This is a genomic window from Acidobacteriota bacterium, assembly GCA_016716905.1.
Taxonomy (GTDB): domain Bacteria; phylum Acidobacteriota; class Vicinamibacteria; order Vicinamibacterales; family SCN-69-37; genus SYFT01.
In genome coordinates, this window is sequence record JADJUS010000022.1 from 747910 (window position 1) to 804268 (window position 56359).

The window sequence follows — 56359 nt, forward strand, 5'->3', positions numbered from 1 at the left end:
GAGCTGAAGTTGACCAGGCGCGCCTTCACGTTCTGGTCCGACCCGCGCGGCGCGGTCAGCGTCCCAGGCAACACCTCAATTGAATACGGGCTGGCCGCTTCGGCCGGAATGATCAGCAGCAACGCCGACAACCCCTGACGCAGCGACTCGGGCCCGAAGCTGAATGCGGCACCAAGCGCGACGACCACGGCCACGATCGCCATCGCGAAGCGACGACGGGCCTGCTGGCCGATGGTGCGGCTGGTGTTGAGCGTGCGGCAGCGCTCGATCGCCTGCTCGACGAGTTTCTCAATCAACTGCGGCGACGCCGACGACCCGGCGGTCTCAACCGTTTCGACGGCGCTCAGGATGGACGCTTCCAGCGACGGCTCATGTTCTTCCACGTAGAGCGCCACCTGGCTGTCGGTGACACGCCGGCGCAACGGCGCGATGAGCCACAACGCCACCAGGGCCAGAATGGCCACGAGGGCCGCGATGCGGAAGCCCATGATGGCGCCCGAGGAGAACCGCAGGGCATCGATGCCCAGCGCCGACCCCAGCAGGATGATCGCCGTGCCGCCCAGCACGAGCGCGCCGCCCCGCAGCGCCATCTTCATGCGCCAGCGCTTGCGCACCTCGCTGATGACGGCGGTCAACTGCGCGCGTGGATCGCTTCCGAGACCAGTGGCGTTCATACGCTTCTCCTAATTGGCGGGGCTGAAGCCCCGCCCTCCGTACGGGCTACCGAATACCGAACGCCGGCTTCTGCGAGAGCCGGTTCGCGATAATGCTTTCAGCGACGAGTAAGACAAACCCGACGAGCAACAGGAACCACCAAATGGACTGACGCCGTTCGCTCTCCGCCGGCTTGATGTCGGTGGGCACGCTCGTGCCCACGAGTGACGCCTTGCCGGTGGCTCCGGCCGTGAACTCCTGCGCGTCCATGGACGCGAGATCCGACTCGCCTGGGTCGATGTTCACCGCCAGCGTAAACGGCCGTCCCGAAGATGCCGCGCCCTGCGGCCGGACTTCGTAGAAGCCCTGCTCGCGCAACTCCACCGACATCCCGGACTGGCCGCCAACGGTCTGCCGGCTGCCGCCAGGCGAGACCACAAGCGCCGACGTCACGCGGTCATCGGTGCCGCCGGACGTGAGCGCCGCCACACGCTGCGACACATCCACCACCTGCCCGGCGTTCTGCCAGGCGGGCTGCACTTCCACCTGCCCGAGATACCGCGCCACCTGATGCAGCATCGGCACGAACACGGGCTTGAGGACCAAATCGTTCCAGTTACTGTCGAGTGTGGACCCAAACGCGATCACTTTTCCAGCGCCCACACGACGCTCGGACATGGCCACTGAGCCGTCGGCAAACCGGGCCAGAACGAGGTCTCCGGCGGCGGGCGAAATGGGCCGATACCGGAAGAACCGCACGCCGGAAAAATCGCCGCTCTTGGGCGTCTTGAACAACTCGAACACCACGTGGCTGAAGTCGATCACGCCAAGGGTTTCGGCCCGTCCACCCGCGGCGTCCTTCGGCTCAGCCAGCGTTCCGGGCAGAAGGGCGCCTTCGCCATCAAGCGGCCCGCCCCGCGATCCGACGATGGTGAGGATGCCGCCTCCGCGTTCAACAAAACCCTTGAGCGCCGGCCCAAGCGCGCCCGGCATGGTGGCATCGCTGACGATGAGCACGCTGGCGCGGGAAATAGCCGGCGCGGTGAGCTTCGACATCGGCACCACCTGCACATCGAACTGCTTCGGTGAGCCGACATCAAGCGCCGCCGCCAGATACAGGCTCTCGGCGGCTTCGGCGCCATCGCGCACGGCGATGATGACCGGCGTCGGTCGCGCGGGCGACAAGACGAACTGGAAAACGTTGTCGGCCGCCAGACTATCGGTGCCGGCTTTCACCCGACCGCGCACAAAGGACTGCGCCAGCGTGAACGCCGGGAACACCACGGCATTTGTCACGCCGGGCGTCAGCGTCGTTCGCGACGTCGCCACTTCCAGCCCGTCGATCTCGAGCACCACGGGCACGTTCTCAACCGGCTTGGGGCCGCGATTGGCAATGGCCGCAGTCACGATGATGCGCTCTTCGTTCGCGAAACGTGTGCGGTTAAACGTGACCGATGTCACCGACACGTTCGCGGTGTCAGTGGCCGCGACCGACACCGGCGTAAACGTCGTGCCTTCCGGAAACTGAATCTGTTCTGGACGGTCCCACCCGGTGCGTTGCATGTCGGAAACGACGACCGCTTCCTTGCGTCCGAGTGTAGACCGCGAGAGCAGGCTCTGCGCCAGCCGCAACGCCGGGGCATACCTGGAACCCGCAGCCGAGAGTTCTGCGGCATCCACCGCCGCGCGCAGCCGCGTTTTGTCGCCGGTGGCGCGCACGTTTTCCTCGGCGCTGCGATCGAACAACACGAGTGTGGCCTGGTCGCCGTTGCCGAGGCCGTCGATGACCTTCTTGGCTTCGTCTTTCGCGCGCTGCCAGTGGTCGCCGTAGCCCATGCTGGCCGACCGATCGAGCAGCACCACCACTTCGCGCGCACCGGCGTTCGCGATTGACGCCTGCACCGGCGTCTGGCTGAAGAAGGGCCGCGAGAACGCCAGCACCGTGAGCAAGACAGCGGCCGACCGCAGGAGGAACAGCAGCCAGTTGTTGATACGGCGGCGCTGCACCGACTGATACGGCACCCGGCGCAGGAACATTAATGAGGGGAATTCCACCGGCGTCTTGCGCTCGCGCTGGATCAGGTGCACGAGCACCGGAACGGCCAGCGCGGCAAGGCCCAGAAGGAATAACGGGGTGAGAAATGACATCGCTTATCTCACCCGCATCATGCGCTCGCGGTTCGCCAGGTAATTAAACAGCGCATCGTCCAACGGGCGCGACGTGTTCACGAGTGTGTAGTCCACGCGAATCTCCGAGAACTTCGTGCGCAACGCGTCGATGTGCGCGTTGATCAGTTCGCGGTACTGCGCCAGCAGCGATTCAGGCACGATCGGCACTTCTTCGCCGGTCTCCAGATCCTGAAATCGCGAGGCTTCGCGATACGGGAAATCGAGTTCGGCCGGGTCCAGCACATGGAACACCATGATGTCGTTGCCCAGGAACCGGTACGGCTTGATGGCTTCGACGATTTCGTCCGGCTCTTCGTAGAGGTCCGAAATCAGCGCCACCACGCTGCGGCGCTTGAAGTGTTCGGCGATCTTCTCGAGCGGCGCGCGCAACCGGCCCGCCCGCACCGGTTGCGCCCGGTCGAGTGTGTGGAGCAATACGTCGAAGTGTTTCGCCGACGGCGGCACGTAGGTGACCACTTCCTCGTCGAAGGTCACAATGCCCACGCGGTCGCGCTGCCGGTGCGCCATGTAGGCCAGGCACGCCGCCAGAAACCGCGAGTAGTCGATCTTGGTCACGCCACCGTTGCTGCCGAACGACATCGATTTCGAGATGTCGAGCAGGACGACGAAATTCGTGTTGGTGTCGGCCTCGTACTGCTTGACGTAGTACTTGTCCGTGCGCGCGTAGAGCCGCCAATCCACGCGGCGGATGTCGTCACCGGGCACGTAGCCCCGGTGTTCGGCGAAGTCGATGGACGCGCCGAAATGCGGCGCGCGGTGGAGGCCGTTGATGAAGCCGTCCACCACGTTGCGGGCGAGCAGATCCAGATTGCCGACACGTGCCAGCACCTTGGGGTCGACAAACCTCGCCCCCGGCATCGCTCCGGACTGTTCGTGGCGCTCCATTGGGTCCTGAGTCCTGGGTCCTGAGTCCAGGGTCCTACATACCCGACTTGGGCAGGGGCACCGACTTCAACAGGTCGTCAATGAGCACGTCGCTCGTGATGCCTTCCGACTCGGCGCGGAAGTTGGTCAACACGCGGTGCCGCAGCACCGGATGCGCCAGCGACTTGATGTCGTCGAAACTCACGTGGTACCGGCCGCTCGTGAGCGCACGGGCCTTGGCGCCCAGGATGAGGTACTGCGCCGCGCGAACGCTGGCGCCGAACGCCGCATACTTCTTGACCGACTCGGGCGCCTCGGCCGACTTCGGCCGGCTCGTACGCACCAGGCGCAACGCATACCGCATGACCGGCTCGGACACAGGCACGCGCCGCACCAACCGCTGGAAGGCCACGAGTTCCGCGCCGGAGACCGGCCGCTGAAACTGCGGGTCCAGAATCGCCGTGGTGGTCCGTACCACTTCGAACTCCTCATCTTCCGGCGGGTGTTCGATGACGATGTGGAACATGAAGCGGTCGAGCTGTGCCTCGGGCAGTGGATAGGTGCCCTCGAGTTCGATCGGGTTCTGTGTGGCGAACACGAAGAACGGCTCTTCGAGGTTGTAGGTGCGCCCCTGGATGGTGACGCGATGTTCCTGCATCGCTTCGAGGAGCGCCGCCTGGGTCTTGGGTGGCGTGCGGTTGATTTCGTCGGCCAGCACGATGTTCGCGAAGATGGGGCCCGGCGAAAACGCCATCTGGCGCCGGCCGGTGGTGGCATCTTCCTGGATGATGTCCGTGCCGGTGATGTCGGAGGGCATCAGGTCTGGCGTGAACTGGATGCGGTTGAACTTGAGATCCAGCACCTGAGCCAGCGTCCGAATCAGCAGCGTCTTGGCCAGACCAGGCACGCCAACGATCAGGCTGTTGCCGCCCACGAACAGCGACAGCAGGATCAGGTTGACCGTTTCGTCCTGTCCGATGATCAGCTTCTTGAGTTCGGCGATGATCTGCCCGCGCGCGGCATTCATCTTGTCGGCCAGCGCGATGTCGTCGGCCGATTCCATCTTCACAGTGTCTTGCGCGGTTGTGCTCACGTGTGATCCCTTCAGTGCGTCATTCCGTAAATGATGTAGTTCACGCCCAGCTTGAACGCTTCGTTCGTGTCTTCAATCGCCCGCACGCCGCTGTCGGCGAACTCCCAGAATTCCGAAAGGTCGGTGTTGTAGTTGGCGATGGCTATCAGTCGCTTCTTCGGATCGTTGTCTTCGAACAACCCGCGGAAGATCGGCTTGCCGTAGTTCTGGAAATACTGCGGGATGACATCGAGCGAATTGATGTCGTAAAACGAGTGGAACACCGGATGATCCGGTGTCATCTCGTGCCAGATCGCCCTGGGGAACACGCGATTGATCTGCGCTTCGAAGTTGTACCAGTGCTCGTTGCGGAAGTCGTCGAAAATCAGGAACCCGCCCTTTTCGATATAGGCCTTGAGGCCCGCCAGTTCGGCCTCCGACATCTGCCAGAAACCCGGCTCGGCCATATAGGCCACCGGGTAGTTGAACAGTTCCGGATCGTCGAGCGCCAGGATGTTGGTTTCGCCATCCATATGCGGATTGAGCAGGGTCACGGCGTTGATGATCTTCATGAAGTGCTCATCACCGCGCGGATAATCGTGAATCCAGCTCGTTCCGCCCCGTCCGAAGCCGCGGTACATCAACCGCACAAAGGTGAACCGGCCGTCGTAGGGGACGTTGCCGTGAATCTGACCGCCGGTCTGGAAACGCTCGTCGCCTCCGCCCCGCTGGCGGTTGCTCCCACGCTGGGCCTGCGCCGTGAGGCCCAGAGACACGACGACGGCGCCCAGGATCAGCGCCCACGCCGCCCGATGACTTGTCCGCTTCATGCCAACCCCCTTGCCCGGCGATACAGCCACTCGGTGCCGGTCAGGGCCACAAGCAGCAGGAACAACACCGGCATGTCCCACAGGTCTTTCTCTTCTACGACCGTGACGCCCCGCCCGCTCATCGTCAAGGCGTCCGAAAGGCCGGACGTATCGGCGGACTTGAAGAACTTGCCTTCCGTTTCTTCAGCCAGGCGGCGCAGTAACGACCCGCGCATGGCCGGGTCGAAGTATTCGCGTTCGCTCGGCGCCGCGCGCAGGTGGGTGACCGAGGTCCCCAGCGTTTCGCCGTTTTTGGTGGCCGTCACGCGCACTTCGTACGTGCCTTCTTCGGCCGGCGCAAACGTCGCCTGGTACTCACCGTCGCGCTTGACGCTCCACGACATCGGCACGTCGCTGACGATGCCCGTTGGTGAGCGCACCGTCGCGACAACCCGGGCATCGTTCACATCGGTGTACTTCTTGTCGCCTACCTGGGCCGTGAGCGTCACGGGCTCGCGCGGTTCCACGCGCTCGGGGGAACTCGACACTTCAACAACCCCGGGCACGCCATCCACCACCCAGCGCAGCAACCGCTGCCAGAACTGGTGATGCGTCAGGTCGGTGGCCGGCATCGTGGCGTGCATGCGCCAGAGCCACGAGTCCTGCACGGCGAAGGCCACGGCCTTGCCGCGGCCGTAGCGCTGCGCCGACAGGATGTGTTGCTCGCGGCCGCGTTCGTCCTCGCCTTTGAGGAGCACCGTGGCGCCGGGCTTGACGGCATCAATCGGATTCACGCTGGTCAGGCGAGGCAACTTGCCCCACGCTTCAATCGAGCCTTTTTCGGTGGCGGCGAGCTGCGCCAGGGGATGCGCCAGTCCTGCTCGAGCCGGTTCTATGGCGACGTGCGAGAAGTAGTCGGTTGAACGCGCGTTGGTGGCGGCGTTGAGCGCCACCGGCATCGCTTCGGCAACGGGCGTACCGCCCCAGCCGCCTTCGGCGAACGACCGCCGGCCGCCCAGCGTCAGCAACCCGCCACCGCGCCGGCCCACGAAGTCGGCAATCATCCGCAACTGCTCAACTGTGAACGCGCTGGCCTCAACGCTGCCGAGGATCAACCCCGAGTAGGCGAAGAGGTCCTCTTCCTTGAGTGGGAATCCTTCGATGAGTTCATCCGGCGTGTCGATCCCCAGGCGAAGGAACTTCGTGGGCGACGATGGCGTGGCCGCGGCGGTGCGCTGCAGCAGCACCACTTGAATATTTGGGTCGGCCTCAAGCGCCTGCTTGATGAACTTGGCTTCGAACCTCGGCTCGCCTTCCAGGTACAACAACTTCACGCGGCGGTCGAGCACTTCGATCACGCTTTCGCGGGCGTTGTTCTGCGGAACCTGCTCACCCGCCTGCTCGGGAATCCGGAACTTGAACCGGCGCAAACCGGCCTCGTCCACCTTGAACCGCACGCGCACGGTGGCCGCTTCGCCGTTGTCGGGCATCGGCACGTCCTGCGTGTCCACCACGCGGCCTTCGCTCTCGACAATCAATGGCAGCGTCTGGCCTTCGAATCCAGTCTGTGTGATGACTACGTCCAGCACCAGGAACGAACCCTTGAGTGCCTGGCGCGGTGTCTCCACGCGACTGACCTGAATGTCGCGCGTCATCTTCTCTTCGCCGACGCCCACGGTAAACACGGGAATGTTCTCGGCCTTCAGGTCGGTAATCGATGAATCAAGCGTGGTTTCAGAAGTATCGGCACCGTCGGAGACGACGATGAGGCCGGAGAGCGGGAGGCCCGAGAGTTCGTCTTTCGCGCGACCAAGCGCGTCGCCCAACCGGCTGCCTGTGCCGTCGAAGGTCAGGTCGCCGGCCGCGTTGAGCCGTTCGGTGAAAGAAGAGAAGCGATAGGTCCGAACGACGAACTTTTCGGAGAGCTTGGCAAGCATCGGGCCGGCCGCGGTGCCGAAGTTTTCAGTGACGTAGTTGCCGCGCGGATGCCCCTCAAGGTCCGCCACCTGCATACTGCGCGAGTCATCAAGGAGCACGCCAACGAAGTTCTGTTGCGGCACCGCAACTTTGAGTACCAGCATGGGGCGCAGCAGGCACACGGCAAGCAGGGCGAGCGCCGCGATACGCAAGCCGACGATCACCGCGCGGTCGCGTGCGCCGTGGCCGCGCACATTTCGATAGGTCAGGAGGGCGTACACCGCCGCGCCCGTCGCTGCCAGTACAAGACCGGCCATCCAGCGGGAGCTGCCCCAGACAAAGTCTCCCTGCTCGAAGACCAGAGGCTGGTACTTGAACAGGAATTGATAGACGGATGCGAGCACGGAAATCGGATTGTATCCCGTCTATCGGACGGAGTCGCGCGCAAACGAGACGATCTCGGCGGCCGATGCGGATACTCCACCCTGCGCCGATTCCGGACGACCGCCGCCTCGGCCGCCGAGAGCGGCCGTGAGCGCTTTGACCCAGGCGCCCGCATCGAAGGAGGCGTCCGTCGCGCGCGCCACGACCACCGGTACGGGAGTACCGTCCCCGATGACGACCGCCACGCAGCCGGGATGTGCGGCGATGGCTGACGCCAGCGTCTTGAGCACGTCCATGTCGCCACCTGCATCGCTGACCAGCACCCGACGGAACGACCCCACGTCTTCGGCCGAGGCCACCAACTGGGCCGCCTCGTGCCCGGCTGCCGCGAGTCTCAATTGCCGAATCGCCTTCTGGTTCGCGCGCGAGTCGGTCTGCAGGCGTTCGATCGCCGCGCCAATCTCCAGCGGCGCCACGGTCAACTGGCGCACGAGTCCTGTCACCACATCGCGCAGGGCCCGGTGCGACGCGACGGCGCGGTGGCCGCACACGAACTCGATGCGGCTGCCGCCTTTGAATCGCTCCCAGCCGGACACGGCGATGACGCCGACGCGCCCTGTCGTCGGCGTATGCGTTCCGCCGCAGGCGGAAAGGTCGAAGTTGTCGATATCGATCAGCCGCAACGTACCGGTGCGGGTCGGGTCTTTGCGCAGCGGCAGCGCAGCGGCTTCGGCTTCGCTCACAAATCGCACATGCACCGGCCGGTCTTCGAAGACCACGTCGCACGCCAGGGTTTCGGCTGCGGCAATCTCGGCCTGCGTCACTTCGCGGGCGAGGTCGATGGTGCATGACGAGGTGCCCAGATGAAAGCTCTCGGTGCGCACGCCACACGTGCGCTCAAACGCCGCGGACAGGATGTGCTGCCCGGTGTGCTGCTGCATGTGGTCGAACCGCCGCGCCCAGTTGACGACGCCGGTGACGGTCTGTCCCGGCTCCAATGGTCCCGCCACCACGTGAGTGATGACGTTGTCATCGCCATCCACAACCTCAAGCACGGCGTGGCCGCCGAGGGAACCCGTGTCGAAGGGCTGACCGCCGGACGTGGGATAAAACGCTGTCCGGTCGAGCGTGATGTGTGATCGGGTGCTCCCGTGCTGTCGTGCTCCCGTGCTGCCGTGCTCCGGTGTGCCTGTGCGCGACTCCAGCACAGTGGCCTCGAAGGTGGTCTGCAGCGCGTCGGTGTAATACAGGCGATGGGTCATGCGGGGTCAACCACTCCGGCTTCGGCGAAGCCTCTGGCGCGCAGGAGGCAACTGTCGCAATGGCCGCACGGCCTGCCGTCCTCGCGCGGGTCGTAACAACTGTGAGTCAGGCTGAAGTCCACGCGCAATTCGGTACCGAGCCGGATGATGCCGGCCTTGGTGAGATGCTGCAGCGGCGTATACAGCCGGAGAGCGCGCCCTTCCACTCCCGCCCTGGTCGCCAAACTCGCCAGATACTCGAATGCGGCGATGTATTCCGGCCGGCAGTCGGGATATCCCGAATAGTCGATCGCATTCACGCCGATCACGATGCGTTCGGCGCCCAGAACCTCCGCCCACGCGAGTGCCAGCGACAGGAACACCGTATTGCGCGCGGGCACATAGGTGGTGGGAATCCCCGGCGCATCCACATCGTCTTTCGGGATGTCCCCGTCGCCCGTGAGCGACGAGCCGCCGAAGGCCTTCAGGTCAACCTCGAGTTCCACATGGCGCGACACGCCAAGGGCTGCAGCCACACGGCGAGCGGCTTCCAGTTCCGCTTGATGCACCTGACCGTACCTCAGGGTCAGGGCAAACAACTCCCAGCCCTCGCGCTGGGCCATCGCGGCCGCGGTGGCCGAGTCGAGACCACCCGAGAGCAGAACGACCGCGCGTTTCATACGCCGCGAGTCTCCGGAGTCCAGATGAACTTGTGCGCCTGAATCTGCAGGCGCGCGGGCAGATGGTCTTCGAGCATCCACGTCACCACTTCGTCGGCGCGCTGCCTGCCGTGAACCGGTGAGAGCAGCACGGCCCCGGCGCGCGCACCAAGGTCATGCTCAGTGATGATGCGGCGCGCGTACTCGTAGTCTGCGCGGTCGGCGATGACGAACTTCACTTCGTGATCCTTCGAGAGCGCGAGAAGGTTGGGCCAGTGCATCTTCGCGGCTTCCCCGCTGCCGGGGCACTTCACGTCCATGATGGCGTGCACGCCCTTGGGGAGCCGGTCGATCGGCAGGTGCCCCCCGGTCTCGACGAGCACTTCGAATCCGTCGTCCAGGAGGCGCTGCATCAGCGGAATGGCCTCGGCCTGCAGCAGCGGCTCGCCGCCGGTCAACTCCACGAGGTTGCAGTTAAGGTCGCGGACGGCGCCGACGACCTCGTCGATGGACATCTTCTTGCCGCCGGTGAAGGCGTACGGCGTATCGCACCAGACGCACCGGAGGTCACACGCCGTCAGGCGCACGAATACACACGGCCGTCCCACGTGCGTGGATTCGCCTTGTACAGAGACGTAGATTTCGTGGACGGTCAGCACGCTGTGCTGATCTTAACCGTCGGGGTCCTTATCGCCTAGGCTCTCGGCCGACTTTGAGATTGAGCTCGTGGCGCGTACCACTCTGCAGTGCGAGGCGCACTCCGACCGAAGCCAGATCTTCCAGCAGAGGGCGACTGATAGCCAATTCGGTGTCAGTCAAAAACACCGCCGCGATGAGGTAGTCACCAGCCGGAAGTTCAGAGATAGTGAACCGGCGGTCGGGGCGCACGGGCGCCCAGGCAATGGAAGCGCTCGCGGACTTCCAGTCCGCTGGGTCAACGGGAAACACCACAACGGCATATGAGAATTGCAGCGCTTGGCCTTCCGCGATCAGGGAACCCGCAACTCCCAGGCTTGGCGGCACAAGGTCTACCCGCAGGTCGCCCAGGTCCTGCCCAGACTGAACCACAATCTCGCGCCGCGTGGCCGCTCCGGATATATCAACACTCCATAGGCGAGCAGTTGGAAGAGTTGAGGCCCCCAGATGCAGGCTGTAGCGACCTGGAGGCACGGCCCGAAAGGAGAAGGTATTGTCGGGTGCCACGGTTGCGCGATGGGCGTCATTCGTCGAGACCCGGATACCCACATCCTCGCGGCGAAGGAGAAGTTCCATGCTCGTTGGCGCTGGTGACGGCGATAGCCCGACCGCGGACCGAATGGTCACCTGACCTGAAACGAGTCGCCCTGGCTCCAGGTGCAATACCAGATCATCGATGTCCGAAGAGCCGACGACGATGGGAAGTTCGGCGGACAGGTTGTGGGCTGGCCCTTCACCCTTCGCATGCGCAATCAGGCGGTACGCGCCAGGACTCAGTCCCGAGAAGCCAAACCGCCCATCTTCGAGAAGGGGCACCGACCGCAGCCGAGCCGACTGCGGATTGCTGCCTTGAAGTAGTGACACCTGTCCTACTCGCGTCGACAAGCCTGCCGGGGAAACGACGCCCGCGATCGACACTGTGCTCACGAGGGTCAGGCGGATGTCGACACCACTCGTCTGATTGCCGCCCGTGACGTGGATGGCGGCAGCATCTGCAGGCAGGACGGTTCCGGGGTGGTAGACCGGCGCATATTCGACCTGGCGTCGTACTGGTTGAGGTATCCTCGACGGACTGGCTGATCGCTGGGGATCCCGGGCCAGAAGCCGCTCAGCCCATTCGATCTCCGCCTCATCTGGAATCGTGATGGGTGTGGAGCCGGATGAACCCGGTGGCGACACCAGGACAAAATACTCTCCATCAGGCAATCCGGCGAAGCGGTATCGCCCTGTCGTGCCGGCGACAACCACCGCAGGAGCCGCGGCGCCTGTTGAGCCATCGCGAGTCCCGTCCAGCAGAACGCTCCGCTCGAGTCGAACGGTGGCGCCGGGGACGGGCTGCTGGGTCGGCGACCACACTGTCCCCTCGATCACTCCGCCGCGGCGCATTTGAACGGTCACGATGCTGGTCTCAGCGCGCGGAAAGACGAGTGCCATTGCGGCACCGGCCGGGAGTCCATGCACTGCCGGAACGATCAACAGCGGATACTTGTGCGCGACCAAATATACCTGGCCATCTGCAACAGCTGAGAATCGGAATCGACCTTGGGTGTTTGACGTCGCGACCGCAAGTGGCGTCGCGCTGCGGTCCACCAGGGTGACCGTGACATTGGCAATTGGCAGGCCCGATTGAGCGTCTTCGACGACGCCGTCCAACTCGGACACGAGTGACTGGGGCGCCGCGCGCGAGGTAGCACCCACGGTGATGGTGAGTACCGACGCAAGGAGGTACTTGAGCACTATCGGTTCACTCGAGCCTGGGCTGTTACGACAACGGACATCGACGACCGCAGTTGCACCCGTTGGGCACTGGCGGCCAACTCTTTCAGACGGCCTGGCGCTTGCCAGTTCGCGGCGAGCCGGTCCCTGGGAAGAACCGCGACGAAATACTCGCCGACAGGGAGGTTGCCGAACTGAACTTGGGCGCGTGCATCGATCCACTCAGAACGCGCACGCCGGGTGTCAAACCACGCGTGGTTCCAGGCCTCGGGCGCCACTGGGAATATCACAGCCACCATGGCCGATACTTCCACACCTGACTGCTGCGTCAGGGTCACGGTGAGGGTCGGGAGACTCCGAACGGCAACAATCCGTATACGAGCGTCTGCAGACAAGGTCACAGGACCACCCTTGTGTTCGCGCCCATCGATGAACATGTCCTGGACCTGCCACCCGGCAGGCAGGCCGGCACTGAACGCGTAGGTGCCTGGGAGCAGGCCGTCCAACCGCACCGCGCCTGATGCGTCGGCAGCCGCTGAGCGCTCCGTGATCGAGACCCCCATGCGTTGCTGCTTTATCCCCCGAAGCGAGAACCTGGCTCCTCCTCCAGGTCTGGTTCCCGGGTCCAGGAATTCCACGCGACCGGTCACCAACAACGCGGGTTGCAGGTTGAGCACAAGGCCTTCGACGTCGGCCGATCCCACACTCAGCGGGTGCCTGAGGAACTCGAGCGGTGGCGCGCCGGCCTCGACCGTATTGGCGGCGCCTGACTCGGCTGAGAGGGTGTAGTCACCTGGAGGCACGCCCGCGAACGCAAAGCGACCGGTCGAGTCGGTCAGGGTACGCGCGGCATCCAGCGGCACCTCTGAAAGCCCATCATCAACGCCTCGCGGAACGAGACGCACGGCGATTGCCGCCGCCGAAGTCTGCTGCCCAAACAGCTGACCCACCAGGCGCACCGTTTGCTGACGGATGCATGTCAGATCGATACCGGTGAGATCCTCTCCGGGGCCCACAGTGACGAGTTCGGCCTCATCGGGGACACGCGCCGATCGGTAGAAGGTGGTCGGCGCAACACTGACCGACTGGCCGTCGATGCGGAGGCCAACGGGTGCGGTCAGCGCTGTGAATTCGCCAGGCACCTCCAGGAGCACGTTGCCCATGTTGAGAAATGGGGTTGCGGCCGTCGTCTTCTGAACCGTGCCGGGGAGGCGTGCGACCGTAGTCGAAATGCTCCCGACTACGTAGTCTCCTGGGGGGACATTGGCCACCTGATACCGCCCCTGGTCGTCCGTGCGAGCGAACAGGCCCGGTGTTCCTACCATCGACCGCCCGGGTGCAAGCACGCGAACGAGGACCCCTGCCAATGGCTCCCCAGATTCATCGACGACCGAGCCCGACACTGAGCCCAGTCGCACCAGGGAGATTGCCAGTGGGAAGCCAGGTTGCCCGGACGTGAGGTCGACGCGCGCGGACGGACGCAACGGCAGGAAACCGGCCGCCCGAGCCTCTATCAAGTAGCGGCTGGCCGTCAGGCCTCTGAACAAGAACCGCCCATTGGCGTCGGTGACCGACCGCTGCACAGCCGCACGGTCTCCCGCGTCAACGCTGGATGCACCCTGCCTGATCACCTGAACGATCGCCCCCGCCACAGGAGCGTTCGTTCCTGCGTCTGTCACCTTGCCAAGAATGAAATGTTCCTGGCTGAGCGGCAACAGGAGGCAGAGACTGATGCTCAGCTTGATCCGAAGCATGCCGCTAACCTAGAGGCCGTCTCCTCTGGTAGCAAGCCGGATCGTAAACACATCAACCCGCGTTGTCCCTCCGGCACTCGTCCTCAACGCTGTTGTGCGGCGAGTCCATGGAGCGCCGGCTTCCAGGTCTTTCGCCGCTGGCACTACCTGATTAGCCAGGTCCAAAGACGTAAACCCGGCAAAGGAGAGCGACTGAAGTTCGGGCTCCTGTGACACGCCGTCCCGGTTACTGTCGGTCCACAGGATCAACCTATCGAAGATCGCATCTCTTGAATCGAGGACGCCGTCCGGTCGACCGGAACCTGGCTGACTGGCCCTGGATCCTCCTACCGGACGGCCATCAAGCGCGGCGAGGTAGTCGAAGCCATTGGGCGGCCCGAGCCCACCGCCAACCAGCTCAGCAATCGAGTCGACCCTGCCGTTTGCGTTCGGGTCGAAACATACGAACGCGTCGTTGCCACCAGGGCACGTCCATGCGACCTGCAACTTTGTTCCCGACCGAGGACCGGACAAGGCTACACCAGAGTCCAGCGAAGTCAGGCATATCCCGTCTGCGCCGAAGTCTATGACCACCACCTCCCGCGTCTGTTGCAGCCCGGGACCCACCGGCCCAGTTGAGAAAGTGGCCGACGCCATCAACAAGGCAGCAAACTGTCGGTTCAACGGGCAAGTTCCGTTTCAATAATCTGGCGCTGGAACTCGACACCCCGGACTCGCAGGGTAAACGACCCTCGAAAGCGGCTCTTGTTGCCGCCCTCATCAACCACGCTAGTTCTCTGATAGCCGTTGCGAATACTGGTGATCCCAGCCGCAGGGAGTGACATCAGCTCGGTCCGCTGGCTGGCACCGTCATGGTTCTTGTCACACCAGACCAAGAGTCGCGCGAAAACACCATCTGCCGAGTCGATGACGCCCGCGCCTTCGGGGAGGGGATCTGGGAGTCTTCCGTCCGGACCGCGGCGCAACCCCTGAAGGGGCGTGAGCAGGGCATCAGCCCCACTCGTTGGCTGGGTGCCGTCTTCAAAGCGGAGTCTTGTCCCAACGAGTTCGCCTGAGTCGTCGATGGTACCGTTTCCGTTTAGGTCTAGTGCTAGAAAGGAATCATCCGACCCCAGCGAGGTCCACCCCACGCTGGCAGCTTTGCCTACCCGCTCGATGTCAAAACGAACTCCGCTTCCACTGGACGTAAGACGAATGCCGTCGCCCTGCATGTCCAGCACCATCACAGTGGCTGGCCTTGGAGGTGGCTGACCTGCGTTGCTGGACCCCGCCAGGGCCAGCCAAGCGCCCAAACAAGCGACGATCGGCGCTCCGTTCATGCGCCGCAGCCGTCAACCTCATCCTGGTCGACATAGAGCCAATAGGCCAGGTGCCAGCCCCCGCCATCGATCATCCAGTGCATCGAATTCCCGGTGTACACACCGCAGAACGGCTCACCATAGGTCTCCCACTCGCGTTCGACCCAAGCATAGCCGCTCGCCCGGTTGTCGTCGGCGCCAGATGGATCATCGATGATCCACGCTTCTACCTCAGCATCACAGCTAGAACCGCCCACACTGGTTGAGGCGTAGTAGGCAATCTGTGTCAGGTTGGCCTCGAGATTTCCGAATGGGGTGCCACTGTCGCACTCGACGGAGTCAGGAACCGCAACCAGCGCCTTTGAGTGGGGCGCTGGGGCAGCAGCGATGGCAGCGACGAACGTTGCAACGAAGACGGCTGTTACAAGGGGCTGAAAGACCTGACGAAGATTGACCAGTTCGCGAAGACGTTCCATTTGAACCTCCAATGACGATGCCACAACAAGCCGCAGTCCGTGTGGCGCACCGCGCACACGGACTGGCCGGACTGGCCGGACTGGCCGGACTGGCCGGACTGGACGGACTGGACGGACTGGACGGACCCTACCACCTGAATCGCCGCGAGTCAATAACTAGATTCGCCCTAACTGGGTTCACCAATTCGCCACGCCGACCGGGTCCCGGATCATCTGGGTCACGCAGTTTTCGAGCATTGAAGACCATGGAGGAAACAGTTCACGTATTCTTCTGAGCAACGCTGCGGTCAAGGAACTCCACGAACGCGCGGGGATTGATGATCGGAATCCCGTTGTAGTCTCGCAACACGAGGAGGTCCTGATCTCCAGAGACGATCACCGTCGCACCGGCGGCCACGGCCGTGCCGAGCACCACGTCGTCATCAGCGTCACGGCACACCGGGTGTGGAAGCGTCACGGGGACCACCAACACAAGGCTCTGACGATAGGCGTCAAGGAACGTCTTTACTCTCGGAGTGATCGTAAATTTTCTTTGGAGTGTCGCATCCAGTTCCTCCAGAAGCGGCGCGGACGAGGCCATCAGGCGCAACCGGATGGATCGCTCCAACAACTCGTGGCAGAGGCCGTGCGCCACGAGGCCCGCGACAAGGACGTTCGTGTCGAGGACGACGATCACGAGACGATCGAAAAGACGTCGTCGTCCGTGTAGATGCCCTGTGCGCGCGCTTGAGGAACAAGATCAAGGCGCGCGGACTCCAGCGCCCCGAGCAGTTCCTCCATCTCGAGTGCTCGGCGCACGTACTGGCTCAGAGAAAGGTTCTGCGCTTTGGCGCGTTTCTCAAGCTTGCGCCGGGTGCCCCTGGGCACGCGAACCGTCAGCACTTCTTCCATGCGTATGACGCTGTCATACACCGACGCCAGTCGTCAATCCATACGACCGAACCCACTGAAGGGATCGTGTATGGACGTGCGTCAGGTGTCCAGTAGGTCGATTTCAGGTATCTGCCGGCCGCAGGAAGATACTGGTTTGGGGATGGCGGGTCATACTGGCGGTGTATGTCGCTGCTTCCGCCGCCTATTCTCGTTGACGACGCTTCCGGCCTGCTGGATCTCGCGGCCGCCCTCGCGCCCTGCGCCGCGGTTGGCGTGGACACCGAGTCCAACAGCCTCCACGCCTATCGGGAGCGCGTGTGCCTGATTCAGTTCTCCACGCCTGCCGCCGACTTCATCGTCGATCCGATTGCCGTGCCTGACCTGAGCCCGCTGGCGCCCTTCTTCGCCAGTCCCGAACACGAGAAGATCTTCCACGCCAGTGAGGGCGACCTGCTCGTTCTCGGCCGCGACTTTTCGTTCGTGTTCGCGAACATCTTCGACACGATGTCGGCCGCCCGGACGCTCGGCTGGCCACAGGTCGGCCTTGCCGCAGTGCTCAATACGCAGTTTGGCGTCACGTTGAGCAAGACACATCAGCGAGCCGACTGGGGACGACGTCCTCTGAGAGTCGACATGCTCGACTACGCCCGGCTGGATACGCATTACCTGGTGGCGCTGCGCGAACGGCTGCACGCCGCGTTGGTCGAAGGCGGACTTTGGGCTGAGGCCCAGGAGGACTTCGAACGCCTCGCGCGCGTTCAGCCGAAACCTGCGTCCCCATCGCCCGACCCGATGGCATTCTGGCGCGCGAAAGGCGCTCGCGCTCTGCCGCCCGGTCAGGCTGCGGTCCTGAAGGCCGTGTTCGACTATCGCGAGGGTCAGGCCCAGCGCATCAATCAGCCGCCGTTCAAGGTGATGGGAGAAGAGGTGCTGTTGGAACTGACCCGGCGCGCGCCCGCGAGTCTCGACGAACTGGGTGCGGTTCCAGGCATGACTCCCGGCCAGGTCCATCGCCACGGTCGGGCATTATTGGCTGCCATCCAGCAAGGCCTGCGCGCACCCGCGCCGCCGGCGCCGGTCGTGGAGGTGCCGCCCGACGATGTGCTGGCTCGATACGATCGTTTGGTTCAGTGGCGAAAGAAGCGCGCGAATGCACGAGGCGTGGAATCGGACGTCATCCTGCCCCGCACGACCCTGCGCGACCTGTCGCAGCGCCCACCGCGTACCCTCGACGAGCTGGCCGGCATTGCCGACTTCGGCCCGCGGCGGCGGGAGTTGTACGGGGAGGAGATTCTGGCGGTGGTGTCTGGCACGGCCTGACTGCGTTCTTGACCGCCTTGCAAAAGCAATTCGCTGCGGCTAACATACAACCGAATGGTTGTATTTAGGAAGCAGAGCGATGAAGCGCTCAACCAGCTGTTCCGCGCACTGGCCGATGGCACGCGACGCGACATCCTGGCGCGGTCGCTTACGGAAACGCTGTCGGTATCCGACCTTGCTGCGCGATACGAAATGAGCTTCGCGGCCGTGCAAAAACACGTCGGCGTGCTCGAGCGCGCGGGTCTCGTTCAAAAGCGTGCACACGGCCGCCAGCAACTCGTGTCCACCAACCACGCTCGGCTCCAGCGAGCCGGCGAGCTCCTCGAATACTTCGAATCCATCTGGCGCCATCGCATGGCGCAGCTCGACGAGGTTCTTCTGCCGAAAGGAAAATGACGATGCCGCTGACCTCTGTCACCAAAGACCCCGCAACGCTCACCCTCACCGTGGTGGGCGACTATCCCGTTCCGCAACAACGCCTGTGGGACGCGTTTGCCGACCCACGCCAGCTCGAGCGCTTCTGGGGACCACCCGTCGCGCCCGCCATCTTCACGCATCATGACTTCACCGTTGGCGGTCGCGCCGAGTACTTCCTGAGCTTGCCGGATGGAAGCCAGTGGCACGGCTCATGGAAGTTCACCGCGGTGAATCCGATCGACTCGTTTGAGGCGCTCGACGGCGAAGACAATGCCGAGGACGAGGACATGCCGGCAGGGATGACATTCACGTTCGAAACCACACCGACAGGATCGCGCATGACCTGCGTCACACAGTTCTCGAGCATCGAAGCCATGGAGGAGACGGTTCCCGGCATGGAAGAAGGGCTACGCGCCGCGATGCCGCAGCTTGACGCATTGCTTACTGAACTCGAAGGCTGAGGCCTCGACCTACCGTAGCAGCCCGTCGCGTTCCAGCGCGGCCAACAGCCGCTCGGGCACGATGGGAAGATGGTCCATCCACACTCCGGCCGCAGCGTGAATGGCGGCGGCGATGGCAGGTACCACCGGGATCATCGTGATCTCGCCGATGCCGCGTGCACCGTATGGACCCGACGGGTCGGCCCCTTCCACGGCGATCGTCTCGATGATGGGCGACGCATCGACCGAGGTGGGCAGATTGCAGGTCGAAAGGCCTGGGTGGTCGAACATCCCGCCAAGGGTGGGGCACCGTTCCTGAAGCGCGTATCCCTGCCCCATCACCACCCCGCCCTCCACCTGGCCCTCGACCAGGTGGGGGTTGATCACGCGACCCGCATCAATCGCGTTCACCACACGCAGCACACGCACGGCACCGGTCCCGAGATCCACGCCCACATCCGCCACGCATGCACTCCACGCGTACGAGTACGCGTGACGCGTGGGCGAAGTGGTGGCCAGCGGATCGGTCGAGGGCGCATGGAATGTCGATGTGACGGTCACCCCCTCCGGCGGCAATGCCCGGCGTCCGCCGCGCGCGGTGACTGCGCGCCGAGCCTGCTCGCACGCCAGACGCACGGCGTTCCCCGACACAAACGTCTGGTGCGAGGCCGACGCCCGGCCAGCCCCCGGCGCATTTGCCGAGTCTCGCCATTCGATCGTGACTGCGCGTGGCGTCGTCCCGAGCGCCTCGGCGGCAATCTGCGCCAGCACCGTCTCGGTTCCCTGCCCAACCTCCGAGGCAGCGACCCACACCGTGATCGCCAAGCGAGTCACGGTGACGCGAGCCGTGGCGTGATCATCGAACCCAAAGCTGAAACCGACGTTCTTCAAGGCGCTGGCCGTACCCCGGCCGTACCGCCAGTCGCCGCACGACCGTGGCAGGCGCCGACGCCGAGCCCGGGCCGTGGCTGCTGACAGAGTCAGATCGAGTCCTGTGCGGGCAAACACCTTCGGGCCCGTGGCCAGACGTCCCCCTTCACGCACGAAGTTGCGGCGCCGGATGGCATCGGGCGCCATTCCCAGGGCGTGCGCAAGCTTGTTGACCTGCTGCTCCATGGCAAACGTCACCTGGTTCACGCCAAACCCGCGGAAGGCACCGGTGTACGGATTGTTGGTGAACACGGCACGGCCAGTCACTCGCACGGCCGCAATCGCGTATGGCCCGCAGGCCTGCGAGATGGCATTGGCCATCACTGCCTTCGACGAACTGGCGTAACACCCGGCATCCGCCAGTATGTCAATGCGAGCCGCGAGAAAACGGCCTTGACGATCGGCGCCGAGCACGTGGCGAATGTGGAACGGATGCCGTTTGCTGTGGCCGCGGATCGACTCGACGCGATCCCACACCATGCGCACCGGTGCGCCCGCCACCCGCGCCGCCAGCAGGAGCAGAATCTGCAGTGAAATATCTTCGCGTGCGCCGAACGCTCCGCCGATCGTCTGCTGGACGATGCGGAGGCCGTCGACGGGCTCGCCGAGCGCCTCGGCCGCCTGGCGCAGATCCTCCTGCGGCCACTGCGTGGCGACGTTCAGCGTGAGGCTGCCGTCCTGCTCCGGAACGGCGATGCCGGCCTCGGGTCCGAGAAAGGCGTGCTCCACCAGTTCGGTCCGGTACTCGGCGCTGATGACGATCGCGGCTCCAGCCACTGCGGCGTCGACATCGCCTCGCGCGATCGCCTGCTCGGTGACGATATTCGGGTGAGAGCCGGTGGGCGTACGCCCGGGATGCACCACCGGCGCGTCTTCATCGCAGGCTCGCTCGGGATCGATCAGTGGGGTCTCGGTCACCAGCTCAAGCTCAAGGCATCCGGCCCCCAATCGCGCGGCTGCCTCAGTGGTGCCCACGACGACCGCAACAACATCCGAAGCGCCGCGAATCCGGTCCGTCACCAGCACTTCCTGATCGGATTCCATCAGGCCGAACCGATTGGTGCCCCGGACGTCACCGGCGGTGATCACCCGGACCACGCCTGGCGTGGCGAGCGTCGCGGCGGTGTTGAGCCGGCGCAGCCAGGCACGGGCCACCGGCGCACGAACCGTCACCGCGTGCAGGCAGCCCGGCGGCAGTGGGACGTCCTGCGGGTAGAGCGCGGTGCCGGCGGCTTTGGCCACCGCGTCGGTCCGGACGTGGCTGACGCCGACGCACTGGCCGCTGGTGTGGTCAGCGCGTCGAGCCATGTCGTCGTCCCGCCTGCTGCACGGCGCGCACGATCTTCGTGTACCCCGTACAGCGGCAGATGTTGCCGGCCAGCCCGGACCGAATCGCCGCGGCGGTGGCGTTGGCCGGCAACGGGCTGGCCGCCAGGATCATTCCAGGCGTGCAGAACCCGCACTGAATGGCGCCGTGATCGGCAAACGCGCGACGAAGGCGGCGCAATCGGGGGTTCGTGGCGTGTTCGATCGTTGTCACGGTCCGCCCGTCCGCCTCGGGGGCAAGCACCAGACACGACAGGGTGGGCTCGCCATCAAGCAGGACCGTGCAGGCGCCGCACTCGCCGACGCCGCAGGCGTCCTTTGTTCCCGTAAGACCGAACCGGTCGCGTACGAGCTGCAGCAGTGTGGTCGATGCCGTCACGCGGGTCGTTCGCAGGATACCGTTCACGGTGATTGCGACTCTCGTCGCGGTCGCGCGTCGCTTCATCGTGCCCCCACGCGCGCCACGGCGCGTCCAAGCACGACGCCGGCCACGCGAAGGCGATACGCGTAGTCCGACAGGCTGTCGGCGTGGACATGGCAGACCGCGCGTAGCGCCTCATCACGGCGGGAGCGATTGCCGAACGACGCGGCCACGGTGGGCGCCAGGAATGGCCGCCCGCCAAGCCCTCCGAGGGCGACCCGAACGCCGCCGCTGAATTCAGCCACGCCTGCGGCCGCCAAGGATCGGCTGAAGGCCATCCTGGCGCCGACCTTCTCAAACGCGCTGTGCCTGCACTTGGGCACGTGCACCGCCACCACCAACCGCTGGAGCGGCCACTCGGCGGCCTGCGCGCTCATGAAGTCTGCCAGCGGGGAGTGGTCGCACGACTGGCGGTCCGCAACCACCACCATGGCATCGAGTGCCAGCAGCGCCGTCGTGATGTCTCCGGCGGCATGCGGCGTGGTGATGTTGCCACCCACCGTGGCGCGTCGCCGCAGGGCCGGTGCGGAGGTCTGCGCGGCCGCCTCCGCCAGTACGCGCGCGTGCCGGCGCACCAAGGGGTTGGACGACAGTTCGTGGGCCGTGACGAGCGCGCCGATACGCAGGTGGGTGCCCAGATCGGACACACCAGTGGCGTCGGTGACGCCTTTGATGTCCACGATCTCGCGGACGAACCGTGTCCATGGCTGTTGCGTGGACAGCGCGACGATCACGTCGGTACCGCCCGCGTAGATGCAGGCACCAGGACGGGCAATGGCCTGAAGCGCTGCTCGCAAGGTGCGTGGTCGGAAGTAGGAAAAGGCGGGAAGGTCGGACATGGGAGGGCCAGCGCCGATCGGGATGTTAGCGCGGAACGAACCTGACGCGCGATGGGGGGCCGATCAGGTACCCCACGGCCTCGCCGACGGCGCTTGCGATCAACCCGAGCGAGACCACCGGCAACTGCCGCCATATGGTCGTGTCGCCGCAACGCACGGCATCGGCCACGAGGCGGACCAGCCGCACGGCCGGGATCGCCGGCGCGCCCGCCGCGTACACCAAACGTCGCAACGGGAACCAGCGCCGTCGCCGCTGGTGGCCGAACTGCCGGCCCAGCCGCCAGAGGTCTCGCACGAACGGCCCCACGCGGTCAGGGTTGACGACATCCACGAGCGCCGCGGCCTCGAAATAGCACTGGCCACCGCGAGCCAGGAGTTCGTGTTGCAACTGCCACCCCGCCTCGAGTGAGGCGTCCAGATCATCGCCGAGCGCGAGGAGTGCCTCGCGCCTGTACGCGCTGTTGTGCCCCGGGACGTCGGCTCGCAGTCCACCCGGCTGACCGTTCGCCCACCGGCCGTGTTTGATGCGCATGGCTGCCCGGCTTATTGCGGTCTCTGGGTTTGCGTTGCCGATCGACGGCCCGACGACCGTCCACGACCCGGACCGGCACGCCTCCATCAGCACGTCCACGGCACCGGGTCGAGGGAAAGGCATGGGCCTGCGCGAAGAGCACCCACGGCGCCGTAGCCGCCCGTGCAGCCCGCGCCTCGGCCACATCGAGCCGGCCGTCGCCTCCGTCGATCACGATGACCTGATCGAATCCCAGAGCGTGAATGGCTGACGTCGAAATGCTGGCGCCGTTCACTGCGGCGATGACCATCTGCAATCGCTCGGCGCGATAGCAGTGCAGCGCAGCGGCGACCGCGTCCAGTGAGTCGGTGACCAGAACGACGGACACCTCCGGCCCGGACGCCGTCATCTCTGCACGTCAGCCAGTTGGTGGAAGGGCTGCCCTGGCTGCAGGTGGAACGACATCCGATTGAGCAAGCCGAATACCCGTGCGAACGCCGCCGGCGGCAGGATCGTCTGCAAGATGAGCACGCCGACAAACGCCCACCGTTTCGGCGACCGCAGGACGGGCGCGGGCGATGTCGCGACTGACCTGCGCAGAAATCGCCAGGCGGCTGACACCTCACCGTCGATCGCGCAGAATACCGCCATCGCGAATAGGTCCCTCGCCTGACAGAACCGAAGGCGTTGGGTGGTGACGCGTGGATCGTCACGCCGCGCTTTCTCAAGAACCCGCTGCCCTTCAAGCGCCATCTGCTGATAGTTGCGGGACTCACTGCCCGGACTGCGGGTATATCCCACGAGTGTGCAGGGCACCGTCGCGAACCGGACGTGGCGGGCCAGCCGGATCCAGAGATCCCAGTCCTCACGGAATCGCAGGGTCTCATCAAGGTGGCCGACCTGCTCCAACGCCTCACGACGCATGAGCGCCACGCTGCCGCCAGAGACCATGTCCCACTCGATCATCTCGTCGGCCACGTTGCCGTTGGCGTCGCCGCCCAGGCGCCAGCCCAGGCATCGGTGCCTCGCATCGATCACGGCCGAGTAACACGACACCACGCCCACCTCGGGGCGCGCGTCAATAAGCGCCACCTGCCGAGCGAGCTTGTCGGGCAGCCAGAGATCGTCGTGGTCGAGAAACGCGATCAGCTCGCCACGGGATTCGAGAATCGCCCGGTTACGTGTCGCGCTCGGCCCTCGGTTCATCTGGCGAATGAGCCGGATGCGGGCGTCGGCCGCCATGAGGCGCGCGACGACCTCAACCGTGCCGTCACTCGACCCGTCGTCGATGACCACAAGCTCGAAATCGCCGAAGGTCTGGCGAAGCGCGCTGGCCAGCGTGGTCTCGATGAAGCCGGCCGCGTTGAATGTGGCCGTCAACACGCTGACCCGTGGCGACTGCGCCAGGGCAGCGCGGCTCACGCGCTTCCACCACGAGGCGTGAGGACAATGCGCCATGCCGACGACGGTCGCCAATGACGCCACGCGCTGTGTTCGGCAGGGCCATCGGCAACGGATTGCCAGTGGTACCCGCGCGCGAGTTCCTCGGCGAAGATGCCACCGACCGTCTTTGTCAGGTCCTCGCCAAGACACGCATGGCGCAGGCCCGCGCCAAAAGGCGCATATTCGCGGCGCGTGAACGACCGGTGCAGAAACCGATCGGGGTCGAAGGTCTGCGCATGCTCAAACACCGCAGGGTCCTGGTGACTCTCGCGTACGCAGAGCCGTACGAGCCAGCCTTTCGGGATGACCATGCCGCCGTGCGAAATGTCGCTGGTGGTCGCGCGGTACAAGTACTCGCTCTGCTCGAGCCGCAGCGTCTCCATCACAACCCGCGTGGACAAGGACAGCGCGCCGCCCTCGTGGGCGGAATCGGCGTGCGCCGGCAGCCGAAGCCGGTCGGCCCACTGGCCGTGGTCGGTCAGCATCCGCGCGATCCACTGGAGCAGGCCCGACACGTCAGCCCACGTGGTGTGCAGGATGTATGCGAGGTTTCCCATGATCGTCGGGTCGTCCACGGAAGCGGGGCTGCTGCGGGCCAGCGCCTCCAGGAAACTGCCAGCGCCAGCGCCTGGCGAATGCCCGTCGGCTGTGTGTGCGCGCGCGATCGCGACGATCTCCGCCACCGCACTCCGAATCTGGCGGTCGGACGCGCTCGAGGGATTCCGGATGTCGATGACCCTGTAGAGCGTCTTCAATCGAGCGCGTTCCGCGCTCGCGGGATCGATTCCGAAGAACAGACGCACCCAGATCGAAAACACTGCGCGCTGGATATGGCGGCGAGGCGGCACGCCGGTGCCGGCAGACGCGTGTGCCATGCGCGCCAGTTCCTGGCGAAACTGGTCGCGGATGAAGGCCTCGTGCAACTCGTACACCTCGCGCGCCATCGCAAGGCGAAGCACCTGTTTGGCCTCGGCGTGGCGCTCGCGGGGCATGTGACGGAGGAATCCACCTGGGATGAACCGGCCAAACGACCACGGCGGCGACACCAACACATCGTCGTGCTGGCGGAAAAACTCCGACCCTGCAGACAAACCGACCAGGCAGGCGGTTGGTCGCAGAAACTGACTGGTCTTGAAGGTACTTCCCAGGCGCCGACTCTGGTCGGGAGAAAAATCCTGCCGGGTCCATGGACCCAGCGCAAAGGGCCGAGCGAACCCGGTGGCCATCCATGCGCGCGGCCGCGCGCTACTCCTGAGTGCCAGAGCACGGCGACCATCGCGACGACGGCGGCGGCCGCGGCGCCGCGCACCAGCCCGATCGGGGCAAACGCGGCCAACAGAGCGATGCCGACGGCGTAGGCCACGACCACTCCCGCCAGCCGCAGGGCTAAGCCTGGAAACGCGCGCCGAAAAGCGGTGCTCGCACACGGAGCAATCGCGGGCCATGCCGCCACGCTGAGCACCGCCACTTCGACAACGCGCTCGAGTATCTGGCCAGCCATTCGGGTCACCAGGACGCGGGCAGGGTCCGGACCGCCGCCACGATCGTGGCGACCTCGTCGTCAGTCAGCCGTGGATGCAGGGGCAGGTTCAACGCGTCGGCGCCGAGTCGCTCGGTGTTGGGAAGACTGACCTTCGTGTCGAAAATCGGGTTGAGGTGCAGCGGGTGATAGCGCAACGTGGTGTAGATCCCCTGCTGGTACAGCGTGCGTGCCGACCGGTCCCTGTTGGGGATGCGCACCAGGTATGTGAAGTACGAGTGCCGGTCGGCGGGACCGGCCTCGCTCGGGCGGCGCAGCCAGTCGAGGTCTGCAAACTCCTTCTGGTAGATGTCCCAGATGCGCTTGCGCCGCGCCTGCAGCGCATCGAGCTTGCGCAACTGCGCCAGGCCCACAGCCGCATTCAGGTCTGAGACCAGCAGCTTCGGAAACACCGCACAAATCTCATGTTCCCACCATCGTGGGTGGGCGGTGTTGGCCGCGTCGAACCCCGACTTGACCACGCCGCAGTAGCGCAGCAGTCGGGCGCGATCGGCCAGAGCCTGGTGGCGCGAGGTCACTGCCCCGCCCTCGCCCATGGCCAGGTTCTTGACCGCGTCGTAGCTGAAGACCCCGATGTCCCCGATACCGCCGCACGGCCGGCCGGCCAGCATCGAGGCCACGGCATGCGCAGCGTCTTCGATGATCGGCAGTCCGAGGGCGATCACTGGCTGCAACTGGACCGGCAGGCCGGCGTAGTGCACCACCATGATGGCCCTGGTCGCCGGCGTCATCACCTCGGCGATCGTGTCGGCAGTCACGTTCTGCGTGTCCAGATCGACGTCGCAGAACACCGGGCGATGGCCCGCCAGGAGAATGCTGTGCGCGCATGACACCCACGTGAACGAAGGCACGATGATGTCGGAGCCCGGGGGCAGAGCCAGCAGGGTGGTGGCCAGGTAGAGCGCACTCGATCCGCTGTTGACCACGACCAGGTTGGGCAGCCCGCGATACTGGCAGAACTCCGCCTCAAACGTCGCAGACTTCGGACCAGGACCCGGCCATTGCCGTTCCAGGCAATCCTGAATCTCGGCAAGCTCCTCGCTGCCCATGTGGGATCCCAGGACTGAAATCATTCTGCATGCCCCCTGCGATGCGAGTGATGAGGCTACCGGCCGAGCGACGCTATCATCGCAGACATGATAGCGCCCCCCGGGTTGTCGGTGGTCCTTGCCACCGATGCGGCAGCCACCATCAGTACGACGCTACGGCACCTGCACGCGCAGGGGGACCCGGCGAGGATCGAGCTGGTCATCGCCACGCTGGCCGGCGCAGTCCTGCACCGCGATGACCCGGGGCTTCGCGACTTCCCGTTCGTGCGCATCGTGCATGGCGACGATGGGATGAACATCGCGCGCGCTGAAGCGCAGGCTGTCGCGGCGGCGACAGCCCCGTGGGTCGTCTTCGCCGAAAGCTGCGCGTTTCCACGCCCCGGCTTCGTCGACGCGATGATCGGCGCGTGCCAATCGGACAGGTGGACAGTTGTCGGGCCTGCCATGCGAAATCGCAATCCTGCCAGCGACGCGAGCTGGGCGGCGATGCAGATCAACTACGGACGGTGGCAGGACATCTCGGGCGGGGAAATCGACCTCGGGTCCCCGGTCACAACAGCGCGTACCGCCGGGATGCGTTGATGGCGCTTGGCCCCGATCTGCCCGACCTGATGCAGTCACTGACTGCGGTGCAGGACGAGATCCGCACCCGCGGAGGCCTGATCTGCTTCGACCCGTCGGCCCAGGTCGAGATCCTCAACATCACCGGTCCCGGCTGGCATGCGATCGACCAGTTCGGCAAGGGCGGCAATTCGCCCGGATGCGTCGCAGACGATGGCCGGTGTTCCGTCGGCTCGTGTACGCGGCAGGCATGCCGCTGCTCCCCGCGGTCCGTCTCTTTCGGATCGTGATGGGCGGTGGCTCAACCTGCCGTGTTCGGGAACTGGCGCGGGGCCATCGATGCTCGTTGCTCGTCGCGGGCCTGGTCGCGGGCGCCGCTGGCGAGTGCCTGGGCTACCTCCGTGGTGGACCAGCCGGCGCGGGATTCTTCGAGCGGAACCTCCATCGGTCTCGGTACGCGAGTGGCGTTCACGACCAGATCCAGACGCCGTGACCGCGCCTCGCATGCTCCTGATGGCATCATGGCTGAAGGATGAGCATCCGCGTCGGCACCTCCGGCTGGAACTACCCCACGGGCAACGGCACGTGGAATGGGGTGTTCTATCCTGCGCGGCGGCCGCGCGGGTTTGATGAATTGCGCTACTACGCCGAGCATTTCGACATCGTTGAAGTGAACTCGACCTTCTACCGGATGCCGGATCCGGGATTGGTCGGCAAGTGGATCGGCCGCACACCGGCGGACTTCGAGTTCGCGATCAAGTTGTTTCAGAAGTTCACGCACCCGGACATGTATCTGGCCCGAGCCGGGGTGAAGGATTGGAGTCTGTCGCTGGGCGACGTGAGGAACTGGCCCTTCGCGCCCCGGCGAGTCTCGACGACCTGATCGCGATTCCCGGCATGACGCCCGGCCAGGTCCATCGCCATGGGCGGGGGCTGCTGTCGGCCATCCAGCGAGGGCTGCACGCGCCCGCCCCGCCCGCGCCGATCATCGAGGTGCCACCAGACGATGTGCTGGCTCGATACGACCGTCTGCATCAGTGGCGAAAGACGCGCGCGAATGCGCGCGGCGTGGAATCGGACGTCATCCTGCCTCGCACAACCCTCCGCGACCTGTCGCAGCGTCCACCGCGCACCCTGGCCGATCTGGCCGAGATTGCCGACTTTGGCCCGCGGCGGCGGGAGTTGTACGGGGTGGAGATTCTGGCGGTCGTGTCTGAAGGATGAGCATCCGCGTCGGCACCTCCGAAGGAGGCCTCCCCTGGCGCTGACGCCTGCAAGGACTGCCACGCGGCCCAGTTCACTTCCTGGGCCCTGACCAAACACACCAAGGCGCTCAACGGCGGGCCTCGCGCCACTCATCGCGCAGGCCGCGGCAGACCCGCATTGGAATCCACGTGAGGGACGGCAGATTCCAGCGCGCCACCAGATGGCCGGGCAGGTGCTTGATCGCCAAAGCCTGCGATCGTGGTTCACCGACCGCCTCACGATAGGCCCTCCAGTGCGCGGCCACGCGCCGGCCCATGCCGCCGGCGGCGGTCGTCGCCGGTGGTAACCCAGCCACGGGCCACTCCGCGATCACCGATGCGGGGAAGAGCCGAGGCAGCAGTGCATGCAACCGCGCGAAATACTCGCTCCAGCCAGGGGCAAGAGGTGCGTGCTCCGCGCGGACGCTCACGCGACGCCAATCGACCGGACCAGGCATCGCGTCCAACATGAGCAACACGTCCACGATCCGCCTGAAGGGATTGCCGTTCAGTGGTTGCCGGCAGAGTTCATGGACGGTATCGTCGGCGTTCATCATCAACAGCGGCACCAGGCCCAGTTGGCCCTGCACAGCCCGCTGCCACACCTCGTCAGGAAATCGGCCGCCGCGGTCGCGCTGATTCGCCTGCCACAACAGCCGCAGTTCCTGGCCATCGGGACCGCGCCACGTCACGGTCCCACCGGTCCTCACGTAGCCGGCCAGCGCCCAGTGGGGCAACCGCACGGAACTGCTCCCCGCCTGACGCCAAAGGCAGCGAACCGCGGCTTCGGCCTGCTCGGCACGCACGGCACAGACCAGCGCCGCGTCCGGAGGGATCACGGCGCGTGGCTCGAAGAGCGGCAATGTGCCAGGTGGCACGATCAGCATCTCGACATTGGCCGCAGCGAGTTGTTGCAGGACCGGCTGCAGGCGGGCCGCCCGGCGCTGGTTGGCATACCAGGCCTGTCTCCCGATTCCGCTCAGCCGAGGCAGCAATGAGTCGGTCTCGCCCAGTGTCTGCAAGTTTCGGCACGCGCGCGGCATGAGACGAAACGCATCGTGATCGAGATGCGCTTCCCAGTCGACAGCGGACCGCCACCGGCGCCAGGCATCAACAGCCGTCCGGTCAGCGGCGAAGGCGGCGCGCAGCACGTCTTCCTGGAGCGGCGTCACGTCACACCCAGATGGCGTCGGTGCAAGTCATAAAGCGCCGCGTAGCGGCCGCCCACCTGAATCAGTTCCTCGTGCGAACCGCTCTCAACCACCTGGCCTCCATCAAGCACCAGGATGCGGTCCGCCATGCGCACGGTCGAGAAGCGGTGCGAAATCAGCAGGATCGTTCGACCTTCGGCCAGCGCCCGGTAACGCAGGAATAGCTGGTATTCGGTGTCGATGTCCAGATTTGCAGTCGGCTCATCGAGGATCAGGATCGGGGCGTCGCGGGCGATGGCCCTGGCGATCGCCAGTTGCTGCCACTGCCCCCCCGAAGGCTGGTATTGGCCGAATGTCCGGCCGAGCAGTGTGTGGTAGCCCTGCGGCATGGCGCGCACCATGTCATCGACACCGGCCGCGCGCGCCACCGCCTCAATCCCCGCATCGTCACCCTGCAGACGTTCCCAGTCCCCGAATGCGATGTTGTCGGCGACGGTCGCGTCGTACCGGCCGAAATTCTGGAACAGGCAGGTCACCTGGCTCCGAAGGAAACTCGGGTCGATCTCCCGGGCGCTGACGTCGTCGAACAACACCGCACCGCCTGTGGGTTCATGGAGGCCCGTGACCAACTTGGCGATAGTGGTTTTGCCGGCGCCGTTGTCTCCAACCAGAGCGACTGTCTCTCCGGGTTCAATCGCGAACGACAGGTTCACCAATGTCGGCGTGTCAGCTCCCGGATAGGTGAAGGTCACGTCGCGAAACGCAATGCGGCCGGAAAAGGGCACGCGCCGTTCTCCCAACCGCCGTGGGGCATCAATCGGCAGGGCGAGGAATGCACGCAGATTGCCCACATGCAGCAGATCCCACCGCAGGCCGGCCATGAGCAGGATGCTGCCCTCGACCATGGAGCGCAGTTGGGTGGCGGCGCTGCCGTAGATCGCGAGGTCGCCAATCGTCAGTCGGCCCCCGACAATCGCAAAAGCCGCGCGGCTCATCGCGAGATAGATCGCCACGACCGACACGAGAGCAAACACGAGGTTGCCAGCAAACTCGAACCGTTGATACTTCGCCAGCACCTCGCGAAACCCGGCCATCAGCACACGAGCCCGGTCAAGAAACAACGGGGCGAGACCGCCCAACTTGATCTCGGCAGCCTGTTCCTGGCTGCTCAGGCGTCCGGCGTAGTACTCGATCCAGCGCTGGCTCTTGATCCGCGCGTCAACTTCCTGGAACTGCCGTCGCGACAGCCGCCACTGAAATAGCAGGTAGGGGATTCCGACCGGGACCAGCAGCACGAACAGCAGAGGCTCAATCACAAACAGGATCGCCGCCAGCGACACGATCTGGACGCCCCGGGACATCAGGTCGAGGGTGTACGCCAGGCAGTGCGCGACATGTATCTCGGGACTCTCCTGCGCGCGACGGAGAGCATCATGGAAGAGCGGTTCTTCGAAGCGGGCAAAGGGCGCTGCGGCGCTGTGCCGCAGGATGTCCAGCCGAAGGCGATGGAGCAGCTCAATCTCGAAGCGCCGTGCGAGATACCGCGTGGCCGACCCCGTGACCACGATGCCCATCGTCATTGCGAAAGCCAGCAACAGCCAGAGGTAGACGGTCTCCGGCCGGAAGGTGCTTGCGCCCGCCAGGCCCTGGCTGACAGCGTTGACCAGTCCGCGGATGGCGAGTGCCGTGCCTGCCGGAAAGACGGTGGCGGCCAGCGCGTTGGCCCACGCTGCGACATACAGCCTGGGGCGTGTCGTCCGGCAGATCCCGAATGCCCATCGCACGCGTTGAAAGGTTTCGCGCCATCCCGCGCTGTTCTGGAGGGGTTCGCTCATCGTGCAGGGACCAATGCTCGTTGGATCAAGTGAAGATACTTCTCCATCATCGGTGCCTCACGAAAGAGAGCCTGAGCGCGGTCACGGCACTGCCGCCCAAGCGCCTTCCGACGGTCTTCATCCATCGCGAGACAGGCGATGGCTTCGGCGAGCTGCACAGCCACGGCCCCATTCTGACGCGGGTTGGGGAGCAACCAGCCGGAATCGCCGAGGGCCTCCGGGATGCCGCTGACGGCGGTGGCAATGACCGGCAGGCCCTTCGCCATGGCCTCCAGCACCGCCAGGGGCATGCCCTCGAACTGCGAGGGCAGCACAAAGATATCAGCGGCGTCGAGCAGCACCGGAACATCGTCGCGATTCGCAAGCACGTGAACGGCGCGGTCGACCTTGAGCAGCTTCGTCAGCTGCCGAAGCCGCGTCTCCAGGGGCCCGCCACCGACCCAGACAAAATGCAGCGCGGGCCAGACGGGAGATGATTCGAGTATTCGGAACGCCTCAAACTGGTATTGATAGCCCTTTACCGCGTCGAAGCGCCCAACCGTGATGCAGACAACGGCGTCCTGGGGGATCTGCAACTCCTCGCGGAGCTGCACGCGCACCGCCGCCGACGGCTCGACAAAGAACCGATCCGGCCGGCCATTGTGGATGACGCAACCAAGCTCCGCGGGCAGGCCGAAGCAGGCGTGCAAGAGGTCGAGGTTCTCCTTCGAGACGGCGATCACCCCGGTGGCTCGCCGGAAGGCCTCTGGCAGGCGCGGCAGGTGGGCCGAAAACGCCATCGCCCATGACGCCGTGACACAGTGAACGATGGTCAGATACGGGATTCCTCGCTCGGCCGCCACTTCCTTGGCCGAGAGGCTCGACACCGGCGCTCCGTCGCTGAAGACGACGAGGTCCGGGTCCAGCGCGGCCAGAATGCGTTCAGGCTCCGCACGGTCAGTCAGCGCTCGAGCAGGGTGTGTGTAATCCCACAAGTTGTCCGGCGCGAGCCAGCGATGGGTGATGCCCTTCGACTCACGCTCAGCGACGAGATGATGTTCCGCGTACGGCTGGACGACAGTGACCTGGTAGCCCGCGCCGCTCAGTGCGAGGCTGAGCGCGTGCGTACACTGTTCGGCGCCGTAGATGCCGGCCATGTCGGTGTAGAGCACGATGTGCGTCATAGCCGCTGGTAGACCTCGCTCGCCTCGACACTCCGGCGGAAGCAGCCGAGGTCCAGCTTATCCCTGGTGTCGCAGCCCAGCAGATACTCGTGTGCGGCGCGCAGGCGGCCCACATCCATCGCCTTGGCCGCCGCATCGGCCAGATCGGTGTAGTAGAGCGGATACCGCTCGCCCAGATACTCCACCACGGCCGGAAGCGGATTGATGAGCAACGGCGTGGCGCGGGCGATGCACTCGACGACGGTGTTATTGGCACTCGCGTCGTGGAGTTCAACGAAGACAATGTTCTCGGCCAGCAGGTCGTCGTACGCGTCGTTGGGAATGTGTGCGCACGTCTCGACGTCGCTGACACCCGGGTCCACGGTGATCCCGAGCGCGGTGCATTCGCGGCCCAGCAGTTCGCGCAGGTGCGCGTCGGCGCCCGCCGCGAAGTTGGGCACGAGGCGCAGCTTCCGATAGCCGAGCGGATTGCTCCCCAGCGGCAGGCGGTAGATCGCACTGAGGCTGCGCAGCCACCAACCGGCCTGGACGATGCGCTTGTCGGGATTGGCGAGAAAGCGATCGAAACTGAATGACACAGACGGCTGCACGGTGGGGTGGATGAGCGCCGAGACGGGCTTGCCGGTGGCCTGCCTCAGCCAGTTCGCCAGATATTCCGAGAGAGTGAAGAGACCCCGGCAGTGCCGCAGGCTCTCGTGCCAGACCGGCTTGGCAAAGATGGTCTGCGGCGCCTTGTCGTAGTGAAACCATCGCGGCATGTCAGGTGGGTTATGCAGAAACCCCACCCACGGTTCCGTGAAGGGCACCACATGGAGTTCCTCCGAGGTGAGTCGCCCGTCATACGTTCGACGTCGCAGTGCCTCCAGAAGGCCAGGACCGCTGCGAATGCCGCTGCGCGGGTGCTGTATCGCGAAGGGCTCATCGATGAATCCTTCGAAGAGGACGCCCTCCGCGTTGTGTAGCGGATGGAGGGATCGCATCGCATCGCGCCAGCCGCTTCGATGATGCGCCCGGTCATCTCGGGTCCGAAACTTGAGTCTTCCCTCAGGGTGGCTCGGCAAGTCGACAGGCTCGTGGCCCAGTCCGGCCAATGCGCGCACAAGTCGCCAGTCTTCCTGCAGGCGACCATCCGAGGGTCTGGCCGCGACGGCCATCGCCAGATGGTCAATCGCGGACCGAAAGTCGCTCCGCCGCACGTGCCAGTACGCCAACTGGCGGTGTGCTTCCCCATGCCCGGCGTCGAGGGCGAGCGCCCGTTGCAGGTGCGTGAGTGCGATGGCGTCCCGTCCTCGATCCAGCCAGGCCAGGCCCAGGAGGCTCTCGCGATCGGCGTCGCTCATCTCAGGGACAGAACTCATCCTGGACGCCCTTCAAGACCTGGGTCAGCACCCTCAAGACTCGCTCCGGCGGCGCCCCGGCGACCGCGGCCCTCAGGTTGGCGAGCGCGGCTGCCTCATTGCCTTCGCGAAGAAACTGCCGCGCCATCCCGAGTGCGTACAGGCAGCACCGCTCCCGCGCCTTGCTCGACAATCGATCGGTGTCCGCGGGCGGCAGGTACGCCTGCGAAATCTCCACGGCCCGAAGGCTGTGCGCGACCTGCTCGCCGGTCCGCTCAAGGCGTGTTGACTCGGCAGATTCGTCACGACCAATCGAGACCAGCACCTCTGGCACGTACCACACGGGAAAGTGAACGGCGATCCGCTTCCACATCTCCCAATCGAACGCCGACAGTGCTTCGGCGCAGAACCCGCCCACCGACTCGTATGCGCTGCGCCTGACCACCATCGACGAAAACTGGACCCGGCACTCGACACTGATGCGCGCGAGCCAGTCAGCAATGATTCCAGGCGTTTCCCGTTCTGCCCACGATCGCCAGTCGGTCGTTTCGCCGCGGCCCTGCGTCACAACCGCATGCTGGCTGAACGCCGCGCCGATCTGCGGCGCCTGCGAGATGCCGTCGCGGATCGCTGCGTAGAACCCCGGCTCGACCCAGTCATCGTCGTGAAGGATGTGGACCCACTCGCCCCTGGCCCGCTCGATGCAGAGATTGAAGATGTGCGGATGGCCCACGTTCTCAGAAAGACAATGGAGGTGCACCCGGTCACCGGCAAGCGCTTGCAACCGGAGGCCCAGGTCGCCCTGGATTTCCGGATCGGCGCCGTCATTGATCACCTCGATCTGCATATCCGGCGTGGCCTGCTGAAGCACGCTTCCCACGACACGTTCGAGATTGTGCAACCGGCGGTAGACCGTGATCATCACGGACCAGAACGGACGAGGAGTGGTCAGGCTCACTGGCGCGATGAGGGGAAACGTTACGGGCGTCGCCGCAGGTTCCGGTCGCATCACGCCGAGTTCCCTCAGCTGTGTGATGCCCTCAAAGCGAACCGAATGCGCCGGGTCGTGTAGTGACACCGACTCGTCCTCAGCCAACTTCGCCGCGTAGGCCTTGTATTGCGTGGCGCCCATCGCGTGCACTTCCCGGCGGGCCTCCTCGCGAGCGTAAGGCAAGAACGACGCCAGAAACTTGAAGTGCAGCAGGCACACCTGTTCGTGGGCGATGCGCTCGTACGGAATCGTCGTCAGGTGCTGGCCGCTGGCGAGCACCACCCGCGGTTGGTACCGCAGCAGCGGCACCTTGCTCAGCAGGTAGTTCTGTGGTCCCGGAAAGACCCGCTGCCTGGCGCCGCCAAAGAAGATCGTCTGATTGCGGTACTGGCCGGCACGCTCGTCGCGCGTGTGGCAGAACCGTCGATCGAAGTAGGCGCACACCTCGATCGGATCCGCACCTTCATCGCAGAACGTTTCGCGAACCGCGCGGTCGCTGTACATGTCCAGCAGCACGCCGCTCGCGGCCTCCATCCCTCGTGCGTCAAGGTCGCGGCACAATGCGTGGAGCGACCGGTCCGGATAGCCGTCGTAGACCATGAACTCGTCCGCGTCGACCGTGAGGCACCAGTGGCCGATGCCATGGCGCCGCAACAACAACTCGAACCAGACCGATCCAAAGTTCGCCCGCTTGAACGACAGCGGCGACTGCCAGACATGCACATCCGGCTGGGTGAGCAGCCACTCGGCCGTGCCGTCACTGGAGTCGTTGTCGACGAAGAAGAACCGGTCCACGCCAAGGCGGCGATAGTGCGCGAGGAATCCTGGAAGGCGCGGGCGTTCGTTGCGGACCGCGACGCAGCAGAGGATCTCATCCTGCGCCACCACCAGATCTCGACTGTCGGTCCGCGAAAGCTGGTAGTGGGCGTACGCGTCGTCGAGCGTGCCCTGTTCTTCAAGCCCGGTGATCAGCATCTTGTGCAGTTCAGCCAGTTCCATGAATCGGGTGAGGCCGTCGTGGCACAGGGCAATCACATCGGCCCAGCGATGGAGCTGCATGAAGAGTTGCCCCAGTTCGAGATACACCTCGAAATAGCTGGGGTCGGCCTGGAGAGCCCTGTGAAATTCGACAACGGCCTGCTTGAGGCGGCGACGTTTGATCCAGCCGAGCGCCATCGCCCGGTGGCCTTGCGCAAGGCGACGACGCGCCTCGTCAGTGGGCATTCGTTGGCGCCTGACTCGTCGCAGCAGCCGGCCGCTCGTGGCTGGTCGGCGGTGTCCCATCGAGGAATTGCTCAATCACTCCAGGGATTTTGTCGATGTCTGTTCCCAGCCCGATTTCGAAAGCCGGAATGCTGCGGGACAGGTTCACAAGCGCCTGGAACGCCGTCCGCTCGTTGCCCGCGAGTTGAAAGATGGTGCTCGGCGCGAGCGCCTTGAATGCCGCCGCCGCCGAGGCAGGTTGGATCGTTGTTTCTGGGCGGCCCGTGACCCGGGGAATCAGGATGCCCTTGAGCGGCATTGAAGCGAGCATCTTCCCTGGTGAGTGCTGGTGCAGGAACATCATCGCCCGTTCCAGGGAGCCACCTTCGCCGACGCGTTCCACGTGGTCCATGAAGGACTCGACATGGGCGAAGCGCTCCACATCCTGGTCGCCCTTGAGCTTGACCGTGTTGTAGAGGCTGTGCGCGTCACCGGTGGCCTGATCCACCGCACAATAGTCGTCGCCCACGATCCCCAGTGCCGAGGAGAGGCACGCCAGGGTCGTCGTCGATTTGCCGCTGCCGCCCTGGCCCGGGAGGATCACGCCACCGGTTTCATGGCCGACAGCCGCCGCATGAATGATGATGCACCCACGTCGGCCCAGCCACCAATTGAGCAGGTTGGTGAGCGGGTAGCCCCGCTCGTAGTAGGGAGTCTGGACCGCGTCGTTGACCCAGTACAGCGCGTGGTTGGCTTCGGTATCGAGCACGCTGAGAATGTCGGGGCCGAGATGAAAGGCGGTCTGGATGTGGCCGCCGTGATAGCCCTTGATCTCGCGCCGGCTGAGCAGGTGTTCCCACCAGTTCGTGCGGAGCAGATCCACCAGGCTCCTGACGAGGAGCGGCAGGCGCGCACCTGTCGACGCGCTGTCAAACAAGTCAATGGTGAGGTCAGGCGTCGGTGCAGGCTGGGCCTGGAGGTGGGCCAGTGCGGGATCGATCACCGGCACAAGCGCGGGCCCTGCGAATCGCAACCGGACGCTCCGGCCCGCGATTCGATAGTGCTTCTCGATCGTTCCGCTCGCCTGTGCAGCGCGCCGGAATCCTTCCTTGACCGCTTCGAAGAAAGCGATCCGATCGGCCGAGAGATCGCCGTCTACTTGACGTTCGGCCATCCCGAGTCCTCAACCTCATGGATCGGGTCGACCAGAAGCAACTGTTCCATATCGGTGTACTTCTGCAACACGGGATCGCTGTAGGCGGTTGAAGGTGGCTCGGAGGCAACGGACGGCGAAAGGGATTCGTCGGGTCCAGGCACTGCGGCAATGAGCTTCTCTTCCTGCAACTGCCGCACGAACGCCTCGATGCCCGCGGCGATCTGATCGCGGTCTCCCTGGTACCGGGAGGCCGCGTCGGCGATCAGGGCGGCGAGTGTCCGGCCGGCGACAAGTTGTGCCCACACGCCCGCACCGACGCCGCCCGCGCTGTAGTAGGTGCCGTTGTCCAGATTCACGATGACCACCTCTCCATCGATGGTCTCGTGCATGACATTGGTTCCCTCGATTCGATACGTGTCGCTCATACGCTGGCGTCTCCGGTGGCCGAGGCTGATTGAGCCAGCCGTCGGCGGTCAATGATGGCCTTCAGGGCCCGCAGGCGATCTCCTGAGGCGTCGGCATGTGTGAGGCTGAAGTTGCTGCGATGCAGGCGGCGACGGTAGACGACGTCCGGCATCATCGTCACCGTGAGGTCGCACTCCTGCAGCCGTGCCTGCCACCCAATCTCGGTGCCGACCGGGTACTGGGGGTCAAAAGGCCCGACGTGGTCGAACCCGGCGCGGCGAATGAGCATGGACGTTGGAAGCGGCGCCGGCAGGATTCCCTCTGCCGTCTTGAGCCGCTGCCGGAATTCTGGTTCAATCTCCGGGCTGAAGAACTGCTCGGCGTGGCCGTAGACGACATCGGTTTCCGGCCGAGCGGCAAAGACGGCCATCTGCCGCGTCAGTTTGCCAGGCATCCAGACATCGTCTGAATCGAGAAACGCCAGGAACGCACCGGTCGCCAGCCTGACGCCCGTATTTCGCGCACCGGCGATTCCCATATTGTCCTGGTAGAAGTAGCGGATGTTGCCGCCCATCCCGCGAACAACCGAGGGCGTCGCATCGGTCGACCCGTCATCGACCACAATCAACTCGACCGGCGTGTAGTCCTGATTCAGGACACTCGCGATCGCGTCTTCCAGGTACTGGACCCGGTTAAACGTGGGGATGATCACACTGATCAAGGATTGACTGGTGGGCACGCTGATTTTCGATTTTATACTACCGCTCACCGGCTCAGGCGGCGCCCCGTGACGCCCGGATGCGCGAGGGCGCGTACCGGCAGCGTCAGCGCCCACCAGATCAGCGAGACCGGCAGCGGCGAGTCGAACAGCCCCCAGGCCAGGCGTTTTCGTGGCCACTCACGGGCATCCGGGGCCAGCACCTGGGCCAGCAATTGCCTCGCGAGAGTGCCCTCGGCAGCGCCGATAGGCGCCGCAGGCCCAGGCTCGATTGTCACAGGACCAAACAGGCCGCGCGAAACAGCGAAGACGATCCGGCAGACACGTGCTGTGTGCTCGGCCTGGCGTCGTTCCCAGAAGGCGGCCCAGTCGTACTCGGCTGGGAAGCGCCGCTGCAGCAGGTGGATCTCGAAGAACGTTCGTAGCTTCAGGGATCCGTTCTGCAGGTCGGAAGGAACCGAGAGGATGTTGGCCAGCAGCGTGTATTCATCCGACAAGCCCTGTAGTGGCGCGCCGCCAGGCGTCTGCCTCTCCGTGCGTTCGCGCCACATGCGCTCGTGATCAAGTGTGAGTGATGGATGCCGCTGCAGACTCCAGTGCGGCTCAAGGGCAAAGGTCTCGCTCTCGTACTCCAGCTGATACAGCACTCGCCGCGATAACGTCATGGGCAGCAGGAGTCGAGAGCGACGACGATAGCCGAGAGCGTCGAAGGCCGAAGCGTAGTCCGTCGTCACAGACTCGGGAATCAGGAGGTCGATGTCGTGAGTGGCCCGACTGCCGAGTTGCGGGTAAAGCGAGTTGGCAAGCAGCGGTCCCTTGAAGAAGAGACAGGGCATCCCCCGAGACTCGAGCTGGCCGGCGATGCGCTCCATTTCACGGAACAGCCGTCCATTCCAGGACCACTGCTGCAGATAGACATGCCGCGCGTGAGACAGGAACCCCTGGGGAACGATGTCCGCAAACGTCCGTACGTGCAGACTCGCCCAGAGGTAACCGGTCAGGCGATGGTCGTCGGCAAGAGCTGTCAACGTGGGCCAGTGAACGTGACCCTGGGCAAGAAGACGACGAACCTCGGAGTGGTCGTTCCGCTCCAGAGACGCACACACGGCCGTCAACAATTGAAGGGGTACGGCCAAATCGGCACCTGCTCCAACTTGAGACCAATCGTCTATCGTGATGGGGCCCCCTCCGCAGCACCTGTTCAGGGCGACTGTTCTGGCGAAGTATACCCGCGCCGTGTGAGCGCACCATGCCCGAACGTCCCCCACTGAGCCAATTCCTCGTCCCGAGCGGAGCTCCCGTTACTGTCGAGCAGCTTTTCGCTGAAACAAGTAGGCCCGATCCTCGGGTTCATGGTATTCGCGCGAATCGATCAGTTCGTAGGTCGCCGGCACCTGCTCGACCAATCTTCTGGTTTCTGTCGGGCTGAGGTCCTCGCCGAGTATCCACACACGATTCTGTTGCGAAAATTCACTGGCGATTGCTGTCGCAGAACTCTCGCTCTCGGTGTCACCCACGCTGATGAAGTGAGCCGCATCAACGCCGCGGAGATAGTACTCAAACAGAGGATATTGCCAGCCCTTGATGACAAGAACTCGATCCCCCCTGAGCAATTTGGGCTTGAGGTCGGAAATCATTTCCCGGACGTGACTGATGTGAAAGCTGGGCGACCCCAGGAACTGGGGTATGAAACTCATCACCGTCACCAGCGCAGCCGGAAGCATCAGCGGTATGGTGTCTTGAAGCTTCCTCAGGCCCAGGGCAGCGAGGAGCAAGAGGGCCGGGAACGACCCAGACATGTAACGGTCGTAGAAGACATTCTGATCGATGGCGAGAGAGGCCAGGATGCCGAATACCAGGGACGACACGCACCATGCCACAGTGAGCCCGATGCGCCAATCCATCGCAAATGCCGCAGTAAGTCGGTCGAGAGAGCCGGTTGCCGATTTGCGGACGCTTGGGGCACGGTTGATCGGTTTGATGGATGAAACCGCCAACAGACTCAACAGGACCAGAGCGACAAGTGCCGCCGTGCCGCCTGCCATCTGCACCAAATGCGTTTCCACAAACGCTGTCGACAAACTTGGAATCCAGAACCCGTTGTGGCTCATCTCACTTGCCTTGCTGAGCAATTTGATGACCCATGGCGAAAAAGCCACGACCGCGGCCCCTTGCGCCAACAGCCAGTGTTTAATCGGTACGCGAGGCCATTCCCTTCTCGACAGCAGCGCCAGAAAGACAAACGCATTGACCCCGGCAAAGATGAAACTTCCGTACACATGGGTATAGAGCAACAACGCCCCGGCGAGTCCGTTCAGGGCCAACCGTCTGCCCGATGGCGTACGCGTCGCATGAATGGTCGTGAGCACGAAGCCCATCGCGGTGCACGACAGCAAGGCATACATTCTTGCTTCCTGCGAATACCAGATCAGAAAGCCCGAAAACGTGGCCATCAAGGCCGCCAGGAAACCCGTGGTCCGATCCCAAAGCAACGTGCCCAGTTGATAGGTCAACCACACCGCCAATGTGCCCAGGAGGGCAGACGGCACGCGCAAAGCCGTCTCAGAGTCACCCAGAACGCGGACACTGAAATTCAGAATGATGTGGAAGAGCGGCGGATGGACGTCTGCGGAAACCGCCCTCCACGTGTGAAGAAGGGACCCGTTGGCTTGGAACCAGGACCAGGACTCGTCTCCCCAAAGCCCCCTGTCGTCCAGGCCGTAAAAACGCAGCAATGCCGCAACGGCGATGAGCAACAGCAAGATGACGGACTGAGAATTCAGCTTGTCTTTCACCACAATTTCCCTGTGCCATTCATGCCCAATGGCGAGAATCCAAGAGACCTGATGCAGGCGGCGTCAGTGCACTCTATTCGATCGGCCGGGTGGTTGCGGCAGAAGGCCCGACTGAGCCAGGCCCACTGAGACCCATGACATTTTGCAGCAGGTCCCGAAGCCAAAGCAGCATTCGTCACTGTGTGCGTGCTCCTGATGGCATCATGGCTGAAGGATGAGCATCCGCGTCGGCACCTCCGGCTGGAACTACCCCACGGGCAACGGCACGTGGAATGGGGTGTTCTATCCTGCGCGGCGGCCGCGCGGGTTTGATGAATTGCGCTACTACGCCGAGCATTTCGACATCGTTGAAGTGAACTCGACCTTCTACCGGATGCCGGATCCGGGATTGGTCGGCAAGTGGATCGGCCGCACGCCTGCGGATTTCCAGTTCGCGATCAAGTTGTTTCAGAAGTTCACGCACCCGGACATGTATCTGGCGCGGGCTGGGGTGAAGGATTGGAGCCTTTCGCTAGGCGACGTGGACGCGTTCCGCGCGGGCGTCGCGCCGCTGGTGGATGCGGGGCGGATGGCGGCGATGCTCGTGCAGTTCCCTCGAGCTTCCACGCCGACGAGCCGATGCGCGATTACCTGTCGTGGGTGCTCGAAGCGTTCGCCGGCTACCCCATCGCCGTGGAACTGCGCCATCGCCCTGGTTCGCACCCGGCGCCGAAACCTCGCGCGTCTCGCCTCCGGCCGCGCGGGGTTGGTGATGGCGGACAGCCCGGACAGGGCAGAGAGGGTGTTTGGGACAGGTCTCGACGCAGCTTCACCGTCGAGACCGTCCCCAAACCGCGATTTCTGTGGAAAACACACCCGTCCCCCTCTATGTCCGGATGCACGGACGGAACGCCGACGCGTGGTGGAACCATGAAAAGGCGGAGGACAGGTACAACTATCTGTATTCGCCGGCGGAGTTGCAGCCGTTCGCGGCAGCGGCCACTGAGGCGGCCCAGGCGGGCCGGAAGGTGATGGCCTTCATGAACAATCACTTTTCGGCCAAGGCCGTGGCGAACGCGGCCGTGCTCAAGTCCCAGCTCGGCCAGACCGTGCCCGGTCTTTATGAACGTGAAATGGTGAACCGGTACCCCGACCTTGAAGGGATCGTCACTACTTCGGGGCTGCCTCTTTGATCGTCGCCTGCTTGAGGACGTCGGCGAACTTCAGCGTATCGACCACAGGCATGCCCACGCGCACCCGCCCGATGATCGTGTACTTGCCGTTCAACGATGGGCTGGCTTCTTTCATGATGTAGAACTGGCTGCCTGCAAGCTGAGGATTGCCGGTGTGCGCGAGGCCCACGATGCCCCGTACGTGGATCAACTTTTTGGAGATCTCGGCCACGCCGATCGTCGAGGTCGGGGCGCTGCGCCCCCACCAATCCTTCCTCGTGACATCCCGCGATGCCGAATCCCCCACCTGCACGAGGCCACGCTCCGCGCGATGGAACCTGAGTCCGCGATAGAAGTTTTTTTCAACCAGGGCCACGATAAAGTCCACGCTCTTCGGGGCATCTCCACGCAGCAACTCAATCTCGATCACGCCCCTCACGGTGTCGAGCACCAGCGTGGGATTTCCGGCCGCCTGGCTCGCAGGCACGGGCGCAGGCCCGACCGCGGGCGCCGGCAGAGCAAGCACCAGCGCACTCCCCGCCACCACCACGGAGGCCATTATCAAGAGCAGTTGGCGGCCTTGAGGTTCAGGCCGCCCGACGAAAGACCCTCGTTTCATGCGCGACTCTCCCGTGTCACACCCTTGCGGGGACACAACGCCGACACCACACACGCGCGGCACCGTGGATACACCGGCTTGCACACATTCTGGCCCCACGTGACCAGATACAAATTTACATCGGGCCACCACTTGCGCGGCACCACCCGATACAACGCCTGCTCGGTCTGATCGGGCGTGCGCGTCTTCACCCAGCCCAGGCGATTCGAGATGCGATGGACGTGGGTATCCACGCAAATGTTGTCCTGGCTCGCATGCGACAGAATCAGCACGAGATTCGCGGTCTTCCGGCCCACACCGGCCAGCGTCAGCAACTCTTCCATGGTGCGCGGCACCACACCGCCGAAGTCATCCAGGATCTGCCGGCACGCCTGCTTCACATGACGCGCCTTGGTCCGATAAAAACTGACGGGATAAATCAGCCGCTCGATTCGCGCCACCGTCAGCACCGCCATCGTCTTTGGCGTGTGCGCCACCTTGAAGAGCCTGGCCGACGCCCCGGCGGTCACAGCGTCCTTCGTCTGCGCCGAAAGCAATGTGGCGATGAGCACCCGAAACGGATCGTCGTGCGTCTCTTCAGCGATCTTCTCAACGGCCGGTTCCTCCATCGACCGGATCGCTTTGCCGATAGCCTTGAGCACCGGTACAACGTTCGAACGTGTCAACCCCGTCTCCACCAGTTCCCAAGTTCCTCAGTTCCCAATTTCCCCAGTTTCCCAGTTCCCCAGTTCCTAGTGCCCATGCGACTTGCAGTAGCCACAGTGATCGCACTTCACGGCGGGCTCAATCAGGCAATCTTCCGTAACGTTGACGAGCCCGGCGCATACGGCGCGGCTGGAGAGAAGGTCAGTGGAGCATGCCGACGGACGGCGCCACGGCCTGGCACTGGCGCAGGCGGTGCATGACCCAGATGCCGGGCCACAGCCGTGCGCACGAGGGACCGGAGTTCAGCTTCGTTCATGCCTCTACCGTCAGAGTATCCACAATGCCGATGATCGCCGCGTCCACAGGCGCCGCCTTGCGCCGCAGGGCATCACCGGCGGCTTTGCCCTCAATCACGATCAGCACCGTCTCACCCACTCCGGCGCCCACCGAATCAATGGTCAGCACCGCCGTCCCCTTCGGCGCGCCTTCGAGCGTGAGCGGCTGCACGAACAGCAGCTTCGCGCCCTCAATCTTGTGGTGTTTTCTGGTCGCCACCAGCGTCCCGATCACGCGCCCGATCTGCATGGCCGGCCTATTCCACGTCCCAGGAATCGACGATGCCCACGACACAGGCGTCGGCGGGCGGTTCGCCGGGAAAGAACGGAAAGGTGGCTTCACGTCCGCGAACAAAAAACACGTGCTCGCCCACGCCGGCGCCCATGGCGTCAAGCGCGACTACCGCGCGACCCACGGGCTTGCGATCGGGCGAGATGGGTTGAAGCATGAGCAGTGTGTGTCCGCCCAGGTTCGGGTCTTTCACCGTGGCCACCACGTTGCCGATCACTCTCGCGAGCTGCACGACTACTTCTTTGCTGGGGGTGGGGGCGCGCTGGGCACGCCGGGCGTATCCACGTGATCGACGATGCCGATGATGGCCGCGTCGATGGGAGAGTCTTTGAACCCTTGCGCCATCCGCGCGGAGCTGCCGGAGACGATGAGTACCGTCTCGCCCACGCCGGCGTCCACGGTATCGACCGCGACCAGGTAGTTGCCGTCAGGGTTCCCAGACGCGTCGAGCGGCCGCGCCACCAGCAACTTGCTGGCCACGAGCCGCTCGTCTTTTGCGGGTCGCGACGACCGTGCCGACGACCTTGGCGAGAATCATCCCGCCGCCTACTTCGCCGCTTTGCCGATCGGCAGCACGTCCTCGAGGTTCGCGTGTGGACGCGGAATGACGTGCACCGACACCAGTTCACCCACACGGCGTGCCGCTGCCGCGCCGGCGTCAGTGGCGGCCTTGACCGCCGCGACGTCGCCGCGGACGATCGCCGTGACGTAACCCGCGCCGATCTTTTCCCATCCGACCAGTGTCACTTTGGCGGCCTTGACCATCGCGTCGGCCGCTTCGATCATCGCGACCAACCCCTTTGTCTCGACCATTCCGAGTGCCTCACCCATGGAACCTCCATCTGCTCAAGTCGGACTCACGCCATCGTGCGGGCCGTGAGGTGTCGAACGGCGCCCTCGATCAGCGTCGTCAACTCGCCGTATGTTAACTGAATCTCCCCGGTATTACCTACGGTGACTCGCCCGCCGGCCACCGATGTGTCCAGGACGAGCTGTTCGCCGGGCGCGGACGGCGCCTGTAGGACCTGGCATCCCGGGTCGTCGCCTGGGGGCGGATCCGTGCAGACGGGCGCCGGTGAGGCGATGCCATACATGCCGCGCAGCGCCTGAAGGCGGTCCACTTCCTCGCGCGAGAGCAGGTGCTCGCGGCCGAGCAGGCGCGCCACCAGGCTGATGCGCGCGAAGTGCTCGATGGTCTCCATCTTGTAATACGCGGCAAACAGGTCTTTGCCCAGGGCCAGCGCGCCATGGTTGGCCAGCAGGAGCGCGTCGTGGGAGCGGACGTACGGCTCCACCGAGGCGGACAGTTCTGGCGTGGACGGTGTGCCGTATTCGGCGATGGGAATGCTGCCGAGCGTGGTGACGACCTCGGCCAGCACGGCGCGGTCGAGGGGAATGCCGGCGACGGCGAAGCCCGTGGCGAGCGGCGGATGGGCGTGCACCACGGCGTGGACGTCCGGCCGATGTCGATAGGCCGTCAGGTGCATCAGGATTTCGGAAGACGCCTTGCGTCCGGGTTCCCCGGCGAGCAACCGGCCGTCCATGTCGGTGACCACCATCATCTCGGGGGTCATGAACCCCTTCGACACGCTGGTGGGCGTCATGAGCAAGCGGCCGCCAGGCAGGCGGACGCTGATATTGCCGTCGTTGGAGGCGACGAAGCCGCGCGTCCACAACCTGCGGCCGACCTCTACGATGTCCAGACGCAGCTGATCTTCGTGCGTGGCCATGGTGCGCGTCAGCCCGCTTTGCGAGTCGACCAGGCGTTGCGGCAGTTTTCAGAACAGAAGTAGATCGCTGAATCGCCCGATCCTTCACGAAGGGCTCGACCAACGGGCACGTAGGTGCCGCAGTTGGGATCACGCACCAGATGTCCGCCTTCGCGCGTGGCCGGCGTGGTGGATCGCCGCGATTGTCCGGATGCGGGTGATGAATACCCCCGGACGATGCCGGCGAAGAACCGCATGACCAGCCGGACAAGGATGAGGATCGCAATGATCCGGATGATCCAGCCGATCAGGGCCATCTACAGGCCTGCGCCGCCTCGTCCTGCTGGCGCGGCCGGCGCGCCCGGCGTCACGGGGTGCGCGCCACTCACGGCGGCGAGCGCTTCCTTCGCGCGCGCGGCTTCCGGGCTGTTCGGGGCAATCGACACCAGGTGCTCCCACGACTTCGTGGCGCCTTCAAGATCCTGTTTGCCGAAGGCGCGCACGATGCCCTGGTTGAGCAACGTCTTGGTGTGCGCGGGGTCCACCGACAGCGAGTGATCAAATTGCGCGAGGGCCCGATCGATCTGATTCGATGAGTAGTAGCTCACCCCCAGGTCGGTGCTGGCATCCACGTTCTTCGGGTCGATCTTGAGCGCGGCCTCGTACCAGGAGATGGCCATGTCGAAACGCTCGGCATCAAAGTAGAGGTTGCCGAGGTCCACACGGATCGCGGCGTTGGCCGGCGCGGCATTGGCCTGCCGTTCAAGGTCGGCGGCGCGCTGCACATCCAGGGTCGGCGGCGGCGTGGCCGGCATCTGTGCGGCGGGCGCGCCATTGGCGGCTGCCACTGCGGCGGCGGGCGCGGGGCCGGCACCCTGCTGTGTGCCAATAATCCACCCCACGAGGAGGCCGAACATCGTGCCCGAAATTGCAAAAACCAGAGACTCGCGGTTCATTTGATCACCTGTCCGATTTTAACGGGTTTCCACCATGAAGCTCCATGAAGATCCATGAAGAAATACGTGTGGTTGTCAGAAGGCGCGGGGTTGGGTGCCCGGCTCCGCCGGGCTGCGCGAAGGGAGAAGCGTCACGAATGAACGCACCGGTCGTTTCCTGCGGTGTGTTCATTTGTGACGCTTCTCCCTTCGTGCATGCCGCCAAAGGCGGCACCCAACCCTGCGCACTTCATGGATCTTCATGTCCTCCATGGTGATCCTTCTTGAAATCTACCTGTCGCTAACGGCGGCCAGGTAGTCGCGCACGGCGCGGTCGAGGCCGACGTACAACGCGTGTGCGATGAGGGCGTGGCCGATTGACACTTCGTCGAGGTGCGGAAGTTCGCGGAACAACACGAGATTGGCCAGGTCGAGGTCGTGGCCCGCGTTCACCCCAAGGCCGAGTGTGTGCGCCAGCGTAGACGCGGCGGCATACGTTTCAAAACTCGACTGGCCGTCGGCGCGGCTGCGCGCGAACGCCTTCGCAAAAGGCTCGGTGTACAGCTCCACGCGATCGGCCCCGAGCCGCTTGGCCCAACGAATCGGCGCTTCTTCGGGGTCCACAAACACGCTCACGCGAATGCCTTCGGCGTGCAGCCGCGCGATGACCGCCAGCAGGCGCTCGGGCGACGTGGACGCCGACCACCCGGCCTGGCTCGTGACTTCACCCGGCACCACCGGTACCAACGTGCACTGCTGCGGGCGCGCGGCCACCACCAGATCCACGAAGTCCGCCGTGGGGTCACCCTCGATGTTGAACTCCACTTCGGGGGCCGTCTCGCGCAGGTGCGCCGCCACCTGCATCACGTCACGGCGCGTGATGTGGCGTTCATCGGCGCGCGGATGCACCGTGATGCCTGGCGCGCCGGCCTTCACGCAGGCGGCCACCGCCTCGCAGACATTCGGCACGTCGCCGCCACGCGCGTTGCGCAGCGTCGCTACCTTGTTCACATTGACGCTTAAACGTGTCATGCCAGCGTGGTCCTCACCGCATCGGCGATCTCTTCGGCCATCGCCTGAACCGAGGCCTGATCCTGGCCTTCAATCATGATGCGCAGCAAAGGCTCCGTCCCTGAATACCGCACCAGCAGACGGCCAGAGTCCCCCAGTGCCGCGCGCACGCGCGCCATGGCGTCAGCCACCGCGGGCACCGACTCCAGGTCCACGCGCTCGCGCACGCGGACGTTCATCAGCGTCTGGGGACACAACACCAGCTCGGCCGCCAGATCCGACAGTTCACGACCGGTCTCCACCATCACGCGCATGATGGCAAGCGCGGTCGCCATGCCGTCACCGGTAAACAGATGCTCGGCCAGAATGACGTGGCCCGACTGCTCGCCGCCCACCACGTACCCGCCGCGGAGCATTTCCTCCATCACGTACTTGTCGCCCACAGGCGTTCTCAGCATGGTGATGCCCCGGGTCCGCAACGCGATCTCGAGGCCGAGATTGCTCATCACCGTGGCCACCACGGTGTTCGCCGTCAGGCGGCCTTGCCGCTGATAGTGCGCGCCCAGGATCAAGAGCAGCGCGTCGCCGTCAACAATGTGGCCGCGATGGTCCACGAGAATCGCGCGGTCGCCGTCTCCATCAAACGCCACACCAAGGCGGCACCCGTGCGCCACCACCTCGGCGGCCAATCGCGCTGGATGCGTGGACCCACACGCCAGATTGATGTTGCAGCCGTCAGGGGCGTCACCCACCGTCACCAGCACGCATCCAAGCGACTCGAACAATCGCTTTGCCGTGGTGGTGGTGGCGCCGTTGGCGCAATCGATCGCCATGCGCATGCCGCGCAGTCCGTCACCTGCCGGTGCCAGCTCAGCGGTGTGTGCCAGATACGGCGCGATCAGATCCGCAGCCTCGATGCGGGCCTCACCCGACGCGGGGACAGTCCACGACGTATCGGCCACAATGGCCTCGATCGCCCGTTCCACGTCCTCGCCGAATTTTTCGCCCCGGCCCGAAAACACCTTGATGCCGTTGTCCTGAAACGGATTGTGCGAGGCCGAAATCACCACGCCCAGGTCCACGTCGCCTGTCCGCGCGAGGTACGCCACGCCCGGCGTCGGAATCACTCCCGCGGACAAAACGGCGGCGCCCTGCGACACCGCGCCCCGCGCCAGCTCCCGCTCGATCCACTCGCCTGATTCGCGGGTATCGCGACCGACCAACAGGCGGGCCGGCCGGTCGAGACCAAGCGACCGCACCACCGCGCCACCAATACGTGCCACGGTGGGCGGATCGAGCGGCCACACCCCGGCGACGCCACGAATGCCATCGGTACCAAACAGCCGGCGCACTGACACTACGGTCTCTTCTTTCGAATCTCGACGGTGACCCGAGCGGTGCGCGGATCGCGCAGGCGCAGCGCCGAGTTCACCACGCCAATGCTCACCGTCCGCGACACACTCGCGCTGGCGCCATCAACCATCACGGTCTCGGTGATCGCATTGCGCAGCACTTTCAACTGGCTCTCAGGTCCGACCACATCGACATGGGTGGGCTCAACCGTAACCTTGCCCACCTCATACCCATTCGCGGGATCACCTTCCACGATGGCCTCTACCGGAACCCCGCGTGTCCCTGTGGTCTCAAGCGTCAACATGACGGTGGAAGGAAACACCTGCGTCACTTCCACGCCAAACGGCGTTGCCACCTGGTCGGTCCGCAAGTGGAACAGGCGTGATCCCGGTCGTCCATCCGCCAGATCGATATACACCGTCACGTCTGCCTGATCGCCGGTGAGCTGGCCGGCGCGTCCTCGAAGGTGCACCTCAACCGAATCCGGGGCATCCGGCAGGATTTCGAGTGTGTCAGGCACATTGCGAAACAACAGGGGCACGCGCACACTGCGCTCCACCAGGTGCTCGCTCCCGACAGTGAGCCACAACAACGTGCCCAGGCCAACCGCCACGAACTTCAGACCAAGGTTGCGGAACGGATGCCACGCCATCACGCCACCGGCCCTTTCCCCATCGCCTCTGCCATGCCCGATCCAAGCCGGTTGCCTCGTCTATGCAGCACCAGTTCGTTGAGACGGATGCGCAAGCGCTCGGGCGTCAACGCCCGCTCGATCTGGCCGTCGTAGGCAAGCGAAATTTCGCCGCGTTCCTCCGAGATCACGACGGCGATCGCGTCTGATTCTTCGGTCACTCCGATAGCCGCGCGATGCCGCGTTCCAAGATCGCGGTCGAACTTCGAGCTGACCGTGAGCGGCAGAAAACACGCGGCCGCGGCCACGCGATCTTCCGTGATGATGAGCGCGCCATCGTGCATCGGCGCGCCCGGCTGGAACACCGTGGTGATCAGGTCGTAGCTGACGGCCGCATCCAGCGGAATCCCGCTCTCCACATAGTTGCGCAAGCCAATCTCACGCTCGAGCACAATCAGAGCGCCGGTTTTGTGCTGCGCCAGCAGGCCCGCCGCCGTCATCACTTCCTCAATCGTCTCGTCCGCCTGTTTTGATCCCGCGAAGTACCGGAAAAACGGCGATCGCCCCAGGTGCGACAACGCACGCCGAATGTCTGACTGGAACAACACAATGGCCGCAAAGCCGGCATACACAAAGACGTTGCGGATGAGCCAGTTCACGGTCTGCAGCGGGAACCGCCGCGAGACATAAAACAGAATCAGGACAAACGCCGATCCCAACGCCATCTGCGCGGCTCGCGTACCGCGAATGAGCTTCAGGCTCTCGTAGATCAGGATCGAGACAACCAGGATGTCCACGACATCCCACCAGTTCACCGTGGGCCGCTGCAGGAGGGCAAGAAGCTGGTCCATGGGCTGGTTCAGAGAGTATCAGACGCGGCGAGGCTACCGCGCGCCGGCGCGAACGAGGGCGTCGGTCACCCGCGCCACATCCACCATGGCCGCCACGTCGTGCACGCGCACGATGTGCGCGCCCAGCCAGATTGATGCGGCCACTGCAGCCGCGGTGCCCCACACGCGCCCCTCGGGCGGGCGCTCTCCAATCGCAGACTTCAGGAACGACTTGCGCGACGGCCCCGACACGATAGGGCAGCCGAGGTCAGTCAGCGCGGGCAGGCCCGCCAACATGGCCATCGTGTGCTCGGGCTGCTTCGCGAAACCAAAGCCCGGGTCAATCAGCAGTTGGCTCCTTCGCACACCGGCAGCGACCGCCACGTTGACCCGATCCTCGAGCTCGGCGCGAACCTCGGCCACCACGTCGGCATACTGCGCTTGCTGGTACATCGCGGCCGACCGCCCTCGATTGTGCATGAGAATGGCCGCGACGCCGGTGTCTGCCACCACACCCGCCAACGCGGGGTCGTACAAAAACGCGCTGATGTCGTTGACGATGGTGGCGCCTGCATCGATGGCGCGCCTCGCAATCTCGGCTTTGTAGGTGTCGATGGAGATGGGGACTGCGGTGCGGCCGCGCAGCCCTTTGAGCACGGGCCCGACGCGGCGCCATTCCTCTTCGACGTCCAGCGGTTCGGCTCCCGGACGTGTGGACTCTCCGCCGATGTCGAGCAGGTCGGCGCCCTCGTCAACCAGGCGCAGCGCATCGGTGACGGCGACCGCGGGGTTACCCCGCAGGCCGCCGTCCGAAAACGAGTCGGGTGTGACGTTGATGATGGCCATGACGAGCGTGCGCTCGCCGAGCCTGAGGATGTGCCCGCCTGGCAGCGGCAGGTCGAAGTTACGCCTGGGCAATCGGCTTGGGAATCGGCGGCACGATCGGCGGACGGTCAGAAGACTGTTCCGAGCGTGTTGCATCACCAGCGGGCACGGGCGGCGTCGGCCTGGCTTCATCCAGATCGATCCCCTTGGCCAGGCGAATCACCTGGTCGGCGTCGAGCACTTCGCGGGCCAGCAGTTCGTCCGCGATCTTGAGCAAGGCCGACTTGTTCTCGGTGAGTATCGTTCGCGCGCGGTCGTAATTGGTGAGCACGAAACGCGTCACTTCCGAGTCAATGCGGTTCGCCGTTTCCTGGCTGTACTCCTGCGGCCGGGAAATCTCGCGGCCCAGGAACACCTGCTCTTCGCGTTTGCCGAACGTGAGCGGGCCCATCTCATCGCTCATGCCCCACTCGCACACCATCCGGCGCGACAATTCGGTGGCGCGTTCCAGGTCGTTGCCGGCCCCGGTAGTCAGGCCGCCGTTGGTGATTTCCTCCGCGATGCGGCCGCCCATCAGGATGGCCATCTGGTCCATCAGGTAATCACGCGAGTAGTTGTGCTTCTCGTCGGTCGGCAACTGCATCGTCAGGCCAAGCGCCATGCCACGAGGAATGATGGTGACCTTGTGGATGGGGTCGGCGTGCGGCAGCAGCACGGCCAGCAGCGCGTGGCCGGCTTCGTGCACGGCCGTGATGCGCTTCTCTTCTTCGGTGATGATCATCGAGCGCCGCTCGGCGCCCATCATCACTTTGTCTTTGGCGTGCTCGAAGTCGTTCATCCGAACGACCTTCTGGTTGTAGCGCGCCGCGTTGAGGGCCGCTTCGTTCACCAGGTTGGCCAGGTCGGCGCCACAGAACCCCGCCGTGCCACGCGCGATCACGTTGATGTCCACGTCGTCGGACAGCGGGATCTTCTTGGTGTGCACCTGGAGGATGCCTTCACGGCCCTTCACGTCGGGGCGGCTCACCACGATGCGGCGGTCGAAACGACCGGGACGCAAGAGCGCGGGATCGAGCACGTCGGGACGGTTGGTGGCGGCGATGAGGATGACGCCTTCGTTGGACTCGAAGCCGTCCATTTCCACCAGCAACTGGTTGAGTGTCTGTTCGCGTTCGTCGTGACCGCCGCCAAGGCCGGCGCCGCGGTGACGGCCCACGGCATCAATTTCGTCGATGAACACGATGCACGGCGCGTTCTTTTTGCCCTGTTCAAACAGGTCGCGCACGCGCGACGCGCCGACGCCGACGAACATCTCGACAAAGTCGGAACCGCTGATCGAGAAGAACGGCACGTTGGCCTCGCCGGCCACCGCGCGCGCCATCAGCGTTTTGCCCGTGCCAGGCGACCCCATGAGGAGCACACCCTTCGGGATGCGGCCGCCGAGCTTCTGGAACTTCTGTGGCTCGCGCAGGAACTCGATGATCTCCTGCAGCTCTTCCTTGGCCTCATCGGCCCCGGCCACTTCCTTGAACGTGACTTTCTTCTGGGTGGACGATGAGAGTTTCGCGCGGCTCTTGCCGAACGACATGGCCTTGTTGCCGCCACTCTGCATCTGCCGGGTCATGAAGACCCAGAAGCCGACCATCAAAAGAATCGGGGCCCACAGGAACAGGAAGTTGGCCCAGGTGTTTCCGGTTTCCTTCTTGCCCACGAGCTCGACGTTCAACTTCTTGACGTCGTCGTAGAAGTTCGGGAACCCTTCGGGCAGATACGAGCGCACGATTTTGCCGGGCGTGTCGTCGGCCAGCGGAAATCCGCGAAGTTCGGTGCCACTCGGGCTGCCCGTCGCTTCAATCTTGCTGAACTGATTCTTGCTGAGGCGGTCCATGAACTCTGTGGTGCTGATGGTTGTCTCGCTCTGCCCGAAGTTGGCAGTGACCTGCCACACGAGCACCGCGAGCACAAACATGCTCGTCCAAAAGAGAAACCCTCTCATCGTCGAATTCATGTGCGTTCCAGCTTTCTGAACCTCAAGGTTACCATGTCAACTGCATTGAGTCCGGCATTGGGTAGCCCCACCGCCGAGCGGCCTGGCATCCACAAAATCTGACCGTCTGCCGCCACTACGAGCGGCACACGGTCCCGTTCCGAGCGCGGGATCTTCGCATCCACCATAAGATCCTGCACCTTCCGAGCGCCCCCACTTAGTGCGACGCGATCCCCGGGGCGTCGGTTCCGCACGGTGAGCGGAAAAGCGGCCAGCGGCACTACCACTGAATACGCCTGGTCGCCGCCTTGCGATGCACCAGGCGCGGGAAACGCCGCTGTTTCGGCTAAGACCCGGAAGCCGGCTTCGGAAACAGCCACTTCTTCATCCGCGGCCAGCACGTAGGCGAAGGGAGGCACGGTGACCGCGGAGCCGACCCGCACCCTCAAGATGTTAGACACCCGCTCGACCCGGACGGCCGGCAAATCGAGCGAGCCGCCCCCGGCACTTCGGGCCGCCAGCCGCCGCACCGCCTCAAAATGGTCGGCGCGCCACGGCGCGCGGGGCACCAGCCGCTCCAGGACGTGCCGCAACACGCGCCGCGCGATGGCCGGCGGAAGTGCCACCAGCCGGTCCCGTTCCAGGTCCGCGCCGTGCGCGTCTACTTGTAAGACGACAGCGGGGACGGCTTCGATAGCGAGCGCCTGCAGCGCCTGCTCGTCGTCTTCGGCGAGCGCCGCGGCGCGGGCAAGCGCGGCCACTCCGCCTGGGGCCATCTGTTCGATCACAGGAAGCAGGTCGTGGCGTACACGGTTGCGGGCGATCGAGCGGTCCGCATTTGAGGAGTCCTCGCAACAGCTCTCGCCACGCGCCTCGAGCCACGCTCGCACATCGCGGCGACGACACGCCAGAAGCGGACGAACATACAGGCCACGTTCCGCTCGAATGCCTGAGAGCCCGCGGCTTCCGGTGCCGCGAAGCAGGCGCAGGAGCACCGTTTCGGCCTGATCGTCCGCCGTGTGGGCAGTCACGACGCGCGTGGCGCCCAGGCGAGCGGCGGCTGCAGCGAAGGCACGATACCGGCACGCGCGGGCGGCCGCTTCGGGTGACCGAGCGGCGCGCGGGACAATAGGTGCATCCACCACATCGATCGGCACACCAAGCCGGTCGGCCAACGCACGGCAGAAGGCCTCATCGCGGTCCGACTCCGCGCCGCGCAGATGGTGATTCACGTGGATGAGACCCGCAAGCGTGGAGTGGTGCGGCGGCTGGCCAGAGTGCGCGCGCAGCCACAGCGCCATGGCCACCGAATCGGCGCCACCCGACACGGCCGCGGCCACGCGGTGGCCCGACAACGATCGAAGCGAGGCGCGGTCAATCGTGGACATGATTTCCGCCCGCCCCGCGAGGCGGGACGGGTCAAAAAGAAAGTTGGTGCCGGTGCAGGGACTTGAACCCCGGACCCTGCGGATATGAGCCGCATGCTCTAACCAACTGAGCTACACCGGCGAAGACTTTCGATCATACCTCAGCCCTCCTGGTCCAGGCCAGATCGCCGGGTCTGAAGACCCGGCCTCCGAACGCCCGGAAATCTCCTCGGGGCCGGGTCTTCAGACCCGGCATGTCCGCTCTAGACGATCAGCATCGCGTCGCCATAGCTGTAGAAGGCAAAGTCGCGGGCCACGGCGTCGCGATACGCGGCCAGAAGGAGGTCTCGGCCCGTGAACGCGGCCACAAGCATCAGCAGGGACGACTGTGGGAGGTGGAAATTGGTCAGGAGGGCGTCGATGGCCCGGAACTCATACCCGGGCGTAATGACCAATTCAGTCCGGCCCGATCCGGCGGTGACAGCGCCGGTCTCGCGAGCCGCAGACTCCAGCGCCCGTGTGGTGGTGGTGCCGACGGCCACAAGTCGCCCGCCGGCCGCCCTGGCCCGGGTGATCGCCTCCGCTGTTGCCGCGGTCACTTCATACCGCTCGGCGTCCACCCGGTGATCGGCCGTGTCTTCCACCGTGACGGGCTTGAACGTGCCGTAGCCGACATGGAGCGTGACTGTCGTCTTGCTGACGCCTGCGTCCTGCAAAGCCGCGATGAGGCCCTCATCGAAGTGCAGCCCAGCCGTAGGTGCGGCAATCGACCCGGGCTCGCGAGAGAACATCGTCTGGTACCGCGCGCGGTCGTCGTCGGTATCCGGGCGGCGGATGTAGGGCGGCAACGGGATGTGGCCGAGCCGGTCGATGGCGTCGGCGACGGATGCGCCCTCGGCGACGAGGCGCACGCGCCTGCGGCCGGTATCATCGATCGCTTCGATTGTGCCGGTCAGAGAGACGCCGGGAGCGCGGGCGGGGTCGGTGAAGTCGATCCGCGCGCCGACCAGCAATTTCGGGCCGGGTTTGACGAGGGCGGACCAAACTTCGAAAACGACCCCTCCGAAAACGACCTCAGAGGTCGTTTCGTGGGCATTGGCGCCGAAACGACCTCTGAGGTCGTTTTCGCCGAGGTCGTTTTCGCGCTCCAGCAGCAAACATTCGGCCCGGCCGCCGCCCGGCACACGGCGGCCCAGCAGCCGCGCGGGAAACACGCGCGAGTCGTTGGCCACCAGCAAGTCACCGGCCTTCAACCACCGCGGCAGATCGGC

The 56359-nt window shown here is 64.8% G+C and carries 58 protein-coding genes, 1 tRNA gene and 2 pseudogenes (2 of these 61 running past the window's edge); 12 read left to right on the plus strand and 49 right to left on the minus strand.

Annotation, left to right across the window (positions count from 1 at the left end; genetic code table 11):
- The 15 genes from IPL75_19245 to IPL75_19315 all read right to left on the minus strand — a co-directional run.
- On the minus strand, window positions 1-674 hold the beginning of the coding sequence (locus IPL75_19245) for a hypothetical protein (GenBank protein MBK9242333.1). Its footprint begins 3133 nt before the window's first position; 674 of the gene's 3807 nt are visible here — the first part of the coding sequence; the start codon lies at window positions 672-674; its stop codon lies beyond the left edge, outside the window.
- Between the two features lie 46 nt (window positions 675-720).
- Window positions 721-2802 carry a BatA domain-containing protein gene (locus tag IPL75_19250; protein ID MBK9242334.1) on the minus strand — a complete coding sequence of 694 codons (2082 nt, stop codon included), beginning with the start codon at window positions 2800-2802 and terminating at the stop codon, window positions 721-723.
- Between the two features lie 3 nt (window positions 2803-2805).
- Entirely contained in the window at window positions 2806-3729 is a 924-nt protein-coding gene (locus IPL75_19255) for a DUF58 domain-containing protein (GenBank protein ID MBK9242335.1), read from the minus strand.
- Window positions 3730-3763: 34 nt separating this feature from the next.
- Window positions 3764-4771, minus strand: a complete 1008-nt coding sequence (locus IPL75_19260; GenBank protein MBK9242336.1) for a MoxR family ATPase — start codon at window positions 4769-4771, stop codon at window positions 3764-3766.
- 41 nt (window positions 4772-4812) lie between these two features.
- Window positions 4813-5610, minus strand: a complete 798-nt coding sequence (locus tag IPL75_19265) for a DUF4159 domain-containing protein (protein MBK9242337.1) — start codon at window positions 5608-5610, stop codon at window positions 4813-4815.
- Window positions 5607-7910 carry a hypothetical protein gene (locus tag IPL75_19270; GenBank protein MBK9242338.1) on the minus strand — a complete coding sequence of 768 codons (2304 nt, stop codon included), beginning with the start codon at window positions 7908-7910 and terminating at the stop codon, window positions 5607-5609. The genes IPL75_19265 and IPL75_19270 overlap by 4 nt, the downstream gene beginning before the upstream one ends.
- 21 nt (window positions 7911-7931) lie before the next feature.
- Complete coding sequence (locus tag IPL75_19275) at window positions 7932-9152, minus strand: hypothetical protein (protein ID MBK9242339.1); 1221 nt, start codon at window positions 9150-9152, stop codon at window positions 7932-7934.
- A complete protein-coding gene (gene queC, locus IPL75_19280; protein MBK9242340.1) occupies window positions 9149-9811 on the minus strand; it encodes a 7-cyano-7-deazaguanine synthase QueC in 663 nt (220 codons plus the stop codon). The genes IPL75_19275 and queC overlap by 4 nt, the downstream gene beginning before the upstream one ends.
- The gene (locus IPL75_19285) at window positions 9808-10449 is read right to left on the minus strand and encodes a radical SAM protein (protein ID MBK9242341.1); all 642 of its coding nucleotides are present in this window, start codon (window positions 10447-10449) and stop codon (window positions 9808-9810) included. The genes queC and IPL75_19285 overlap by 4 nt, the downstream gene beginning before the upstream one ends.
- 28 nt (window positions 10450-10477) lie before the next feature.
- Entirely contained in the window at window positions 10478-12223 is a 1746-nt protein-coding gene (locus IPL75_19290; GenBank protein MBK9242342.1) for a carboxypeptidase regulatory-like domain-containing protein, read from the minus strand.
- Window positions 12223-13956, minus strand: a complete 1734-nt coding sequence (locus IPL75_19295; GenBank protein ID MBK9242343.1) for a carboxypeptidase regulatory-like domain-containing protein — start codon at window positions 13954-13956, stop codon at window positions 12223-12225. The genes IPL75_19290 and IPL75_19295 overlap by 1 nt, the downstream gene beginning before the upstream one ends.
- Window positions 13957-14615: 659 nt before the next feature.
- Window positions 14616-15179, minus strand: a complete 564-nt coding sequence (locus tag IPL75_19300) for a hypothetical protein (GenBank protein MBK9242344.1) — start codon at window positions 15177-15179, stop codon at window positions 14616-14618.
- Window positions 15180-15271: 92 nt separating this feature from the next.
- Window positions 15272-15730 carry a hypothetical protein gene (locus tag IPL75_19305; GenBank protein ID MBK9242345.1) on the minus strand — a complete coding sequence of 153 codons (459 nt, stop codon included), beginning with the start codon at window positions 15728-15730 and terminating at the stop codon, window positions 15272-15274.
- Between the two features lie 259 nt (window positions 15731-15989).
- On the minus strand, window positions 15990-16406 hold the full coding sequence (locus tag IPL75_19310; GenBank protein ID MBK9242346.1) for a putative toxin-antitoxin system toxin component, PIN family: 417 nt from the start codon (window positions 16404-16406) through the stop codon (window positions 15990-15992).
- A complete protein-coding gene (locus IPL75_19315) occupies window positions 16403-16621 on the minus strand; it encodes a ribbon-helix-helix protein, CopG family (protein MBK9242347.1) in 219 nt (72 codons plus the stop codon). The genes IPL75_19310 and IPL75_19315 overlap by 4 nt, the downstream gene beginning before the upstream one ends.
- A gap of 165 nt (window positions 16622-16786) precedes the next feature.
- Here IPL75_19315 and IPL75_19320 point away from each other — a divergent pair, with 165 nt between their 5' ends.
- Genes IPL75_19320 through IPL75_19330 form a run of 3 tightly spaced genes read left to right on the plus strand, consistent with a single transcriptional unit; the run spans window position 16787 to window position 18801 of the window.
- Window positions 16787-17923, plus strand: a complete 1137-nt coding sequence (locus IPL75_19320) for an HRDC domain-containing protein (protein ID MBK9242348.1) — start codon at window positions 16787-16789, stop codon at window positions 17921-17923.
- A 54-nt stretch (window positions 17924-17977) separates the two neighbouring features.
- Complete coding sequence (locus tag IPL75_19325; protein MBK9242349.1) at window positions 17978-18319, plus strand: winged helix-turn-helix transcriptional regulator; 342 nt, start codon at window positions 17978-17980, stop codon at window positions 18317-18319.
- On the plus strand, window positions 18316-18801 hold the full coding sequence (locus tag IPL75_19330) for an SRPBCC domain-containing protein (GenBank protein MBK9242350.1): 486 nt from the start codon (window positions 18316-18318) through the stop codon (window positions 18799-18801). Before IPL75_19325 ends, IPL75_19330 begins: the two co-directional genes overlap by 4 nt.
- Before the next feature lie 9 nt (window positions 18802-18810).
- Here IPL75_19330 and IPL75_19335 read toward each other — a convergent pair whose 3' ends face one another.
- From IPL75_19335 to IPL75_19350, 4 genes are read right to left on the minus strand one after another with little or no spacing between them, the layout of a single operon-like run.
- Window positions 18811-21018 (minus strand): molybdopterin-dependent oxidoreductase, encoded by a 2208-nt coding sequence (locus IPL75_19335; GenBank protein ID MBK9242351.1) that lies wholly within the window; start codon window positions 21016-21018, stop codon window positions 18811-18813.
- Complete coding sequence (locus IPL75_19340) at window positions 21002-21481, minus strand: (2Fe-2S)-binding protein (GenBank protein ID MBK9242352.1); 480 nt, start codon at window positions 21479-21481, stop codon at window positions 21002-21004. The genes IPL75_19335 and IPL75_19340 overlap by 17 nt, the downstream gene beginning before the upstream one ends.
- Window positions 21478-22296, minus strand: coding sequence for an FAD binding domain-containing protein (locus IPL75_19345; GenBank protein ID MBK9242353.1), 819 nt, complete (start codon window positions 22294-22296; stop codon window positions 21478-21480). The genes IPL75_19340 and IPL75_19345 overlap by 4 nt, the downstream gene beginning before the upstream one ends.
- Window positions 22297-22321: 25 nt before the next feature.
- The gene (locus IPL75_19350; GenBank protein ID MBK9242354.1) at window positions 22322-22828 is read right to left on the minus strand and encodes a hypothetical protein; all 507 of its coding nucleotides are present in this window, start codon (window positions 22826-22828) and stop codon (window positions 22322-22324) included.
- Here IPL75_19350 and IPL75_19355 point away from each other — a divergent pair.
- Window positions 22827-23078 carry a hypothetical protein gene (locus tag IPL75_19355; GenBank protein MBK9242355.1) on the plus strand — a complete coding sequence of 84 codons (252 nt, stop codon included), beginning with the start codon at window positions 22827-22829 and terminating at the stop codon, window positions 23076-23078. The two genes, IPL75_19350 and IPL75_19355, sit on opposite strands and share 2 nt — an antisense overlap.
- A gap of 134 nt (window positions 23079-23212) precedes the next feature.
- Here IPL75_19355 and IPL75_19360 read toward each other — a convergent pair whose 3' ends face one another.
- From IPL75_19360 to IPL75_19370, 3 genes are all read right to left on the minus strand, one after another.
- Window positions 23213-24229, minus strand: a complete 1017-nt coding sequence (locus IPL75_19360) for a glycosyltransferase (GenBank protein MBK9242356.1) — start codon at window positions 24227-24229, stop codon at window positions 23213-23215.
- Window positions 24226-25476 carry a cytochrome P450 gene (locus IPL75_19365; protein MBK9242357.1) on the minus strand — a complete coding sequence of 417 codons (1251 nt, stop codon included), beginning with the start codon at window positions 25474-25476 and terminating at the stop codon, window positions 24226-24228. Before IPL75_19365 ends, IPL75_19360 begins: the two co-directional genes overlap by 4 nt.
- A 280-nt stretch (window positions 25477-25756) precedes the next feature.
- Window positions 25757-26863, minus strand: coding sequence for a DegT/DnrJ/EryC1/StrS family aminotransferase (locus IPL75_19370; protein ID MBK9242358.1), 1107 nt, complete (start codon window positions 26861-26863; stop codon window positions 25757-25759).
- Window positions 26864-26926: 63 nt separating this feature from the next.
- On the opposite strand from IPL75_19370, the gene IPL75_19375 reads away from it, so the two are divergent.
- The 6 genes and pseudogenes from IPL75_19375 (at window position 26927) to IPL75_19400 (ending at window position 28798) form a co-directional block, all read left to right on the plus strand.
- Window positions 26927-27421 carry a hypothetical protein gene (locus IPL75_19375; GenBank protein ID MBK9242359.1) on the plus strand — a complete coding sequence of 165 codons (495 nt, stop codon included), beginning with the start codon at window positions 26927-26929 and terminating at the stop codon, window positions 27419-27421.
- Window positions 27421-27690 carry a hypothetical protein gene (locus IPL75_19380; GenBank protein ID MBK9242360.1) on the plus strand — a complete coding sequence of 90 codons (270 nt, stop codon included), beginning with the start codon at window positions 27421-27423 and terminating at the stop codon, window positions 27688-27690. Before IPL75_19375 ends, IPL75_19380 begins: the two co-directional genes overlap by 1 nt.
- Window positions 27651-27893, plus strand: coding sequence for a hypothetical protein (locus IPL75_19385; GenBank protein ID MBK9242361.1), 243 nt, complete (start codon window positions 27651-27653; stop codon window positions 27891-27893). The genes IPL75_19380 and IPL75_19385 overlap by 40 nt, the downstream gene beginning before the upstream one ends.
- Before the next feature lie 39 nt (window positions 27894-27932).
- Window positions 27933-28283 (plus strand): DUF72 domain-containing protein, encoded by a 351-nt coding sequence (locus tag IPL75_19390; GenBank protein ID MBK9242362.1) that lies wholly within the window; start codon window positions 27933-27935, stop codon window positions 28281-28283.
- On the plus strand, window positions 28217-28624 hold the full coding sequence (locus IPL75_19395; GenBank protein MBK9242363.1) for an HRDC domain-containing protein: 408 nt from the start codon (window positions 28217-28219) through the stop codon (window positions 28622-28624). The genes IPL75_19390 and IPL75_19395 overlap by 67 nt, the downstream gene beginning before the upstream one ends.
- Before the next feature lie 45 nt (window positions 28625-28669).
- Window positions 28670-28798 (plus strand): annotated as a pseudogene (locus tag IPL75_19400) (hypothetical protein).
- Window positions 28799-29812: 1014 nt separating this feature from the next.
- On the opposite strand, the gene IPL75_19405 reads toward IPL75_19400, so the two are convergent.
- The 9 genes from IPL75_19405 to IPL75_19445 all read right to left on the minus strand — a co-directional run bounded on the left by IPL75_19405 (window position 29813) and on the right by IPL75_19445 (window position 41401).
- Window positions 29813-31630 carry an ABC transporter ATP-binding protein gene (locus IPL75_19405; protein ID MBK9242364.1) on the minus strand — a complete coding sequence of 606 codons (1818 nt, stop codon included), beginning with the start codon at window positions 31628-31630 and terminating at the stop codon, window positions 29813-29815.
- Window positions 31627-32793, minus strand: coding sequence for a glycosyltransferase family 4 protein (locus tag IPL75_19410; GenBank protein ID MBK9242365.1), 1167 nt, complete (start codon window positions 32791-32793; stop codon window positions 31627-31629). The genes IPL75_19405 and IPL75_19410 overlap by 4 nt, the downstream gene beginning before the upstream one ends.
- Window positions 32790-34151, minus strand: a complete 1362-nt coding sequence (locus IPL75_19415) for a tetratricopeptide repeat protein (protein MBK9242366.1) — start codon at window positions 34149-34151, stop codon at window positions 32790-32792. The genes IPL75_19410 and IPL75_19415 overlap by 4 nt, the downstream gene beginning before the upstream one ends.
- Entirely contained in the window at window positions 34135-36345 is a 2211-nt protein-coding gene (locus IPL75_19420) for a glycosyltransferase family 2 protein (protein MBK9242367.1), read from the minus strand. The genes IPL75_19415 and IPL75_19420 overlap by 17 nt, the downstream gene beginning before the upstream one ends.
- Window positions 36335-37498 carry a serine kinase gene (locus tag IPL75_19425; GenBank protein ID MBK9242368.1) on the minus strand — a complete coding sequence of 388 codons (1164 nt, stop codon included), beginning with the start codon at window positions 37496-37498 and terminating at the stop codon, window positions 36335-36337. The genes IPL75_19420 and IPL75_19425 overlap by 11 nt, the downstream gene beginning before the upstream one ends.
- A complete protein-coding gene (locus IPL75_19430) occupies window positions 37480-37905 on the minus strand; it encodes a PqqD family protein (protein ID MBK9242369.1) in 426 nt (141 codons plus the stop codon). The genes IPL75_19425 and IPL75_19430 overlap by 19 nt, the downstream gene beginning before the upstream one ends.
- Window positions 37902-38624, minus strand: coding sequence for a glycosyltransferase family 2 protein (locus tag IPL75_19435; GenBank protein MBK9242370.1), 723 nt, complete (start codon window positions 38622-38624; stop codon window positions 37902-37904). Before IPL75_19435 ends, IPL75_19430 begins: the two co-directional genes overlap by 4 nt.
- Before the next feature lie 26 nt (window positions 38625-38650).
- The gene (locus tag IPL75_19440) at window positions 38651-39631 is read right to left on the minus strand and encodes a nucleotidyltransferase family protein (GenBank protein MBK9242371.1); all 981 of its coding nucleotides are present in this window, start codon (window positions 39629-39631) and stop codon (window positions 38651-38653) included.
- 273 nt (window positions 39632-39904) lie between these two features.
- The gene (locus IPL75_19445; protein MBK9242372.1) at window positions 39905-41401 is read right to left on the minus strand and encodes a glycosyltransferase family 39 protein; all 1497 of its coding nucleotides are present in this window, start codon (window positions 41399-41401) and stop codon (window positions 39905-39907) included.
- 211 nt (window positions 41402-41612) lie between these two features.
- On the opposite strand from IPL75_19445, the gene IPL75_19450 reads away from it, so the two are divergent.
- A complete protein-coding gene (locus IPL75_19450) occupies window positions 41613-42311 on the plus strand; it encodes a DUF72 domain-containing protein (protein MBK9242373.1) in 699 nt (232 codons plus the stop codon).
- On the plus strand, window positions 42274-42570 hold the full coding sequence (locus IPL75_19455) for a DUF72 domain-containing protein (protein MBK9242374.1): 297 nt from the start codon (window positions 42274-42276) through the stop codon (window positions 42568-42570). The genes IPL75_19450 and IPL75_19455 overlap by 38 nt, the downstream gene beginning before the upstream one ends.
- On the opposite strand, the gene IPL75_19460 is transcribed toward IPL75_19455, so the two are convergent.
- The 18 genes and pseudogenes from IPL75_19460 to queA form a co-directional block, all read right to left on the minus strand.
- Window positions 42548-43168, minus strand: a complete 621-nt coding sequence (locus IPL75_19460; GenBank protein ID MBK9242375.1) for a peptidylprolyl isomerase — start codon at window positions 43166-43168, stop codon at window positions 42548-42550. The genes IPL75_19455 and IPL75_19460 overlap by 23 nt on opposite strands.
- Complete coding sequence (locus IPL75_19465; protein ID MBK9242376.1) at window positions 43165-43776, minus strand: endonuclease III; 612 nt, start codon at window positions 43774-43776, stop codon at window positions 43165-43167. Before IPL75_19465 ends, IPL75_19460 begins: the two co-directional genes overlap by 4 nt.
- Before the next feature lie 349 nt (window positions 43777-44125).
- Entirely contained in the window at window positions 44126-44398 is a 273-nt protein-coding gene (locus IPL75_19470) for a EutN/CcmL family microcompartment protein (protein MBK9242377.1), read from the minus strand.
- A 7-nt stretch (window positions 44399-44405) separates the two neighbouring features.
- On the minus strand, window positions 44406-44672 hold the full coding sequence (locus tag IPL75_19475) for a EutN/CcmL family microcompartment protein (GenBank protein ID MBK9242378.1): 267 nt from the start codon (window positions 44670-44672) through the stop codon (window positions 44406-44408).
- A gap of 2 nt (window positions 44673-44674) precedes the next feature.
- Window positions 44675-44978: pseudogene (locus tag IPL75_19480) on the minus strand (EutN/CcmL family microcompartment protein).
- Between the two features lie 8 nt (window positions 44979-44986).
- Window positions 44987-45271 carry an ethanolamine utilization microcompartment protein EutM gene (gene eutM / locus IPL75_19485; protein MBK9242379.1) on the minus strand — a complete coding sequence of 95 codons (285 nt, stop codon included), beginning with the start codon at window positions 45269-45271 and terminating at the stop codon, window positions 44987-44989.
- Between the two features lie 26 nt (window positions 45272-45297).
- Window positions 45298-46170 carry a class II aldolase/adducin family protein gene (locus IPL75_19490; protein ID MBK9242380.1) on the minus strand — a complete coding sequence of 291 codons (873 nt, stop codon included), beginning with the start codon at window positions 46168-46170 and terminating at the stop codon, window positions 45298-45300.
- 8 nt (window positions 46171-46178) lie between these two features.
- Window positions 46179-46466 carry a hypothetical protein gene (locus tag IPL75_19495; GenBank protein MBK9242381.1) on the minus strand — a complete coding sequence of 96 codons (288 nt, stop codon included), beginning with the start codon at window positions 46464-46466 and terminating at the stop codon, window positions 46179-46181.
- Window positions 46467-47066 carry a tetratricopeptide repeat protein gene (locus tag IPL75_19500; protein MBK9242382.1) on the minus strand — a complete coding sequence of 200 codons (600 nt, stop codon included), beginning with the start codon at window positions 47064-47066 and terminating at the stop codon, window positions 46467-46469.
- 309 nt (window positions 47067-47375) lie between these two features.
- Window positions 47376-48116: a pyridoxine 5'-phosphate synthase gene (locus IPL75_19505; GenBank protein MBK9242383.1), complete on the minus strand. Its 741-nt coding sequence runs from the start codon at window positions 48114-48116 to the stop codon at window positions 47376-47378.
- Complete coding sequence (glmM, locus tag IPL75_19510; GenBank protein MBK9242384.1) at window positions 48113-49447, minus strand: phosphoglucosamine mutase; 1335 nt, start codon at window positions 49445-49447, stop codon at window positions 48113-48115. Before glmM ends, IPL75_19505 begins: the two co-directional genes overlap by 4 nt.
- Window positions 49448-49452: 5 nt before the next feature.
- Window positions 49453-50100 carry a YbbR-like domain-containing protein gene (locus tag IPL75_19515; GenBank protein MBK9242385.1) on the minus strand — a complete coding sequence of 216 codons (648 nt, stop codon included), beginning with the start codon at window positions 50098-50100 and terminating at the stop codon, window positions 49453-49455.
- Window positions 50100-50930 (minus strand): TIGR00159 family protein, encoded by an 831-nt coding sequence (locus tag IPL75_19520; protein MBK9242386.1) that lies wholly within the window; start codon window positions 50928-50930, stop codon window positions 50100-50102. Before IPL75_19520 ends, IPL75_19515 begins: the two co-directional genes overlap by 1 nt.
- 33 nt (window positions 50931-50963) lie before the next feature.
- Window positions 50964-51890, minus strand: coding sequence for a dihydropteroate synthase (folP, locus tag IPL75_19525; GenBank protein MBK9242387.1), 927 nt, complete (start codon window positions 51888-51890; stop codon window positions 50964-50966).
- A complete protein-coding gene (gene ftsH / locus IPL75_19530) occupies window positions 51814-53742 on the minus strand; it encodes an ATP-dependent zinc metalloprotease FtsH (protein MBK9242388.1) in 1929 nt (642 codons plus the stop codon). Before ftsH ends, folP begins: the two co-directional genes overlap by 77 nt.
- Window positions 53739-55109 carry a tRNA lysidine(34) synthetase TilS gene (gene tilS, locus IPL75_19535; protein MBK9242389.1) on the minus strand — a complete coding sequence of 457 codons (1371 nt, stop codon included), beginning with the start codon at window positions 55107-55109 and terminating at the stop codon, window positions 53739-53741. Before tilS ends, ftsH begins: the two co-directional genes overlap by 4 nt.
- 44 nt (window positions 55110-55153) lie before the next feature.
- A tRNA-Met gene (locus IPL75_19540) sits at window positions 55154-55230 on the minus strand.
- A 121-nt stretch (window positions 55231-55351) separates the two neighbouring features.
- Window positions 55352-56359 carry the 3' portion of a tRNA preQ1(34) S-adenosylmethionine ribosyltransferase-isomerase QueA gene (gene queA, locus IPL75_19545; GenBank protein ID MBK9242390.1) on the minus strand. The gene runs 126 nt beyond the window's last position, so the window shows 1008 of its 1134 coding nt (coding positions 127-1134); the start codon falls outside the window, past its right edge; its stop codon occupies window positions 55352-55354.

Excerpts from the sequence above, each read along its gene's own strand:
- IPL75_19420 (MBK9242367.1), bottom strand. The coding sequence starts at position 36,345 with ATGCCCACTGACGAGGCGCGTCGTCGCCTTGCGCAAGGCCACCGGGCG.
- IPL75_19355 (MBK9242355.1), top strand. The coding sequence starts at position 22,827 with ATGGCTGCCCGGCTTATTGCGGTCTCTGGGTTTGCGTTGCCGATCGAC.
- IPL75_19415 (MBK9242366.1), bottom strand. The coding sequence starts at position 34,151 with ATGAGTTCTGTCCCTGAGATGAGCGACGCCGATCGCGAGAGCCTCCTG.
- IPL75_19425 (MBK9242368.1), bottom strand. The coding sequence starts at position 37,498 with ATGGCCGAACGTCAAGTAGACGGCGATCTCTCGGCCGATCGGATCGCT.
- IPL75_19340 (MBK9242352.1), bottom strand. The coding sequence starts at position 21,481 with ATGAAGCGACGCGCGACCGCGACGAGAGTCGCAATCACCGTGAACGGT.
- IPL75_19365 (MBK9242357.1), bottom strand. The coding sequence starts at position 25,476 with ATGGCCACCGGGTTCGCTCGGCCCTTTGCGCTGGGTCCATGGACCCGG.
- IPL75_19315 (MBK9242347.1), bottom strand. The coding sequence starts at position 16,621 with ATGGAAGAAGTGCTGACGGTTCGCGTGCCCAGGGGCACCCGGCGCAAG.
- IPL75_19265 (MBK9242337.1), bottom strand. The coding sequence starts at position 5,610 with ATGAAGCGGACAAGTCATCGGGCGGCGTGGGCGCTGATCCTGGGCGCC.
- IPL75_19500 (MBK9242382.1), bottom strand. The coding sequence starts at position 47,066 with ATGTTCGGCCTCCTCGTGGGGTGGATTATTGGCACACAGCAGGGTGCC.
- IPL75_19460 (MBK9242375.1), bottom strand. The coding sequence starts at position 43,168 with ATGAAACGAGGGTCTTTCGTCGGGCGGCCTGAACCTCAAGGCCGCCAA.
- IPL75_19390 (MBK9242362.1), top strand. The coding sequence starts at position 27,933 with ATGAGCATCCGCGTCGGCACCTCCGGCTGGAACTACCCCACGGGCAAC.
- IPL75_19375 (MBK9242359.1), top strand. The coding sequence starts at position 26,927 with ATGATAGCGCCCCCCGGGTTGTCGGTGGTCCTTGCCACCGATGCGGCA.
- IPL75_19330 (MBK9242350.1), top strand. The coding sequence starts at position 18,316 with ATGACGATGCCGCTGACCTCTGTCACCAAAGACCCCGCAACGCTCACC.
- IPL75_19495 (MBK9242381.1), bottom strand. The coding sequence starts at position 46,466 with ATGGCCCTGATCGGCTGGATCATCCGGATCATTGCGATCCTCATCCTT.
- eutM (MBK9242379.1), bottom strand. The coding sequence starts at position 45,271 with ATGGGTGAGGCACTCGGAATGGTCGAGACAAAGGGGTTGGTCGCGATG.
- IPL75_19350 (MBK9242354.1), bottom strand. The coding sequence starts at position 22,828 with ATGCGCATCAAACACGGCCGGTGGGCGAACGGTCAGCCGGGTGGACTG.
- IPL75_19410 (MBK9242365.1), bottom strand. The coding sequence starts at position 32,793 with ATGACGCACATCGTGCTCTACACCGACATGGCCGGCATCTACGGCGCC.
- IPL75_19255 (MBK9242335.1), bottom strand. The coding sequence starts at position 3,729 with ATGGAGCGCCACGAACAGTCCGGAGCGATGCCGGGGGCGAGGTTTGTC.
- IPL75_19520 (MBK9242386.1), bottom strand. The coding sequence starts at position 50,930 with ATGGACCAGCTTCTTGCCCTCCTGCAGCGGCCCACGGTGAACTGGTGG.
- IPL75_19370 (MBK9242358.1), bottom strand. The coding sequence starts at position 26,863 with ATGATTTCAGTCCTGGGATCCCACATGGGCAGCGAGGAGCTTGCCGAG.
- IPL75_19300 (MBK9242344.1), bottom strand. The coding sequence starts at position 15,179 with ATGGTGCTGGACATGCAGGGCGACGGCATTCGTCTTACGTCCAGTGGA.
- IPL75_19305 (MBK9242345.1), bottom strand. The coding sequence starts at position 15,730 with ATGGAACGTCTTCGCGAACTGGTCAATCTTCGTCAGGTCTTTCAGCCC.
- queC (MBK9242340.1), bottom strand. The coding sequence starts at position 9,811 with ATGAAACGCGCGGTCGTTCTGCTCTCGGGTGGTCTCGACTCGGCCACC.
- IPL75_19345 (MBK9242353.1), bottom strand. The coding sequence starts at position 22,296 with ATGTCCGACCTTCCCGCCTTTTCCTACTTCCGACCACGCACCTTGCGA.
- IPL75_19490 (MBK9242380.1), bottom strand. The coding sequence starts at position 46,170 with ATGGCCACGCACGAAGATCAGCTGCGTCTGGACATCGTAGAGGTCGGC.
- ftsH (MBK9242388.1), bottom strand. The coding sequence starts at position 53,742 with ATGAATTCGACGATGAGAGGGTTTCTCTTTTGGACGAGCATGTTTGTG.
- IPL75_19295 (MBK9242343.1), bottom strand. The coding sequence starts at position 13,956 with ATGCTTCGGATCAAGCTGAGCATCAGTCTCTGCCTCCTGTTGCCGCTC.
- IPL75_19465 (MBK9242376.1), bottom strand. The coding sequence starts at position 43,776 with ATGGAGGAACCGGCCGTTGAGAAGATCGCTGAAGAGACGCACGACGAT.
- IPL75_19275 (MBK9242339.1), bottom strand. The coding sequence starts at position 9,152 with ATGACCCATCGCCTGTATTACACCGACGCGCTGCAGACCACCTTCGAG.
- IPL75_19455 (MBK9242374.1), top strand. The coding sequence starts at position 42,274 with ATGCACGGACGGAACGCCGACGCGTGGTGGAACCATGAAAAGGCGGAG.
- folP (MBK9242387.1), bottom strand. The coding sequence starts at position 51,890 with ATGCAACACGCTCGGAACAGTCTTCTGACCGTCCGCCGATCGTGCCGC.
- IPL75_19325 (MBK9242349.1), top strand. The coding sequence starts at position 17,978 with ATGGTTGTATTTAGGAAGCAGAGCGATGAAGCGCTCAACCAGCTGTTC.
- tilS (MBK9242389.1), bottom strand. The coding sequence starts at position 55,109 with ATGTCCACGATTGACCGCGCCTCGCTTCGATCGTTGTCGGGCCACCGC.
- IPL75_19385 (MBK9242361.1), top strand. The coding sequence starts at position 27,651 with ATGCCGCTGCTCCCCGCGGTCCGTCTCTTTCGGATCGTGATGGGCGGT.
- IPL75_19250 (MBK9242334.1), bottom strand. The coding sequence starts at position 2,802 with ATGTCATTTCTCACCCCGTTATTCCTTCTGGGCCTTGCCGCGCTGGCC.
- IPL75_19320 (MBK9242348.1), top strand. The coding sequence starts at position 16,787 with ATGTCGCTGCTTCCGCCGCCTATTCTCGTTGACGACGCTTCCGGCCTG.
- IPL75_19405 (MBK9242364.1), bottom strand. The coding sequence starts at position 31,630 with ATGAGCGAACCCCTCCAGAACAGCGCGGGATGGCGCGAAACCTTTCAA.
- IPL75_19380 (MBK9242360.1), top strand. The coding sequence starts at position 27,421 with ATGGCGCTTGGCCCCGATCTGCCCGACCTGATGCAGTCACTGACTGCG.
- IPL75_19260 (MBK9242336.1), bottom strand. The coding sequence starts at position 4,771 with ATGGAATCGGCCGACGACATCGCGCTGGCCGACAAGATGAATGCCGCG.
- IPL75_19430 (MBK9242369.1), bottom strand. The coding sequence starts at position 37,905 with ATGAGCGACACGTATCGAATCGAGGGAACCAATGTCATGCACGAGACC.
- IPL75_19515 (MBK9242385.1), bottom strand. The coding sequence starts at position 50,100 with ATGGCGTGGCATCCGTTCCGCAACCTTGGTCTGAAGTTCGTGGCGGTT.
- IPL75_19505 (MBK9242383.1), bottom strand. The coding sequence starts at position 48,116 with ATGACACGTTTAAGCGTCAATGTGAACAAGGTAGCGACGCTGCGCAAC.
- IPL75_19450 (MBK9242373.1), top strand. The coding sequence starts at position 41,613 with ATGAGCATCCGCGTCGGCACCTCCGGCTGGAACTACCCCACGGGCAAC.
- IPL75_19335 (MBK9242351.1), bottom strand. The coding sequence starts at position 21,018 with ATGGCTCGACGCGCTGACCACACCAGCGGCCAGTGCGTCGGCGTCAGC.
- IPL75_19470 (MBK9242377.1), bottom strand. The coding sequence starts at position 44,398 with ATGCAGATCGGGCGCGTGATCGGGACGCTGGTGGCGACCAGAAAACAC.